Genomic DNA, 57533 nt, shown 5'->3' on the forward strand with positions numbered 1-57533 from the left:
AGAGGCGTTTGACCAATAAATAGGTGAAGAACATGCCCAATACCAGGCCGGTGCGGTGTTGCGCGGCGACAAAGATTTCGCTGCCGATCTTGAACAGAATCCCCGCCAGCAAGGCTGCCGCCAGCGATGCCGGGATCTTCCTCATCAGCCGTTCGAAACTACCGGTCAGCCCGCAGATCGTCACCAGCACCGCGCAAGTGATGTAGGCGCCGATGGCTTCGCCGTAGCTCACGCCGCCAAGACTGGTGATCAACAGCGCCGCGCCGGGTGTCGACCAGGCAATGGTGATGGGCGTGCGATAGCGCAGGGACAGGCCGATCGAGCACACCGCCATGCCAATCGAAATTGCCCAGATCCACGAAGAAATCTGCCCGCTGGTCAGGCCCGCCGCTTGCCCGGCCTGGAACATCAGGACCAGGGAGCTGGTGTAACCGGTCATCATCGCAATAAAACCGGCGACGATGGCCGAAGGCGATGTGTCGGCCAGAGGGCGCAGTTGAGTGTGCGTGGCGTCGTTCATGACAACGGTGTTCCTTATACCAATGAAGATGTCCCCTGTACGCCAAACCCCTGTGGGAGCGAGCCTGCTCGCGAAAGCGGTGTGTCAGTCAACATTCATTTTGAATGTGAAACGGCTTTCGCGAGCAGGCTCGCTCCCACAGGGGATTGTGGTCGACCAGCGGATTCTGCGATCAAGCCTAAACTCAATCGTAACGAACCGTTGCAATACAGCCGTGGTCACAAACAGCCATACAGTCGTGTTGCCACCATCCATTGTGTACAATCGCGCTGTTTTTTACGCGATACTTGCCAGCGACCTACTGTGCCGTATTACAGTCACGGTCTATTCGCCGCAGTTCTCCCGACTCGAGTGCCCATGAACGAACAGTTGCAACCCCTCAAGAAACAACCGCGAGCAGGCAAAGCCGGCCGCAGCGGAACCCAGGACGATATTGTCTATGCGCACATCTTCGAGGCCATCCTCGAACAGCGTCTGGCGCCCGGTACCAAGTTGAGCGAAGAAGCGCTGGGGGAAATCTTTGGGGTCAGTCGCACCATCATTCGCCGCGCGCTGTCGCGTCTGGCCCATGAAGGTGTGGTGCTGTTGCGGCCGAACCGTGGCGCCGTCGTTGCCAGCCCGAGCGTGGAAGAAGCGCGTCAGGTATTCATGGCCCGCCGTCTGGTCGAACGCGCGATCACTGAACTGGCCGTGCTGCACGCCACCGCCGAACAGATCGCCGAATTGCGCCAAATGGTCAACGACGAGCGCGACAGCTTCTCGCGCGGTGATCGCGGCGCCGGTATTCGTCTGTCGGGCGAGTTCCATCTGAAACTGGCGGAAGCGGCGAAAAATGCACCGCTGGTCAGCTTCCAGCGCAGCCTGGTCTCGCAGACCTCGCTGATCATCGCCCAATATGAAAGCGGCAACCGCTCGCACTGTTCCTACGACGAACACACCCAACTGATCGACGCCATTGAAGCGCGTAACGGTGAGTTGGCGGTGGATCTGATGATGCATCACATGGATCACATCGACAGCAAACTCAACCTCGACGAGGAAGGCGCGTCGGATGATCTGCATGCAGTGTTCTCGCATTTGTTGCAGACCAAGAAGCCGGGGCGTCCTGCGGCCAAGCTTTAAGCTGATACCGAGTCGACCCTAATCGCTGGCAAGCCAGCTCCCACAGGATTTTGTGGGGTTAGCAAATCTGCGATTCACCGAGAAACCTGTGGGAGCTGGCTTGCCAGCGATGCAATCTGAAAGACAACAAAAATCCCCCGGGGCTGAACACCACCGGGGGATTTTTTATGCCTTGGGAAAACTCAGCGCTGATGCACCAGCGCACCCGCCGCATACGTCTGCTGCACCGTCCGGTCATCGCCCAGCGTCATCAACACAAACAAGGTCTCGGCAATGTTATTTGCCTGTTTCAAGCGATAGCTCAGCAACGGCGTGGCGTTGTAATCCAGTACCAGGAAGTCAGCGTCGCTGCCTGGTTGCAGGTTGCCGATCTTGTCTTCCAGACGCAGCGCCCGCGCGCCACCCAGGGTCGCCAGATACAACGACTTGAACGGACTCAAACGCGCGCCCTGCAACTGCATCACTTTGTAGGCTTCGTTCAGTGTTTGCAGCAACGAGAAACTGGTGCCGCCACCGACGTCAGTGCCCAGGCCCACGTTCAACTTGTGCTTTTCGGCCATCGGCAGATTGAACAAGCCGCTGCCCAGGAAGAGGTTCGACGTCGGGCAGAACGAAACGGCAGAGCCAGTTTGTGCCAGTCGCGCACATTCGTCGTCGCACAGGTGCACGCCGTGGGCGAATACCGAGCGCTCGCCGAGCAGCTGGTAGTGATCGTAAACGTCCAGGTAGCCTTTGCGCTCCGGGAACAGTTCCTTGACCCACTCGATTTCCTTGAGGTTCTCGCTGATGTGGGTCTGCATGTACAGATCCGGATATTCAGTCAGCAGTTGCCCGGCGAGGGTCAATTGCTCCGGGGTGCTGGTCGGCGCGAAACGCGGGGTGACCGCATAGTGCAGGCGACCCTTGCCGTGCCAGCGCTCGATCAGCGCCTTGCTCTCGACGTAGCTGGATTCGGCGGTGTCGGTGAGGTAGTCCGGCGCGTTGCGGTCCATCATCACTTTACCGGCGATCATCCGCAGATCGAGTTTCTCGGCCGCTTCAAAGAACGAGTTCACCGACTGCGGATGCACGCTGCCGAACACCAGCGCCGTGGTGGTGCCGTTGCGCAGCAGTTCCTTGACGAAAATGTCAGCGACCTCATCGGCGTGCGCCTTGTCGCCGAACTGGCTTTCGCACGGGAAAGTGTAAGTGTTGAGCCAGTCGAGCAGTTGCTCGCCATAGGCGCCGACCATGCCGGTTTGTGGCAGGTGAATGTGGGTGTCGATAAAGCCCGGGGTGATCAAGGCATCCTGATAGTGGTTGATTTCGATGTCTGCCGGCAGCGTCGGCAGCAAGTCGCTGGCGTGGCCGACGGCGCTGATCTTGCCGCCATCGACCACCAGCAGGCCGTCCTCGAAATATTCGTAGGAGGCTTCGATACCGACTTCGGCGGGGTCGGCAATGCTGTGCAGGATGGCGGCGCGGTAGGCTTTGCGAGTCAGAGGCATGAGGGTTCTCTAATCAATTTGAGGCTTTGAGTTTGGCGGCCTGACTGCGGCGTGAAAGCGGCAGCAGTTTGGCAATCGGTTCGGCGCTGGCAGTGTGCTGGCCGAAATTGGCGTTATAGGTGGCGATGATTTCGCCGGCGATGGAGATGGCGATTTCCACAGGCAACTTGCCTTTGACTTCGCCGATACCCATCGGGCAGCGCATGCGTTGCACGACGCTGGCGTCGAAGCCGCGGTCACGCAGACGGTTTTCGAACTTGGCGCGTTTGGTCTTCGAGCCGATCAGGCCGAACCAGGTGAAATCGTTGCGCTTGAGGATCGCGGCGGTGAGTTCCAGATCCAGCTGATGGTTGTGGGTCATGACGATGCAATAGCTCCCGGCGGGCAGGTCATCGATTTCATCCACAGGCTCTTCGGCGACGATTTTACGGACGCCGTGGGGAATCTGTGCGGGGAATTCTTCTTCCCGGGAATCGATCCAGCGCACCCGGCAGGGCAGGCTGGCGAGCAGCGGCACCAGGGCGCGACCGACGTGGCCGGCGCCAAACACGGCGATCTGCGCTTGCACCTGGCCCATCGGTTCGAACAGCAACACCGTGGCGCCGCCGCAGCACTGGCCCAGACTGGCACCGAGGCTGAAGCGCTCCAGATGAGTGTCCTGCTTGCCGCTGGCGAGCATCTCGCGAGCGATCTGCATGGCTTTGTATTCCAGGTGCCCGCCACCGATGGTGTCGAAGATCTGGCGAGCACTGACGACCATTTTCGAGCCGGCATTGCGTGGCGTCGAGCCGAGCTCTTCGATGATCGTCACCAGCACACAGGGCTCGCCCTGGTTCTGCAGGTCGGCGAGGGCGTCGATCCAGTTGTACATATTCACCTCGACATCTTTGTTGTCTGTTCGGGCCTCTTCGCGAGCAGGCTCGCTCCCACATTGGAATTGCACAGTCCAACGGTCAGCACAAAACCCTGTGAGAGCTGGCTTGCCAGCGATGGCCGCGCCCCGGTCTTAAAGCGAAGCCAGCTCGGTTTCAGCTTCGACGGCCTTCACCGCTTTAAGCTGACGCATCTGCTCACAGCCCCACAACACCCGCTCCGGGGTCGCCGGGGCGTCGATCTTCGGCTGATGCTTGTAGTCACCGAGGCTTGCCACGGCGTCCTTGATCGCACACCACGCGGCAATGCCGAGCATGAACGGCGGCTCACCAACGGCCTTGGAGTGGAACACGGTGTCTTCCGGGTTCTTGCGGTTTTCTACCAGTTTCACTCGCAGATCCAGTGGCATGTCCGCCACGGCCGGGATCTTGTAACTGGCCGGGCCGTTGGTCATCAGCTTGCCCTTGTTGTTCCAGACCAGCTCTTCCATGGTCAGCCAGCCCATGCCCTGGACGAAGCCACCTTCAACCTGACCGATGTCGATGGACGGGTTCAGCGAGGCGCCGACGTCGTGGAGAATGTCGGTACGCAGCATCTTGTATTCGCCGGTCAGGGTGTCGACGATGACTTCGCAGCACGCCGCGCCGAAGGCGAAATAATAGAACGGACGGCCACGGGCCTGGCTGCGGTCGTAGTAGATTTTCGGGGTTTTGTAGAACCCGGTGCTCGACAGCGAGACCTGATTGAAATACGCCTGCTGGATCAGCGATTCAAAGGTCAGGATGTGATCACGAACGCGTACATGGCCGTTATGGAATTCGACGTCTTCCTCGCTGACTTTGAAGTGCCGTGCGGCGAACTCAACCAAGCGTTGCTTGATGATCTCGGCGGCATTCTGGGCGGCTTTACCGTTGAGGTCGGCACCGCTGGAAGCAGCGGTTGGCGAGGTGTTTGGCACCTTGTCGGTATTGGTCGCGGTGATCTGCACGCGATCGATTTCGACCTGGAACACTTCGGCCACGACCTGCGCGACTTTGGTGTTCAGGCCCTGGCCCATTTCGGTGCCGCCATGGTTCAGGTGGATGCTGCCGTCGGTGTAGATGTGGATCAAGGCACCTGCCTGGTTCAAGAAACTCGCGGTGAAGGAAATACCGAATTTCACCGGGGTCAGTGCCAGGCCTTTTTTCAGGATCGGGCTGTTGGCGTTGTAGCGACGGATCGCTTCGCGGCGCTCGTAATACTGGCTGCTTTCTTCCAGTTCCGCGGTCATTTCCTCGAGCATGTTGTGCTCGACGGTCTGGTAGTAGTGGGTAACGTTGCGCTCGGTCTTGCCGTAGTAGTTGGCCTTGCGCACCGCGAGTGGGTCGAGGTTGAGGTGACGGGCAATCGCGTCCATCACTTCTTCGATCGCGACCATCCCTTGCGGGCCGCCGAAACCCCGGTAGGCGGTGTTCGAGGCGGTGTTGGTCTTGCAGCGATGACCGTTGATGGTCGCATCGCCCAGGTAATACGAGTTGTCCGAGTGGAACATTGCGCGGTCGACAATCGACGCCGACAAGTCTGGTGAGCAACCGCAGTTGCCGGCCAGGTCCATGTTGATCCCGTGCAGGCGCCCGGTGCTGTCGAAGCCGACGTCGTACTCGACGTAGAACGGGTGACGCTTGCCAGTCATGAGCATGTCTTCGACGCGCGGCAGGCGCATTTTGGTCGGCTGACCGGTGAGATGCGCAACCACTGCGCACAGGCACGCGGGGCTTGCCGCCTGAGTTTCCTTGCCACCGAAACCACCGCCCATGCGGCGCATGTCGACGACGATCTTGTTCATCGACACGTCGAGCACTTCAGCGACCAGTTTCTGCACTTCGGTCGGGTTCTGTGTCGAGCAGTAAACAATCATGCCGCCGTCTTCGGTGGGCATGACCGAGGAGATTTGCGTCTCCAGGTAGAAGTGTTCCTGACCGCCAATGTGCAGCGTGCCTTGAATGCGATGATCGGCGGTCGCCAGTGCGGAGACCGAATCGCCGCGCTGGTGGGTGTGGCTGTCGAGGACGAAGTGGCGCTTGCGCAGCGCTTCGACCACATCCAGCACCGGCTCGAGGTCTTCGTATTCGATGATCGCGGCCATCGCTGCCTTGCGTGCGGTTTCCAGATCCTTCGCCGCCACGGCGAGCACCGGTTGCCCGACAAATTGCACATCATCGATGGCCAGCAACGGGTCGCCCGGCATCAGCGGGCCGATGTCTTTCAGGCCCGGGACGTCTTCGTGGGTGATGGCGATGCGTACGCCTTCGAAGGCATAGCAGGGACTTGTATCAATGCTGATGATCTTCGCGTGGGCGCGGTCCGACAGGCGTGCGTACAGGTGCAGCTGATTCGGAAATTCCAGGCGATCATCGATGTACTGCGCTTCACCGGACACATGTTTGGCGGCGCTGTCGTGCTTGACGCTGCGGCCGACACCTGTGGTCAGGTCCTGGGCGAACAATTCGGCCAGTTCAGCCTGGGTCTTCTCTACGGCGTGATGGTTAGACATAAGCGGTCACCCGAGTCTCGATGTGCGGTGTTTGCAGTTCGATGAAGTATTTGCGCAGCAGGTTCTGCGCGCTGAGCAGGCGATATTCCTTGCTGGCGCGGAAGTCCGAGAGCGGCGTGAAGTCTTCGGCCAGGGCAACGCAGGCGCGTTCGATCACTGCATTGTTGAACGGTTGGCCAATCAGCGCGGCTTCGCAAGCGGCGGCGCGCTTGGGGATCGCGGCCATGCCGCCGAAGGCGACGCGGGCATCGCTGATCACACCGTTTTCGATGCGCAGATTGAACGCGGCGCAGACGGCGGAGATGTCGTCGTCCAGACGCTTCGAGACTTTATAGGCGCGGAACAGCTGCTCGGCGCTGGCACGCGGGACGATAATCTTCTCGATGAATTCGCTTTCCTGGCGGGCAGTGACGCGGTAATCGATGAAGTAGTCTTCCAGGTTCAGGGTGCGCCGGGTTTCGCCTTTGCACAGCACGATCTGCGCGCCGAGTGCGATCAGCAGGGGCGGCGAGTCACCGATCGGCGAGGCGTTGCCAATGTTGCCGCCGAGGGTGCCCTGGTTGCGGATTTGCAGGGAAGCGAAGCGGTGCAGCAACTCGCCGAAATCCGGGTACTCGGCGTTCAACGCTTCGTAGCAGTCGGAGAGGCTGGTGGCGGCGCCGATTTCGATGCGGTCATCGAAACTGTCGATGCGCTTCATTTCGGCGACGTTGCCGACGTAGATCATCACCGGCAGCGTGCGGTGGAACTGAGTGACTTCCAGCGCCAGATCGGTGCCGCCCGCCAGCAGGCGCGCTTGTGGGTAAGCATCGTAGAGATCGGCCAGATCGGCGACGGTCAGCGGCACCAGGCAGCGCTTGTCGCCGCTGTTGAGTTCGCCGATATCGGTGGGGGCAATGGCTTTGAGTCGGGCGATGGTGTCAGCTTCGCGGGCGTCGAACTGATCCGGTTGCTTGGCGCAGCACGACTGTTCGGCAGCGGCCAGAATCGGCCGGTAGCCGGTGCAACGGCAAAGGTTGCCGGCCAGCGCTTCGTGGGCCTTGGCGGTATCCGGCGCATCGCTGTTCTTTTGCAGCGCGAACAGCGACATGACGAAACCTGGGGTGCAGAAACCGCACTGCGAACCGTGGCACTCGACCATGGCTTTCTGCACGCTGTGCAGTTCGCCTTTGTGCTTGAGGTCTTCAACGCTGATCAATTGCTTGCCGTGCAAGGACGAAACGAACGTCAGGCACGAGTTGAGGCTGCGATAGCGAATATGTTCGCGGCCAGCGTCATCCGTCTGCAACTCGCCGACCACTACGGTGCAGGCGCCGCAGTCACCGCTGGCGCAACCTTCTTTGGTGCCGGATTTGCCGACGTGTTCACGCAGGTAATTGAGCACGGTCAGATTCGGGTCCAGGGCGTGCTCGCTACGGAGTTCCTGGTTAAGTAAAAACTGGATCACGGAAGGCCTCGCAGACTCATTATTGTTGTTAAGCGACTTGAGCCGAATTTAGCAGCTCTGACTTTTCGGTCAATGGTTTTCTGACTTAAAGGTCAAGAAAATGCATTTCGTCGATCAACAACCTGTCTATTCAGTATTGACCCTCATCGAGTCCCCTGCCTTTTTGCGGGAATCGTGCCAAAAACCGCTGAGTGGGCACTCCGCCATGACCTTGCATTTGCGCTACACTGCGCCGCTTGTGCAGATCGATAGAATTTGAAGGACACCATGACGTTCAAGGCCCCGGACAGCCTCGCCGAGCAAATCGCTCACCACCTCGCCGAACGCATCATTCGTGGCGAAATGAAGCCGGGAGAGCGCATCCAGGAACAAAAGGTCACGCTGGCGCTCAACGTCAGCCGCGGTTCGGTCCGCGAAGCCTTGCTGATCCTCGAACGTCGCCACCTGATCGCGATCCTGCCACGCCGTGGCGCGCACGTTACCGAACTGACGGCGCACAAGGTGCAGAGCCTGTGCACGCTGATGAGCGAGCTGTACATCCTGCTCGGCAATTCGGTGGCCAATGGCTGGCAGGTCCAGTCGGACATGGCGCCGTTCGTGCAGATCCAGCAGCGCCTGACCGCCAGCTACGAGCGTCAGGACATCCGCACGTTCGTCGATGACAGTTTCAACGTCATGCGCGCCGCCTATCCGTTCGCCAACAACCCGTACCTGCAAGAAACTGTCGAGAACCTGCAGCCGGCCATGAGCCGCGCGTACTTCCTCGCCCTCGAACAGCGCAAGGCCGAAATGAGTGAGTTCCTCGAACTGTTCGAGCGCTTGCTGGCTGCCGTGCTCGCCCGTGACTTGCCGCAGATCCGCATCGTGCTGACGGCTTACGCCCAGCGCAGCTGCGATCTGGTGGTGTCTGCCCTGACGGTTGCCTAAGCGTGCGGCTCAAGTGCATCAAACTGGCGGGATTCAAATCCTTCGTCGACCCGACCACGGTGAACTTCCCCAGTAACATGGCGGCGGTCGTCGGACCGAACGGTTGCGGCAAGTCGAACATCATCGACGCCGTACGCTGGGTGATGGGCGAAAGTTCGGCGAAAAACCTGCGTGGCGAGTCGATGACCGACGTCATCTTCAACGGTTCGACCAGCCGCAAGCCGGTGAGCCAGGCGAGTATCGAACTGGTGTTCGACAACTCCGACGGCACGCTGCTGGGCGAATACGCGGCTTACGCGGAGATTTCCATTCGCCGCAAAGTGACCCGCGACAGCCAGACCACCTATTACCTCAACGGCACCAAATGCCGTCGCCGTGACATCACCGATATCTTTCTCGGCACCGGTCTGGGCCCGCGCAGCTACTCGATCATCGAGCAGGGGATGATCTCCAAGCTGATCGAGTCCAAGCCTGAAGACCTGCGTAACTTCATCGAAGAAGCGGCGGGCATCTCCAAGTACAAGGAGCGCCGGCGCGAGACCGAAAACCGCATCCGCCGCACCCACGAAAACCTCGCCCGTCTGACCGACCTGCGCGATGAGCTCGAACGTCAGCTCGAACGCTTGCACCGCCAGGCCGAGGCCGCCAGGAAGTATCAGGAATTCAAAGCCGAGGAGCGTCAGCTCAAGGCGCAACTGTCGGCCCTGCGCTGGCAGGATCTGAACGATCAGGTGGGCCAGCGCGAGTCGATCATCGGCACTCAGGAAATCAGTTTCGAAGCGCTGGTCGCCGAGCAACGTAACGCCGATGCGGCGATTGAACGCTTGCGCGACGGGCATCACGACCTGTCCGAGCGCTTCAATCTGGTGCAGGGGCGCTTCTATTCGGTCGGCGGTGACATCGCCCGCGTCGAGCAGAGCATCCAGCACGGCCAGCAACGTTTGCGTCAGTTGCAGGACGACTTGAAAGAAGCCGAGCGCGCGCGTCTGGAAACCGAGTCGCATCTGGGCCACGACCGCACGTTGCTGCTGACCCTCGGCGAAGAGCTGGACATGCTCACCCCCGAGCAGGAAATCACCAGCGCTGCCGCCGAAGAAGCCGCCGCTGCACTCGAAGATTCCGAAAGCGTCATGCACGGCTGGCAGGAGCAGTGGGACGCCTTCAACCTCACTGCTGCCGAACCGCGGCGTCAGGCGGAAGTGCAGCAGTCGCGCATTCAGCAGCTCGAAACCAGCATGGAGCGCTTGGCCGATCGGCAAAAGCGCCTCGGCGAAGAGCGTGCGTTGCTCTCGGCGGACCCCGAAGACGCGGCGATCATGGAGCTCAACGAGCAGCTCGCCGAGTCCGAAGCGACCCTTGAAGATTTGCAGACCAGCGAAGAAGCCCAAGTCGAAAAGCTTGAGCAACTGCGTCAGGAACTCCAGCAAGCGCTGACCGCGCAGCAACAGGCGCAGGGCGATTTGCAGCGCCTCAATGGTCGCCTGGCCTCCCTTGAAGCCTTGCAGCAAGCGGCGCTCGATCCGGGCACCGGCACCGCTGAATGGCTGAAGGAACACAACCTCGCCGAGCGCCCGCGTCTGGCTGAAGGCCTGAAGGTCGAGGCCGGTTGGGAACTGGCGGTAGAAACCGTGCTCGGCGCCGATCTGCAAGCGGTGCTGGTCGATGATTTCAGCGGCTTCGATCTGTCCGGTTTTACTCAGGGCGATTTGCGCCTGCTCAGCCCTGGCACCGACGGCGTTCGGGTCGCGGGCAGTCTGCTGGACAAAGTCGAGGCGCAGATCGATCTGTCGCCGTGGCTCGGTCAGGTCAAACCGGTCGACAGTCTGGAGCAGGCATTGGCCCTGCGCGGCCAGTTGGGCGCCGGGCAGAGCGTCATCAGCCGCGACGGCTATTGGGTCGGCCGGCACTTTCTGCGCGTACGACGGGCCAGTGAAGCGGAAAGCGGCATGCTCGCCCGTGGCCAGGAAATCGAAGCGTTGCATCTTGAACGCGAAGAGCGTGAAGCCACGGTCGAAGCCATGGAAAACCGTTTGCAAACCCTGCGCGCGCAGCAGCGTCAGCAGGAAAACGGTCGTGAGCATCTGCGTCGTTTGCTGCAAGACGAAGCGCGTCAGCAAGGTGAGCTGAAAGCGCAATTGTCCGCCGGTAAAGCCAAGGCCGAACAGCTGACATTGCGTCGTACTCGTCTGGATGAAGAGCTGGTCGAACTCGGCGAACAACGTGCGCTGGAGCACGAACATATCGGCGAAGCGCGCATGCACTTGCAGGAAGCCCTCGATGCGATGGCGCTGGACACCGAGCAGCGCGAGTTGCTGCTGGCCCAGCGCGACAGCCTGCGCGAACGCCTCGACCGCGTGCGTCAGGAAGCGCGGCAGCACAAGGATCATGCGCACCAACTGGCCGTGCGTCTCGGCTCGCTGCGCGCGCAGCACGACTCCACGCGCCAGGCGTTGGAACGTCTGGAAATGCAGTCCGAGCGTCTGACCGAAAAGCGTGAACAGTTGAGCCTGAATCTGGAGGAGGGCGAAGCACCGCTGGAAGAACTGCGCCTGAAACTCGAAGAGCTGCTCGACAAGCGCATGACCGTCGATGAGGAACTCAAGACTGCGCAGATCGCGCTCGAAGATGCCGACCGCGAACTGCGCGACGCTGAAAAACGCCGCACGCAGGCCGAGCAGCAATCGCAACTGATCCGTGGCCAGCTCGAACAGCAGCGCATGGAGTGGCAGGCCCTGACCGTGCGCCGCAAGGCCTTGCAGGATCAACTGCTCGAAGACGGCTACGATCTCAACGGCGTGCTCGCCACATTGACTGCGCAAGCCAGTGAACGCGAAGCCGAAGAAGAACTCGAACGGATCAACGCGCGGATTCAGCGTCTGGGCGCGATCAACCTCGCGGCCATCGACGAATACACGCAACAATCCGAGCGTAAACGTTATCTGGATGCGCAGGACGCCGATCTGGTCGAAGCGCTGGAAACTCTGGAAAACGTCATCCGCAAGATCGACAAGGAAACCCGTAACCGTTTCAAAGATACCTTTGATCAGATCAATGGCGGATTACAGGCGCTTTTCCCAAAAGTTTTTGGTGGTGGGCGCGCGTATTTGGAACTGACGGGCGAAGATCTACTCGATACAGGGGTGACGATCATGGCGCAGCCGCCAGGGAAGAAGAACAGCACCATCCATTTGCTCTCCGGCGGGGAAAAAGCCCTGACCGCGCTGGCACTGGTTTTTGCGATCTTCAAGTTGAACCCGGCGCCGTTCTGCATGCTCGATGAGGTTGACGCGCCGCTGGATGACGCTAACGTTGGACGCTATGCACGCTTGGTCAAAGAGATGTCGCAGACCGTGCAGTTCATCTATATCACCCACAACAAGATCGCCATGGAAATGGCCGAACAGTTGATGGGCGTAACGATGCATGAACCGGGTTGTTCGCGACTGGTAGCGGTGGATGTCGAGGAGGCGATGGCGATGGTGGATGCCTGATTCGGCATCTTGTGGGAAAGGTATTAGGGGGGCTGTAGGACTTTATTACCGGACTCGACTTGCTGGCCAATCGACATATTCGCGCAAGCCGATGAGACAGACGGTGTAAAGTTGTCTATGGTCGTGCTAGTTTAATGTCAATTTTTCGTATACGTGGGCAAAACGCCTGTCAGAACATAGAGTTGGCGCCACGTTTTAAAGCGGTTTGCACAGTGTAAACCCCTTATTTTTCAGCATTTTTTATAGAGGCACGGGATTACATGGAAATCGGTCTGCGCGAGTGGCTGATCGTCATCGGCATCATTGTGATAGCCGGTATTCTTTTCGATGGCTGGCGCCGTATGCGCGGCGGCAAGGGAAAACTGAAATTCCGTCTTGATCGAAGTTTGTCCAACCTGCCGGACGAGGACTCCAGCCCTGAGCTGTTGGGCCCGGCCCGCGTATTGGACACACACAAGGAACCGCAACTGGACGAGCACGATCTGCCGTCGGTTAGCATGCCGGCCCGCGAAGCACGCGAGCCTCGCGAATCCGGCGCCAAACGTGGCAAGCGCGGCAGCAACGGTCCGGCCCAGGGCGACCTGAACCTCGATCTGGATCTGGACGGCGGTCCGAGCTTCAGCAGCCGTGACGACTTCTTGGAAGACGCCAAGCCAGCGCCTGCTGCGGTCGAAAAGGATCAACCGCAAGCCGAAGAAGTCCTGGTGATCAGTGTGATCTGCCGTGACGCCGCCGGCTTCAAAGGCCCGGCGCTGTTGCAGAACATTCTGGAAAGCGGGCTGCGTTTTGGCGAGATGGATATTTTCCACCGCCACGAAAGCATGGCCGGCAATGGTGAAGTGCTGTTCTCCATGGCCAACGCGGTCAAGCCGGGCATCTTTGATCTGGACGACATCGACCATTTCAGCACCCCGGCGGTGAGCTTCTTCCTCGGTCTGCCAGGTCCGCGTCATCCGAAGCAAGCCTTCGACGTGATGGTGGCCGCAGCCCGCAAGCTGTCGCAGGAATTGAACGGCGAGCTGAAAGATGACCAGCGTAGCGTTCTGACCGCGCAGACCATCGAGCACTACCGTCAGCGCATCGTCGAATTCGAGCGCCGCGCCCTGACCCACAAGCGTTGATTCCAAAGATTGCCTCGTTATCCGGGGCAATCAGCAATATAGATTGAGCAGCCTCGGCTGCTCTTTTGCTTTATGAGAGAACACCCATGACCGCCGCCAAAAACCGCATTCTAGAGCTGCGCGCTGAACTCGATCAGCACAACTACCGTTATCACGTCCTCGACGAACCGAGCATTCCGGACGCCGAGTACGACCGGTTGTTTCATGAGCTCAAGGCGCTGGAAGCGGCCAACCCCGACCTGATCACCAGCGACTCGCCCACCCAGCGCGTCGGCAGCGTGGCGCTCACCGCGTTCACGCAGGTACGTCACGAAGTGCCGATGCTCAGCCTCGGCAACGCATTTGAAGAAACCGATATGCGCGAGTTCGACCGTCGGGTGACCGAGGGTCTGGACCTGCCTGCCGGTGATCTGTTCGGCGGCAGTTCGGTGGTGGAATACAGCTGCGAGCCGAAGCTCGATGGCCTGGCGGTCAGCCTGCTGTATCAAAATGGCGTGCTGGTGCGCGGCGCCACGCGCGGTGACGGCACCACCGGCGAAGACATCAGCGTCAACGTGCGCACGGTGCGCAATATTCCACTGAAGCTGCACGGCGAAGGCTGGCCGGCGACCCTGGAAGTGCGCGGCGAAGTGTTCATGTCCAAGGCCGGTTTCGAGCGGCTCAACGCTTCGCAACTGGAAGTCGGCGGCAAGACCTTCGCCAATCCGCGTAACGCGGCGGCCGGCAGTCTGCGTCAGCTCGACTCAAAGATCACCGCCAACCGTCCGCTGGAATTCTGCTGCTACGGCATCGGTCAGGTCTCTCACGATATTTCCGACACGCACATCGGCAACCTCAAGCAGTTGCAGAAGTGGGGCATGCCGATCAGTCATGAACTGAAACTGGCCAAGGGCATTGGCGAGTGCCTGGATTACTACCGCGACATCGGCGCACGGCGTAACTCGCTGACCTACGAAATCGACGGTGTGGTGTTCAAGGTCAACAGCATTGCCGATCAGCGTGAGCTGGGCTTCCGCGCTCGCGAACCACGTTGGGCGATCGCGCATAAATTCCCGGCAATGGAAGAGCTCACCGAGTTGCTCGACGTGGAATTCCAGGTTGGCCGCACCGGTGCCGTTACCCCGGTCGCACGTTTGAAACCAGTCAAGGTTGCCGGCGTCACCGTGGCCAATGCCACGCTGCACAACATGGATGAAGTCGCACGACTGGGCCTGATGATCGGCGACACCGTGATCATCCGTCGCGCCGGTGACGTGATTCCGCAAGTGGTGCAAGTGGTCACCGAGCGCCGTCCGGAAAATGCACGGCCGGTAGCGATCCCGGAAAACTGCCCTGTCTGTGGTTCGCACGTCGAGCGCACGCAACTGATCAAGCGCAGCAAAGGCAAGGAAACCGTCAGCGAGGGCGCGGTGTATCGCTGCGTCGGGCGACTGGCCTGTGGCGCGCAACTGAAGCAGGCGATCATCCACTTCGTCTCGCGTCGTGCGATGGACATCGAAGGCCTGGGCGACAAGAGCGTTGAGCAATTGGTCGACGAAGGTCTGGTCAGTTCGCCAGCGGATCTTTACGCACTGAAGTTCGATGACATCGTTGATCTGGAAGGCTTCGCCGAGATCTCCAGCAACAAATTGCTGACAGCCATTGCCGACAGCAAGCAGCCGGGGCTGGCGCGCTTCATCTATGCGCTGGGCATTCCCGATGTCGGCGAAGAGACCGCCAAGGTGCTCGCGCGCTCGCTCGGTTCGCTGGAGCGCGTGCAGCAGGCTTTGCCGCAAGTGTTGACCTACCTGCCGGATGTTGGTCTGGAAGTGGCACACGAGATTCACAGTTTCTTTGAGGACGCGCATAACCAGCAGGTGATCAGCGAATTGCTGGGCCATGGTCTGCAGATTCAGGATCAGGGCGAGCTGGGGGCCGAGTTTGCCGCCAGCACCACGCTCGGTGGCTTTCTCGACAAGCTGCACATCCCCTCGGTCGGCCCGGGCGGGGCGCAAAAACTGGCGGACAAGTTCGGCTCGCTGGAAGCGGTGATGAACGCCGACTGGCTGGACATGCGCCAGGCGTTGCCGGAGAAGCAGGCGAATTCGGTTCGCGAGTTTTTTGCAGTGCCGCAGCATCGTCAGCTTGCCTTGGACGCCGAGAAACAGCTGCGTGATTTCGGCATGCATTGGGAGAGCGAGAAGAAAGTCGTCGAAGGCTTGCCGCTGTCCGGCGAGACCTGGGTGCTGACCGGCAAGGTCGAGTTGATGAGTCGCGATGTGGCTAAAGATCACCTTGAGAGCCTGGGCGCGAAAGTGGCTGGTTCCGTTTCGGCGAAAACCCATTGCGTGGTCGCAGGCCCGGGTGCAGGGTCCAAGCTGACCAAGGCCAATGAGCTGGGCGTGAAAGTGATGGACGAAGAAACCTTTATCGCCTTCCTCAAAACCCACGGAGTCGCCGTTTAAGATCAAAAGATCGCAGCCTGCGGCAGCTCCTACGGGATGAGTGTTGTGCCACGCTGATGTGGATGCGCATTGATCCTCTGTAGGAGCTGCCGCAGGCTGCGATCTTTTGATTTATCCCCAGCAAAGCGCGGGAACGATGTTGTCATGGGAATGATCTAGTCTTGGCAAGCCCCAGGGAGAGATCGCCATGTACCGCTTTTTCGAGCAGCTCAGTTCTCGCATCGTCGCGCCGTTCATGGCCGAGTCTTCACGCAACAGTAAAGTCTGGCCGTGCCGCTGCGGTCAGTCGCTGTTCTTTCGCAACAGCCAGTGTCTGGCCTGCAACGCCTTGCTCGGTTATCAACCCGAAGAAAGTCGCCTGACCTCGCTGCAACCTGGATCGCAGGAGGGCACCTGGACACTCGACGCCGACCCTGATGCCGGCCTGTTCCGCCGCTGCGCCAACCTCGACACCGCCGCAGCCTGCAACTGGCTGCTGCCGTTCAACGGTCGCGACGAACTGTGTATCGCCTGTAGTCTCAATCGCACCATCCCCGACCTGTCCGTTCCGGAAAACCCCGAGCGCTGGCGCAAGGTCGAAATCGCGAAGCGTCGCTTGGTCGCGCAACTGATCACCCTCGGTCTGCAGGTCATCCCGAAAACCGTGGATGAGGACGCCGGGCTGGCCTTCGACTTCATCGGCGTTGACCTAGAAGGCAATGCGCCCATGACCGGCCACGCCAACGGCTTGATAACCCTGGACATCAAAGAAGCCGACGACGCCCACCGCGAGCAGGTGAGGGCGCAGATGCACGAGCCGTATCGCACGCTGCTCGGGCATTTTCGTCATGAGGTCGGGCATTACTACTGGGATCGGCTGATCGCCAACGGCCCGTGGCTCGACTCTTTTCGCAACCTGTTCGGCGACGAGCGCGCCAGCTACGCCGAGGCGCTCGACCGCCACTATCAGCAGGGCGCGCCGCTGGACTGGCCGCAGCACTACGTCAGCGCCTACGCGACCATGCACCCATGGGAAGACTGGGCGGAAACCTGGGCGCATTACCTGCACATGATGGACGCGGTCGACACCGCGCTGGGTTTCGGCATGAGCGCGCGGGAGATGGATTTCGATTACCAGCCTTTTCCGAGCAGTACGTTGTACGACCCGGAACACCCGGGTGGTGAGGCGTTCCTGTCATTCGTCAACGCGTGGATCGAACTGGCAGGCATGCTCAATGAGCTGTCTCGCAGCATGGGGCAGCCGGATTTCTATCCGTTCGTGCTGCCGGCGCCGGCGATTGCCAAGCTGCATTTCATTCATCTGGTCATCCAGCAGGCGGGCGGCAGGGCGGACGACGTTCTTCAGGCGCAATAAAGTCAAAAGAGCGCAGCCTTCGGCAGCTCCTGCAGGGGTATGCGCCTCATGTAGGAGCTGCCGAAGGCTGCGATCTTTATGTCCTTGAACAGGCTCGTATTTTTTTATCCGTCCGAACGGTTGTAACTTCGTCTCAGATAGGTACAATGGCGCGGCTCGCCGATAGGCAAGCGTCGTTATGGTGATCCCATCGGTCCCCCCGCAACGATTACCCGTGAACCTGGTCAGATCCGGAAGGAAGCAGCCACAACGGGAACATTGTGTGCCGGGGTGTGGCTGGTGGGGTCACCACCTTAACGAACAATCGAACGCTCCAACCGAACTGCATGGGTTTCGCCCACTGCGGTTTTTTTGTGCCTGGGATTTAGCAAATCAGCACTAATTTCAATGTTGACGATGACCCTGTGGGAGCTGGCTTGCCAGCGATAGCGGTGGTCCAGATTCATCTATTTGACTGATATTCCGCCATCGCTGGCAAGCCAGCTCCCACAGGTTTAGTGGGTGTTTTCGGGTTTGCCGGTGTAAAGCCGAATAATCTCATCAATCTCCCCCGACATTTTCATCCGCAGCAGCGTGCGCAATATCCTCTGCACTGGCACGTTCGGATCATTCCTCACATAGCAACCGACATGCTGCTCCTGCAACACCGCCACGCCGTGCAGCTGCTGTTCGATGGGCAGACGCTGGTTGAACCAGTCCAGTGTCCATTGGTTGCTCACGGCGTAGCGATAACGCCCGGCCAGCAGTTTTTCCAGCACCTGTTCCTGATTGCGCGCATCTTCGCGTTGCAGTTGATCGGCATCGAACAGCGGTTGCAGGGTAGGGTAGGTGTAACCGAGTACGGTGCCTATCGATTGGCGGGGCAGGTCAGCCGGGTCGAGTGTGTTCGGCAAACCCTGGCGGCTGATCAGCAAATCACGCTGAAACAGCAGCGGGATACTCCAGATGTAATCGCCGGACTGATTCGGCAGCCACGATTGTGCGGCGTAGCAACGCACATCAATTTCGCCTTGTTCCATCGAGCTCTGCACCCGCGTGCGCGGCAGGACGGCAAACTGCGCTGGCACGCCGACCTGGGTGGCCAGGCTGAGCATGATGTCGTAAAGGATGCCCTGAGTCGGGCGGCCGCGTTCCAGTTGCACAATGGGCATCGCCCAGCTGTCGGGCACGACGAAACGCAGCGGTGTTTCCGCTGCGGTGACGCTCAGGCTCACCCCTAGCATTGCCCCCACGGCCCAACGCATAAACGCTCCGGTAATTCCCGATCCCGAGCCGATAAAAGCCTCTGCTCATGCAGCTTAGCCATATTAGAGAAGGACACCGGATGCAATTTTGCCCTTGCTCCGCTAGCATTAGCCGCTTCAGCTTCCTTCGTTGCGACGGTTTTCGATGAGTTATCAGGTTCTTGCACGTAAATGGCGTCCGCGCTCGTTCCGCGAAATGGTCGGCCAGACCCATGTGCTCAAGGCTCTGATCAATGCCTTGGACAGCCAGCGGCTGCACCACGCGTACCTGTTTACCGGTACGCGCGGGGTGGGTAAAACCACGATTGCGCGGATCATTGCCAAATGCCTGAACTGTGAGACAGGTATCACTTCCAGCCCGTGTGGCGAATGTTCGGTGTGCCGCGAAATCGATGAGGGCCGTTTTGTCGACCTGATCGAGATCGACGCCGCCAGCCGCACCAAGGTCGAAGACACCCGCGAGCTGCTCGATAACGTGCAGTACGCGCCGAGCCGTGGGCGCTTCAAGGTCTACCTGATCGACGAAGTGCACATGCTCTCCAGCCATTCCTTCAATGCGCTGCTCAAAACCCTCGAAGAACCGCCGCCGTACGTCAAGTTCATCCTGGCGACAACCGACCCGCAGAAACTTCCGGCAACGATTCTTTCGCGCTGCCTGCAGTTCTCGCTGAAGAACATGACGCCTGAGCGCGTGGTCGAGCATTTGACCCACGTGCTCAGTGCCGAAAACGTGCCGTTCGAAGACGATGCGCTGTGGTTGCTGGGGCGTGCCGCTGACGGCTCGATGCGTGATGCCATGAGCCTGACCGACCAAGCCATTGCGTTCGGCGAAGGCAAGGTTATGGCCGCCGACGTGCGGGCGATGCTCGGCACGCTGGATCACGGCCAGGTCTATGACGTGCTGCACTCGTTGATCGAAGGCGATGCCAAGGCGTTGCTCGAAGCTGTCCGGCACCTGGCCGAGCAGGGCCCGGACTGGAACGGCGTGCTCTCGGAAATTCTCAATGTGCTGCACCGGGTGGCCATCGCTCAGGCGTTGCCGGACGGTGTCGACAACGGTCATGGCGACCGTGATCGGGTGTTGGCATTGGCGCAGGCGTTGCCGGCCGAAGACGTGCAGTTTTATTACCAGATGGGCCTGATCGGGCGCCGCGATTTACCGCTGGCCCCCGACCCGCGTGGCGGCTTCGAAATGGTCTTGCTGCGAATGTTGGCCTTCAGGCCCGCGGACACGGCGGACGCGCCGAGGCAACCGCTAAAGCCAGTGGGGATCAGCCAGGCCACAGTTGATTCCGCAAACTCCGTGGCTGCCGCGCCCAAGCCTGACGTTGCGCCGGTGGTCGCTGCGGCTGTTGCGCCAACGCCAGTGGCTGCACCTGCACCTGCGCCAGTCTCCGCCCCGGCTCCCGAGCCTGTGGTTGCAGCTGAGCCGGAACCCGAGCCCGAGCCAGTCGCTGTCGAAGCCGTCGTCGACCTGCCCTGGAACGATCCGGTAGAACCTGAGCCCGAGTCGGTGCAGCAACCTGCCGTCGAGCCCATGCTGGAAACCGCCGCCGAGCAGCCTGACCTGCCGCCGATGCCGCTACCGACCCCGGACAGCGTCGTTCCGGATGCGCCGGAGTGGGCCGCGGCGCCGATCCCTGAGCCGAGTGTTGCCGAAGTCGATGCCGCCACACCGGGCATGGACGCGGACGATGAGCCGCCGCTTGACGAAGATTACATCGAGCCGGACATCGATTCGGCCTACAGCTACCTTGACGAACTGGCCAGCGAACACACCGCAGAGCCTGCCCCGGAACCCGAACCGGAGCCCGCCGCGATGCCGGCCACAGGTTTGGCGTTGCAGTGGCTCGAGTTGTTCCCTAAATTGCCGATCTCCGGCATGACCGGCAGCATCGCCGCCAACTGCACATTGATCGCGGTCGATGGCGACCACTGGTTGCTGCACCTGGACCCGGCGCACAGCGCCTTGTTCAACGCCACTCAACAGCGTCGTCTCAACGATGCGTTGAACCAGTACCATGGCCGCACGCTGGACCTGACCATCGAACTGATCAAGCCTGAGCAGGAAACCCCGGCACAGGCTGCCTCGCGTCGGCGCGTCAACCGTCAGCGCGAAGCTGAAGAATCGATCCACGGTGATCCGTTCATCCAGCAGATGGTTCAGCAGTTCGGCGCGGTCGTGCGAAGCGATACTATTGAACCTGTCGACGCTCTAGTTACTCAGGGCTAATAACTGAAGGCGTTCGGTGTTAATCGCCGGGCGCTGTTTTTGATCCAAGTACTTTTGAGGTGATTCCCATGATGAAAGGTGGCATGGCCGGCCTGATGAAGCAGGCGCAGCAGATGCAGGAAAAAATGGCCAAGATGCAGGAAGAACTGGCCAACGCCGAAGTCACCGGTAAAGCCGGCGGCGATATGGTCACCGTGGTGATGACCGGTCGTCACGACGTGAAAAGCGTGAGCATCGACCCAAGTCTGGTTGAAGGCCTGAGCGAAGACGACAAGGAAATGCTCGAGGCCGTTGTTGCCGCCGCCGTCAACGACGCCGTGCGCAAGATCGAAGCCAACAGCCAGGAAAAAATGGGCGGCATGACTGCCGGCATGAACCTGCCAGCGGGTATGAAACTGCCATTCTGATTCGCCATCCGGCGGCAGATGAGCTACACAAAATGCCAGGCATTGCGCCTGGCATTTTTGTTTCTGGCTGATTTCAGCGTCTGTCACAAATCTTTGCCAGGCCAGGCTCCTGTAGGAGCTGTCGAGTGAAACGAGGCTGCGATCTTTTGATTCTGACTTTTAAAATCAAAAGATCGCAGCGTGCCGCAGCTCCTGCATGGATAGTGTGCAGCGACGAAACATCGAACCCGTCACGGCCACAATGGTCTGCTCCCTATACCGCCGAATTCATCATTCACAGGAGACGCTGACATGTCCGACCCTCTGACCCTCAACCAGCGCTTTGTGCTGGCCTCGCGCCCGGTTGGCGCGCCGACCCCCGAAAACTTTCGCCTGGAGCGAGAAGCCCTGCCGGATCTCGAAGACGGCCAGGTGCTGCTGAAGACCCTGTACCTGTCGCTCGATCCCTACATGCGCGGGCGCATGAGTGACGCACCGTCCTACGCCGCCCCGGTACAAATCGGCGAGGTGATGACCGGTGGGGCTGTCAGCCGAGTCGAGCGTTCGCGTCATCCGAAATTCCATGAAGGTGATCTGGTCGTCGGTGCCACCGGGTGGCAAAGCCACAGCCTCAGCGACGGGCGCGACATCATGCCGATCCCTTCGGGTCTGCCGAGCCCGTCGATGGCCCTGGGGGTGCTGGGCATGCCCGGTATGACCGCGTACATGGGCCTGATGGATATCGGGCAGCCGAAACAAGGCGAAACCCTGGTGGTGGCTGCCGCATCCGGCGCTGTAGGCTCGGTGGTCGGGCAGGTGGCGAAGATCAAAGGTCTGCGCACGGTCGGCGTGGCGGGTGGCGCCGAGAAGTGCAAATACGTGGTCGAGGAATTGGGCTTCGACGCTTGCATCGATCACAAGGCTGCCGATTTCGCCGAGCAACTGGCCAAGGCCTGTCCCGATGGCATCGACATCTATTACGAAAACGTTGGCGGGCATGTCTTTGACGCCGTCGTCCCGCTGCTCAATCCCAAGGCGCGCATTCCGCTGTGCGGCCTGATTGCCGGTTACAACGCCCACGAAGCACCGCAAGGCCCGGATCGTTTGCCGATGCTGCAACGCACGTTGCTGACCAAGCGTGTGCGGATTCAAGGCTTCATCGTGTTCGATGACTACGGTGATCGTCAGCCGGAGTTCATCAGCCACATGGTGCCGTGGGTGCGCGACGGCAAGGTCAAATTCCGTGAAGACGTGGTGGAAGGCCTGGAGCAGGCGCCCGAGGCATTTATCGGTCTGCTGGAAGGACGCAACTTCGGCAAACTGGTCGTGCGGGTTGCCCAGGACTGAGTATTTGACGCTGGCCAGAGGCGCGGGTATAAACCGCGTCTCGTTGTTTTGTCGGACTTTTTACCCATGAGCTTCAGCCCTTTGATTCGCCAACTGATCGACTCCCTGCGAATTCTGCCGGGTGTGGGTCAGAAAACTGCCCAGCGCATGGCGCTGCAGTTGCTCGAACGTGACCGCAGCGGCGGTGCGCGCCTGGCCCAGGCGCTGAGCCAGGCCATGGAAGGGGTGGGGCATTGCCGCCAGTGCCGCACGTTGACCGAAGACGATCTGTGCCCGCAGTGCGCCGATACCCGCCGCGACGACACGTTGCTGTGCGTGGTGGAAGGACCGATGGATGTTTACGCGGTCGAGCAAACCGGATTCCGTGGGCGTTACTTCGTGCTCAAGGGGCATTTGTCGCCGCTGGACGGCCTCGGGCCTGAGGCCATCGGCATTCCGCAATTGATCGCGCGGATTGAAGAAGCGGGCACGTTTACCGAAGTCATCCTCGCCACAAACCCGACGGTTGAGGGCGAGGCGACGGCGCATTACATCGCTCAGTTGCTTAACAACAAAGGCCTGATCGCTTCGCGGATTGCCCACGGGGTGCCGCTGGGTGGCGAGCTGGAACTGGTGGACGGCGGGACGCTGGCGCATTCGTTTGCCGGGCGTAAACCGATCGCTCTCTGAAAAAAGCAAAAGATCGCAGCCTCCGGCAGCTCCTACAGTTGAAATGGATTCCCCTGTAGGAGCTGCCGGAGGCTGCGATCTTTTGATCTTCTGCATCTTGAAAACCAAGCAAGCGCTCGGTTAACGTCGGCGAACTCTTCGATGGAGCTCGCCCATGCCTGCCTTTCAGGAATACTTCGACCCCAGCCACCAGATGGTCCGCGACAGCGTCAGACGTTTCGTCGAGCGCGAGGTCCTGCCGGATATTGATGCGTGGGAAGAAGCCGAAAGCTTCCCCCGAGAGCTGTACCTGAAAGCGGGGGCCGCCGGCATCCTCGGCATTGGCTACCCCGAAGCACTGGGTGGCAGCCATGAAGGCGATCTGTTCGCCAAGGTTGCCGCCAGTGAAGAGCTGATGCGCTGCGGCTCTGGCGGCCTGGTGGCCGGGCTGGGTTCGCTGGATATCGGCCTGCCGCCCATCGTCAAATGGGCGCGCCCTGAAGTGCGTGATCGCGTTGTGCCGCAAGTGCTCAGCGGCCACAAGATCAGCGCGCTGGCCGTCACCGAGCCCGGCGGCGGCTCCGATGTCGCCAACCTGCAAACCCGCGCCGTGCGCGATGGCGACTTCTACCGCGTCAGCGGCAGCAAGACCTTTATCACCAGCGGCGTACGCGCCGACTTCTACACTGTCGCGGTGCGCACTGGTGCGCCGGGTTTTGGCGGCATCAGCCTGCTGCTGATCGAGAAGGGCACGCCGGGTTTCACCGTTGGCCGACAGTTGAAGAAGATGGGCTGGTGGGCGTCGGACACGGCTGAATTGTTCTTCGACGATTGCCGGGTGCCTGTAGGAAACCTGATCGGCGCTGAGAACATGGGCTTCGCCTGCATCATGGGCAACTTCCAGAGCGAACGGCTGGCGTTGGCACTGATGGCCAACATGACCGCGCAGCTTGCGCTCGAGGAGAGCCTGAAGTGGGCACGCGAGCGTGAAGCGTTTGGCAAGCCGATCGGCAAGTTTCAGGTGATCAAGCATCGCCTCGCCGAAATGGCCACGGCGCTGGAGGTGTCGCGTGAGTTCACTTACCGGCAAGCGGCGAAAATGGCAGCGGGGCAGAGTGTGATCAAGGAGATTTCCATGGCCAAGAACTTTGCTACGGACACCTCGGACCGCATCACCACGGAGGCAGTGCAGATACTCGGCGGGTTGGGTTACATGCGTGAAAGTCTGGTGGAGCGGCTGTATCGGGATAACCGCATCTTGTCGATTGGCGGCGGGACGCGGGAGGTGATGAACGAGATCATCGCCAAGCAAATGGGGCTTTGAATCCTGGGTGAGGCTGCTGGCCTCATCGCTGGCAAGCCAGCTCCCACAGGTTTTTGGGGCATACACAAAATTTGTGAACGACCGAAATCACTGTGGGAGCTGGCTTGCCAGCGATAGCGTCAGTACAGGCGCCCCTTACTTATCGCTCAAGGCAAACTGCGTCAGGCAGAACGTCGGAATCCCCATATCCTGCAGACGCTGCGAACCATTCAGCTCCGGCAAATCAATAATCGCCGCCGCCTCATGTACCCGTGCGCCCATGCGCCGAATCAGGTTGGCTGCCGCAATCAGCGTGCCGCCGGTGGCGATCAAATCATCAAACATCACCACAGAGTCGCCTTCGCACAGGCTGTCGGCGTGCACTTCCAGGAAGGCTTCGCCGTACTCGGTCGCGTAACCTTCGGCCAATACGTCGGCCGGCAGTTTGCCCTGCTTGCGGAACAGCACCAGTGGCTTGTTCAACTGATAGGCCAGTACCGAACCGATCAGAAAACCGCGGGCATCCATCGCGCCGATGTGCGTGAAGTCGGCTTCGACGTAGCGGTGAGCGAAGCTGTCCATCACCAGGCGCAGGGCCGTAGGCGACTGGAACAGCGGGGTGATGTCGCGAAAGATCACGCCCGGTTTCGGGAAGTCGATCACGGGGCGGATCAGGGATTTGATGTCGAAGGAGTCGAAGACCATCGTCGAGGTGTCCTGGCAGGGCTGCAAACGGCGCAGTATACCCGCGGCTGAATCGGTTCGCTCGGCCGCGGGTCGAGATCAGCCTTCCAGAGAACCGCCAGCCAGGGCGCAGAGCTGGATCGGATCGAGAATGTGGATCTCTTTGCCTTCGGCTGCGATCAGCTGGTTTTGCTGGAAGCGGGTGAATACGCGGGACACGGTTTCCACCGCCAGACCCAGGTAGTTGCCGATTTCATTGCGCGACATGCTCAGGCGGAACTGATTGGCCGAGAAACCGCGAGCGCGGAAGCGTGCCGACAGGTTGACCAGGAAGGTCGCGATGCGCTCGTCGGCGGTTTTCTTCGACAGCAGCAGCATCATTTGCTGGTCGTCGCGAATCTCGCGGCTCATCACGCGCATCAACTGCCGGCGCAGCTGCGGCAGTTGCAGGGCCAGTTCGTCGAGGCGTTCGAAAGGGATTTCGCAAACCGAAGTGGTTTCCAGTGCCTGGGCCGAGACCGGATGTTTCTCGGTGTCCATGCCGGACAGGCCGACCAGTTCGCTCGGCAGGTGGAAGCCGGTGAGTTGTTCTTCGCCGGAATCGCTCAGGCTGAAGGTTTTCAGGGCGCCGGAGCGTACTGCATAAACGGAATCAAACGTGTCGCCCTGGCGGAACAGGAACTCACCCTTTTTCAACGGGCGGCCGCGTTTCACGATTTCGTCCAGCGCATCCATGTCTTCCAGATTCAGAGAAAGTGGCAGGCAGAGAGGTGCCAGGCTGCAATCCTTGCAATGGGCCTGGTTGTGAGCGCGCAGTTTGACTGGCTCGGACATTTCTTCAATCCTTGTGGGAAAACACACATAAGCCGTAAGGGTAACTCACGGGAGGACATTCAGGCCAGTCAATGGCGAGTTTGTCCCGCGGGTGTAAAGCCGCAGGGCCACTGGCCGATAAACTGTTATCAGATCTTTGGAAGGAACCGATTCAATGGCTGCCATTGGTACGCTAGGCCACGCTAGCAGCGGTGTTGAGGCGCTGTCGGACACGTTTAAAAATGCCGACGACAAAGACCACGACGCCGAATCGACTACACAGGCAACCCCGACCTTGGTCGAAGGCGTCAAAGTGTCGCTGTCCGGTGCTTCAATCGAAAGATCGGCAGGTTCCGGTGGCGATAATCGCGACATCGAAGAGAGCGGCTTGCCCGAGAACATCCAGCAACTGCTGAAGATGATCCGTAAATTGCAAAAAGAGATCGCCGAGAAAAAGGCGCTCATCGAAAAGATCATGGCCGACAAGCGCCTTTCCAACGAAGAAAAGATCATCAAGGTTGCCGCCCTGCGCGGCGCCATTGCCGCGTTGAACACTGGTCTCATTACCGCCAATCTGGCTTTGTCCAAAGTGGTGGGGCAGTCAGGTCTGACCTCTGATCAGAACATGAAAGTGGGTTCGCTGTTGATGAAAAACTAGATTACCCGCGAGAAGCGCTGGCGATTCTGCTGTTCAAGGTAAGCGTCGAACACCATGCACACCGAGCGCACCAGCAGTCGTCCGGCCGGCAATACTTCAATTCGCTCGCGATCAAGGGTAATCAAGCCATCCTTGGCCATCTCTTGCAGTTGAGGCCACAGAGCGCCGAAGTAACCTTGAAAATCGATGTTGAACTGTTGCTCGATCTCGGCGAAATCCAGGCTGAAATTGCAGATCAATTGTTGAATCACTTCCCGCCGCAGTCGGTCGTCGGCGTTACACACCAAGCCGCGGCTGGTCGCCAGTTGCGCTGAGGCTAGGGTGTTCTGGTATTCGTTGAGGTCGCTGCTGTTCTGGCAGTAGAGGTCGCCAATCTGGCTGATCGCCGACACGCCCAGCCCCACCAGATCACAATGACCGTGGGTGGTGTAGCCCTGGAAGTTGCGCTGCAAGGTTTGTTCTTCCTGGGCGATCGCCAGTTCGTCGTCGGGCAGGGCGAAGTGGTCCATGCCGATGTAACGGTAACCGGCGGCGGTCAGTTGTTCGATGGTGCGCTGGAGCATTTCCAGTTTTTGCGCGGGGCTCGGCAGTTCATGACTGTTGATCCGCCGCTGTGGCATGAAGCGTTCCGGCAAGTGCGCGTAGTTAAACACCGAGAGCCGATCCGGTTGCAGGCTGATGACTTCTTCCACCGTGCGGGCGAAGTTCTCCGGGGTCTGTTTGGGCAGGCCGTAAATCAGATCGATGTTGATCGAGCGAAATTGCAGCGTGCGTGCGGCGTCGATCACTGCGCGGGTTTCTTCCAGGCTTTGCAGGCGATTGACCGCGCGTTGCACCGCCGGGTCAAGGTCTTGCAGACCAATGCTGACGCGGTTGAAGCCCAGTTCACGGAGCAGGCCCATGGTCGACCAGTCGGCTTCTCGCGGGTCGATTTCGATGCCGTAATCGCCGGAGTCATCGTCCAGAAGATTGAAGTGCTTGCGCAGATGCGCCATCAATTGGCGCAGTTCGTCGTGGCTGAGAAAGGTCGGCGTACCGCCGCCAAAGTGCAGTTGCTCGACCTTTTGCGCCGGGTCCAGGTGGCAGGCGATCAGCTGGATTTCCTGCTCGAGCCGTTGCAGATACGGCAGGGCGCGGCCGCGATCCTTGGTAATGACCTTGTTGCAGGCGCAGTAGTAACAAATGTTCGCGCAGAACGGCACATGAACGTACAACGATAGCGGGCGCTGGGCTTTACGGCTGTCGCGCAGGGCATGGAACAGATCGAACGTGCCGACCTGACTGTTGAATTGCACGGCCGTCGGATAGGAGGTGTAACGCGGCCCCGCCAGATCGTAGCGGCGGATCAAATCGGTGTCCCAACGAATGGCGTCGAGCATGCGGGCATTCCCCGGATAGGCTGGCAGTGTGGCGAGTCTATGGGCGGGCGCGGAGGGGCGTCTTGATTTGCGTCAACGGGGTGCATTCGTATGAGCATTGAGGGATTCTTCGCGAGCAGGCTCGCTCCCACAGGGGATTTGAGGTGTACACAGACCTGTGGGAGCGAGCCTGCTCGCGATGGCCGCGCCGCCGATCTAATGCCCCATCAACCAATGCTGATGCGGACCGGGCAATGTCCAGATCCCGAACAGAATCACCAGCAAACCGCCGGCCATTCGCACGCTGCGCTTGCGCAACAGCGCCGTCACCCGTTCGGCGGCGAGGCCGGTGGCCAGCAACACTGGCCACGTGCCGAGCCCGAAGGCGAGCATCAGCAACGCACTGTCCAGCGCATTGCCCTGGCTCGCTGACCACAGCAACGTGCTGTAAACCAGTCCGCACGGCAACCAGCCCCAGAGTGCGCCAAGCAGCAAAGCACGGGGCAAGCTCGACACGGGCAGTAAACGATTGGCCACGGGCTGAATGTAGCGCCACAAACCGCGACCGAGGCTTTCGATACGGGTCAGACCGCTCCACCAGCCTGCCAGGTACAGGCCCATGGCAATCAGCAGCAACCCGGCCAGTACGCGCATGAACAACGCGGCCGGGCTGTTGGCCACTGCCCACCCGGCGAGGCCGATCAGCAATCCGGCCGTGGCATAGCTGAGGATACGCCCCAGGTTATACGCCAGCAGCAAGCGAAAGCGTCGACTGCGTTGTTCCTTGGGGATCGCCAGGGTCAGCGCGCCCATCAAGCCCCCGCACATCCCCAGGCAATGGCCGCCACCGAGCAATCCGAGGATCAGCGCCGACACCAGCAGTGGTGCCAGTTCAAGCATGAGGAGGGGCCTTGTCGTCCGGTTTCTGCGCGCGGGCTTCGTCCACCGCTGCGGTGTGGTTCGGATCCTGATCATCGAACAGGATACTGTGGGCCGGACCGTCGAGGTCGTCGTACTGGCCGCTGTCCACCGCCCAGAAGAAGATGTACACGGCGATGGCCACGATCAGCAGGGCGGCCGGGATCATCACGTAGAGAGCTGGCATCTGTACTCCATGCCCGCGCGGCTCAGGCCGGCAGCGGACGGGTTTCTGATCGGGCGCAGGCTTGCGGCGAACTCGGCAGGCGAGTCAGGCGCAGGGCGTTGAGCACCACGGTCAACGAACTGATCGACATGCCGACCGCGGCCCACACCGGGGTGATCCAGCCGAGGGCGGCGAACGGCAGCATGAGGCCATTGTACAGCGCGGCCCACAGCAGGTTCTCGATGATTACCCGACGGGTGCGCCGCGCCAGCGTGAACGCTTGTACCAACGCATCGAGGCGATTGGACAGCAGCACCGCATCGGCGCTGGTCTTGGCCAGATCGGTGGCCGATCCCATGGCCACGCTGATGTCGGCGGCAGCCAGCACCGGCACATCGTTGACGCCGTCGCCGAGCATCAGCACTTTGCGACCTTCCTTGTGCAGTTGTTGCAACACTTGCAGCTTGTCATCCGGACGCAAGCCACCACGGGCCTCATCAATGCCCAATTCGGCGGCGACACTGGCGACCATCGGCGAACTGTCGCCGGACAGCAGTAATGTGCGCCAGCCACGCGCCTTGCACGCGGCGAGCAGGGCGGGCGCATCGTCGCGCAGGCGATCGTCGAGTACGAACCACGCCAGCGGCCCCGAACCATCACCGAGCAGCAGCCATTGGCCTGGATCATCCGGCATCGCCGGGGCTGCGGCGGCACTGAGGGCGCAGACAAACTCAGCCTGACCGATGCGCAAACGTTGCTCGCCGACAATGCCTTCGAGGCCAAGCCCCGGCGTGCTGTGGACGTCTTCAGCGGCCAGCGGTGCCCGGCCAAACGCGCGAGCAATCGGGTGTTCCGAACGGTTTTCCAGCGCGGCGGCGAGGCTCAGGCATTGGTCACTGTCCAGTGCGCCCAGAGGACGAATCGAGCGCAGCACCAGGCGACCTTCGGTGAGCGTGCCAGTCTTGTCGAAAATCACCGTGTCGATCTGATTCAAACCTTCCAGCACATGGCCGCGCGTCAGCAGCAGACCGAGTTTGTGCAGGGTGCCGGTGGCAGCGGTGAGCGCCGTGGGTGTCGCCAATGACAGCGCGCAGGGGCAGGTCGCGACCAGCATGGCGAGGACGATCCAGAACGCCCGCGACGAATCCAGCTCCCACCACAACAGGCCGATGGCGGCCGCAGCGATCAGTGACAACAGCAAAAACCATTGCGCGGCGCGGTCGGCGATTTCCGCCAGTCGCGGTTTTTCGGCCTGAGCGCGATCCAGCAAACGAACGATGGCTGACAGCCGGGTGTCTTGCCCCAGGGCCAGCACCTGCACGGTCAGCGCGCCTTCGACATTCAGCGTTCCGGCAGTGACCGCGTCACCCGGTGCACGCGGTTGCGGCAGGTACTCGCCCGTCAACAGTGATTCGTCGATGCTCGACTGGCCGTCGAGAATCTTGCCGTCCGCCGGCAGGATCGACCCGGGTTGCACCAGAATTCGCTCGCCCAGCCGCAACTCGCTGAGGAGGATGCGCTCGCTCTGGCCGGTCTCATCGAGACGCAGGCACGAGGCAGGCAACAGATTGACAAGCTGTGCGGTGGCGGCCGCAGTGCGTTCCCGGGCGCGACGTTCCAGATAACGTCCAGCGAGCAGGAACAGCGCAAACATGCCGACCGCATCGAAATACAACTCGCCGACGCCGGTGATCGAAGTCCAGATTCCGGCGATATAGGCGCTACCGATCGCCAGTGAAACCGAGACATCCATGGTCAGATGCCGCGTGCGCAAATCGCGCATGGCGCCCTTGAAAAACGGTGCGCAACTGTAGAACACGATCGGCGTGGTCAGGAACAACGCGACCCAGCGCAGGATGGTGTGCAGTTCGGGGCTGAGGTCGATGTTGAATTCCGGCCAGGTGGCCATGGTCGCCATCATTGCCTGAAACCACAGCAGTCCAGCGACGCCGAGTTGGCGCAGGGCCAGACGGTTTTCGCTGGCCAGTTGCTCGCTGGCGCGGTCAGCCTGATACGGGTGCGCGACGTAACCGATGTGGCGCAGTTCGGCGAGGATCTGGCTGAGCGGCAATTGCCCATCGGCCCAGCTCACGTGCAGGCGATGGTTGGACAGGTTCAAGCGCGCCTCGGCCACGGCGGGTAGCGTGCGCAGGTGTTTCTCGATCAGCCAGCCACAGGCGGCGCAACTGATGCCTTCCATCAACAGAGTGGTTTCGGCCAGATCGCCTTCGTGGCGGACGAAAGGTTTTTGCACGTCGGCACGGTCGTACAACGCCAGCTCATCGACGAGTTGCACCGGCAGCGCCTCGGGGTTGGCCGAGGCTTCGCTGCGATGCTGATAGTAGCTTTCGAGCCCGCCGGCCACGATGGCTTCAGCCACAGCCTGACAGCCTGGGCAGCAGAATTCGCGCGGCTCCCCGAGTACGACGGCGGTAAAGCGGCTGCCGGACGGGACGGGCAGGGCGCAGTGGTAGCAGGGGAGTGGGGAGGTCATGGCATCGTTGAAGGGGTAAGCCCTTGTATTTTAGTGGTCCGCTTGCCCTCACCCTGGCCCTCTCCCTCCGGGAGAGGGCCAGGGTGAGGGGCTTTTGATCTACTTCTTCAGATCTTCCGCGCCTTGCAGCGGTTCATCACCCAGCAGCAGATCCTTGTCATGGCTGACCAGTTCTTCTTCGAACATCCGCCAGATGTGCTCGTCCTGCGTGCCCAGCAACTCCACAAAGCGGCGACCTTCGACTTTATCGTTCAACTGGCCGATGTAGCGCCCCGATTCAGTTTCGCTGCGGGTCAGGACGATCTTGCGATCCTTCTCCGGCTGAGTCGGCGAGATCAGATTCAGCTCGAGGGTTTTCGGTTGGCTGTCGCCGCTCAAACGCAGGTCGACTTCGCCGGTCACGTCATCCAGAAACACCGCCGCGCGCATCTTCAGGGTTTGCGCCAGCAACTCGCGGTCCAGCGAACGGTTGATGCCTTTGCCAGCCTCGTAATAGTTGTCGTTGACCAGATTGTCCGGGTTGTTCACCGCGATGGTCACCATGGACAGGGTCAGCGTCACCGAACAGGCCAGAATCGCGATGATGATCCATGGCCAGAGGTGCTTGTACCAAGGGCTTGCGGCGTTTGCTGCGGGCATGTTCAGTTCTCTCAACGAATTTGTGGGCCGATGAATCGGCTCTTGGCTTCAATGTGGACGCTCTCGTCATCGGCATCCTTGAGGATGAATTTCACCTCGTTGGTGCTCGACGGCAGTTGTTCCGGCGCGCTCGACAGTTCGACCGGCATGGTAAAGATATCCCCGGCGGCGACCTTGATCTCGCGCTTGCCTTGCAGGCGCAGGTCCGGCAGACCACTGGCTTGCAGCAGATAGGTGTGGTCGCGCTGATCCTTGTTCATGATCTTCAGGCTGTAGACGTTTTCGATCCGGCCTTCGGCGTTTTCGCGGTACAGCACGCGGTCCTTGCTGACGTCGAAACCCACCAGCGAGCGCATGAAAAACGCGGCAGCCAACAGGCTGATCATCGCCAGCAACACCACGGCATAGCCGATCAGGCGTGGTCGCAGTTTATGGGTTTTCTGGCCGGACAGGTTGTGTTCGGTTGTATAGCTGATCAGGCCGCGCGGGTAATCCATCTTGTCCATGATGCTGTCACAGGCGTCGATGCATGCGGCGCAGCCGATGCACTCGATCTGCAGGCCGTCACGGATGTCGATGCCGGTCGGGCAGACCTGGACGCACATAGTGCAATCGATGCAATCGCCCAGGCCCATGGCCTTGTAATCGACGCCTTTCTTGCGCGGGCCACGGCTTTCACCACGGCGCGGGTCGTAGGAAACGATCAGCGTGTCTTTGTCGAACATCACGCTCTGGAAGCGTGCGTACGGGCACATGTAAATGCACACCTGCTCGCGCAGCCAACCGGCGTTGCCATAGGTGGCGAGGGTGAAGAAACCGACCCAGAAATACGACCAGCCATCGGCTTGCCCTGTGAAGAACTCAAACACCAGTTCGCGGATCGGCGAGAAGTAGCCGACAAAGGTCATACCGGTGACAAAGCCGATCAGCAACCACAGCGTGTGTTTGGCGAACTTGCGCAGGAACTTGTTGCCGCTCATCGGCGCTTTGTCGAGCTTGATGCGTTGGTTGCGGTCGCCTTCGGTGACTTTTTCGCACCACATGAAAATCCACGTCCACACACTTTGCGGACAGGTGTAGCCACACCAGATGCGCCCGGCATAAACGGTGATGAAAAACAGCCCGAACGCGGCGACGATCAGGATCCCCGACAGCAGGATGAAATCCTGCGGCCAGAAGGTTGCGCCGAAAATGAAGAACTTGCGTTCCGGCAGGTTCCACCACACGGCCTGATGGCCGCCCCAGTTCAGCCACACCGTCCCGAAATACAGCAGGAACAGGCCGGCGCCGCCCATCATCCGCAGATTGCGGAACAGGCCGGTGAAAGCACGGGTGTAGATTTTTTCTCGAGAGGCGTAAAGGTCGACGCTGTTGTTCGCGTTTTTACTCGGTGGCGTGACGTCGTGTACCGGAATCTGGTTACTCATCATTGCATCCCACGGCAGTGGAAAAATGCCTCGGTCGATACGTGCCAACCGGGGTCAGAAAGGGCGTTGCAGTGGCGCAATGATACGCCTGTAACGCTGATGACCGGGTGCGACCTTTGGTCGCGTTGGGGAAAACTCCTGAATGGTGTAGCGAATGTAACAAAGCATGATGCAGGTCAATTGACTATAGACGAATCCTTCGTGCCGCCTACCGTCTCAACCGAAGCGCAGCGAGAGATGCTGCGCTCCGGTTGCGGTAAATGGCTCAGTCAGGCTTTAAAGCACTCGTCCGCCACCGAGGCTATCAATCCCGCCATGATTGCGGCCTTTGTTATCGACTGCTTCCACATGGTCGATGGACCGTTTCTGCCGTCGCGGGGCATCGTTATTTCCATCTTTACCCTCCGCCGGGACTGCTTCGTTATCGGCAGTAAGGGTCGGGTCCAAAGCGTCGTTTTGCTCGTTCATGTTGTACATCCTTGTTTTAAATGAATTGAATGTTGCTGGTGTCGCTGCTGAATACTATCGGCTTGTAGAGTATTGGCCTAATGTGATGCTGTTGCGGGGTGTTAAGAAGGCATGTTTGCTGTCGACAGCATAAAAGGTTTTTTGAAGTTGTATGTCTGAGGTGTGGGGGCAGTCGTTAAAGTAAGCGAGAAACATAATTATTTAATTGATCTGTTGCTGAGGGTTTGATTTGCTTTTCCGTCTGGAATAGTTTGCGCTGGCAGCACGACAGTGTTGCGCAACTTAACTTTTATGATGGAAACGGAATTCTATGTTTTTTATAAAAAGCACCGGGCTGCTTTGTAGCCTGCTATTGAGTATTGTTGCATCAGTGGTGAATGCGGCAGAAACCCCTGACTTGCCTCGACACGTTATCTTCACGTCAGATCCACAATTCCCCTGGACCGATAACTCGGATTCCGGCGTCGGTGAGTCGGCTTCAGAGCGTGACGAGCGCTCGCGCTGGCTGATTGAAACGCAATACTCGGATGTCGCCAGTTTCAGGAAGAACTTTAGTCGTGATTCGAACCCTGTCCCGGTCATGATCAATGGTGATATGACCGCGTTCGGTCATCGCGGTGAGCGCGCCACCACACGGTCGATTCTGGATGCGCAGTTGGGCGGTATATATGACTATGGTTTAGGGAATCACGATTACCAGAACAACATCAATGATTGCAGCTTTCCAGAGAATAACTGTGCGGCAGGTAGTATCAATGATATGAAAGAGCGCTATTGGGGTAGCGTGAATATGGATCTGGCGGCGCGCAGTGAGGGCGGCGCTAAAGTGTTATACGGAAGTCTTGCCTATTCGAAAACATTTGGTGACGTGCATCTGGTCCAGTTGAATGATGAACCCACGTACTCGGTGAAGTTTGCTTCGGGGTTTCCTCTGTTTCGCGTTAATTTTGAAATAACTGATGCCCTCGACTGGCTGGAGCGAGACCTGCAAAAGGCGCGGAGTCAGGGCAAGATCATTTTGCTCAATATGCACAAACCGGATCGCTGGCAGGGCAACTCGAAACAAATTGCCCGATTCAGGGCAATGGTCGAACGCTATCAGGTGACTGCTGTATTTGCCGGTCACTACCATAACGATCCGGGAGGTTATACGAGTTGGGGAACCCGCGAATATTTTGGCGATGTGCCCGTTTTCCTGAGCGGAGGGGCGTCCAATCAGACTTACTTGATAGCAAGCTTCGCTGCTGATCGAAAGTCGTTCAATGTGCATCAGGTGTCTAACAATAACTGGCCATCACGCAAGGTGATCGCCACTGTTGCGGTGCGCTGACAGTCACCGGACTGAAACGAAAACGGCCCCGTCAAATGACGGGGCCGTTTTTTTGCTTCAAGCGTTGGCCTTACTCAGCGTTCGCTTCCGGTGCTTTTTCACCGTGGGACAGGCTGTAAACATAAGCCGCCAGCAGGTGAACCTTGTCGTTGCCTTGCAGCTGTTCTTGTGCAGGCATCTGGCCTTGGCGGCCGTAACGAATGGTCTGCTGCAGTTGCGCAAAGCTCGAACCGTAGATGAATGCGCCCGGGTGGGTCAGGTCAGGCGCGCCCATCGCTGGCGTGCCTTTGCCCGCCGGGCCGTGGCAGGCCACGCAGTTGGCGGCGAACAGTTTCTGGCCATTGGCGACGTCTGCCTTGGCGCCTTCCGGCAGCTTGCGACCATCGAGGTTGGTGACCACGAACGCAGCGACATCGGCCACGCCTTGCTCGCCAATCACTTCAGCCCACGCCGGCATGACCGCGTGACGGCCGCCCATGATGGTGGTCTTGATGGTTTCCGCTTCACCGCCCCAGCGCCAGTCGGCGTCGGTCAGGTTAGGGAAGCCATAGGCACCCTTGGCGTCGGAACCGTGGCAGACCGAGCAGTTGGAAGCGAACAGGCGACCACCCATCTTCAGCGCTTGCGGGTCCTTGGCCACTTCTTCGATTGGCATGGCAGCGAACTTGGCGAAGATCGGACCGAACTTGGCGTCCGAGCGAGCCATTTCCTTTTCCCACTCGTGCACGCCAGTCCAGCCGGTCTGGCCGTTGGCGAACGCAGTCTGCTTCTCGGTATCGAGGTAGTTGTAGCCTGGCAGCAGGCCTTTCCAGTTACCCAGGCCCGGGTACAGCACCAGATAACCCAGTGCAAAGATGATGGTGCCCACGAACAGCATGAACCACCATTTCGGCAGCGGGTTGTCGTACTCCTCGATCCCGTCGAACGAGTGGCCGACCGTCTCGTCCGTCTGCTCGGAGCGCTGGCCCTTGCGGGTCGACAGCAACAGCCAGGTCAGGGCGAAGATGGTGCCAAGACTGAGGACTGTGACGTACAGACTCCAGAATGTAGTCATTCTTTGTTACTCCTAGAAGCTTGCTCGACGTGCTTGATGGCTTCGGGATCATCCGCAAAAGGCAGCAAGGTCGCGTCTTCAAACTCCGACTTGCGCTTGGGGCTGAACACCCACAACGCCAGACCGATAAAGGCCACCATCACAACAACGGTGCCCAGGCCACGAATCATCCCGATATCCATCTAAATCACCGTTTGCTTTTGATGATGGTGCCCAGGCCTTGCAGATAGGCCACCAGCGCGTCCATTTCGGTTTTGCCCTTCACGGCATCCTGAGCACCGGCGATGTCTTCATCGGTGTACGGAACGCCGAGCGTACGCAGGACCTCCATTTTCTTGGCAGTTTCCTTGCCGTCGAGCTTGTTTTCCACGAGGAACGGGTAGGCCGGCATCTTCGACTCAGGCACCACGTTGCGCGGGTTGTACAAGTGCGCACGTTGCCAGTCATCGGAGTAACGACCGCCGACACGGGCCAGGTCCGGACCGGTACGCTTGGAACCCCACAGGAACGGGTGGTCCCAGACGCTTTCACCGGCGACCGAGTAGTGGCCGTAGCGTTCGGTTTCGGCACGGAACGGACGGATCATCTGCGAGTGGCAGCCGACACAGCCGTTGGCGATGTAAACGTCGCGGCCTTCCAGTTCAAGGGCGGTACGCGGCTTCATGCCTTCGACCGGCTTGTTGGTAACGTCCTGGAAAAACAGCGGTACGATCTGGGTCAGGCCACCGACGCTGACGGCGATGACCATGAAGAAGGCCAGCAGGCCAATATTCTTCTCGACAGCTTCATGCTTCATCAGTGAGCTCCAACGACAGCGATCTGGGCAGCGGCTTCGGCTTCAGCCGGGTTCGAGGCGCGCACGGTGCGCCAGACGTTGTAAGCCATCAGCAGCATGCCGCTGGCGAAGAACGCACCGCCCAGGGCACGGACGATAAAGCCCGGGTGACTGGCTTGCAGCGCTTCGACGAACGAGTAGGTGAGGGTGCCGTCATCGTTGATTGCACGCCACATCAGACCCTGTGTGATGCCGTTGACCCACATCGACGCGATGTAGAGCACGGTACCGATGGTCGCGAGCCAGAAGTGCGCGTTGATCAGGCCGACACTGTGCATCTGCGCACGACCGAACAGTTTCGGGATCATGTGGTAGATCGCGCCGATCGAGATCATTGCCACCCAGCCCAGAGCGCCGGCGTGTACGTGGCCGATGGTCCAGTCGGTGTAGTGCGAGAGCGAGTTGACGGTCTTGATCGCCATCATCGGCCCTTCAAAGGTCGACATGCCGTAGAACGCCAGCGATACCACGAGGAAGCGCAGGATCGGGTCGGTGCGCAGCTTATGCCAGGCGCCCGAGAGGGTCATCATGCCGTTGATCATGCCGCCCCAGCTTGGCGCCAGCAGGATGATCGACATCGCCATGCCCAGCGATTGTGCCCAATCCGGCAGCGCGGTGTAGTGCAAGTGGTGCGGGCCGGCCCAGATGTACAGGGTGATCAGTGCCCAGAAGTGCACAATCGACAGGCGATAGGAGTAGATCGGACGTTCGGCCTGTTTCGGCACGAAGTAATACATCATCCCCAGGAAGCCGGTGGTCAGGAAGAAACCCACGGCATTGTGGCCGTACCACCACTGGATCATCGCGTCGGTCGCGCCCGAGTAGGCGGAGTAGGACTTGAACAGACTCACCGGCAGGGAGGCGTGGTTGACGATGTGCAGCATTGCGGTCACGACGATGAACGCACCGTAGAACCAGTTACCGACATAAATGTGTTTGGTTTTGCGCTTGGTGATGGTGCCGAAGAACACCAGCCCGTAGGTCACCCAGACAATGGCCAGCAAAATGGCGATCGGCCATTCCAGTTCCGCGTATTCCTTGGTGGTGGTGTAACCCAGCGGCAAGGTAATGATCGCGCCGACGATCACCGCTTGCCATCCCCAGAAGGTGAAGGCGGCGAGGCTGTCGGAAATCAGTCGCGTCTGGCAGGTTCGCTGCACGACATAGTAGGAAGTGGCAAACAGTGCACAACCACCGAAAGCGAAAATCACCAGGTTTGTGTGCAACGGGCGCAGGCGTCCAAAGCTCGTCCACGGCAGACCGAAGTTCAATTCCGGCCAGACCAGTTGCGAGGCGATGAAAACGCCGAGCCCCATGCCAAGGATCCCCCAGACCACCGTCATGATGGCGAACTGGCGGACTACCTTATAGTTATAAGCAGTCGGACTGATTGCTGTGCTCATTCTAAGGTTCCACGGTTTGGGTATTTTATTAGGATTAATTCGGCCGCAAGTATGGGGAAAGCAGGGGGTCATTGCAACGCGCCATGACCTGGGTCAATGCTTTCCAACGCTGGTTCTGCGGCCTTTCCATGCGCCGCGTAAGGACAAAATCGGCCTCGGACAAAATGTCGCACTGGATGAAAAAAGCGAGGGGTTCAGGTCGCTTGTAACGAGGTGTGTTCAAACGGTCCGTTCGGCTGACGGACGGCAACTGGCTCGACAGCCGGTATCTACCGGCGTTTGCGGCCACATCAGTCAGCCATTTCGCAGAACACAGCGGTTAGCGTCGACCTGGAACCGGTGCGAGCCAGTCCTCATCGAGCAAGCGTAGACCTGAATCAGGGGAACCGAAAGGCGAGGGTGTGAAGGGTGCGACAATGCGTCGCAAAGGGGCAGGAAACTGCCGCACCTTAATCGGTGCGGCAGAGGTGTAGGCAATACGGTCTATTTATTGTCTTCAGTTATAAGTTTTTCTGTGCTCAATCCATGGCTCAAGCTGTACACATAGGCGGCGAGCAATTGCACCTTGTCGTTACCCAGCAGTTCGTTTTGCGCCGGCATATGGCCCTGACGACCGTGGCGAATGGTTTGTTCAAGCTGAGTAAGGCTGGTGCCATAGATAAACCCGGCCGGGTGCGTCAGATTCGGCGCGCCCATGGCTTCAGTGCCTTTGCCGGTTGCCCCGTGGCACGCCACGCAAGTGGTGCTGAAGGCTTGTTGTCCGGCTTGCAGATCAGCCTTGCTGTCGGCAGGCAGCGGCAGGCCGGCCAGTTCGTGACGCACGTACGCCGCGACGTTCTTCACGCCCGCTTCGCCCAGCACTTCGCCCCAGGCCGGCATTGCTGCTACCCGGCCACCCATGATGGTGGTCTTGATGGTGTCGGCATTGCCGCCCCAGCGCCAGTCGCTGTCGGCGAGATTAGGGAAGCCGAACGCGCCTTTGGCGTCGGAGCCGTGGCACACCGAGCAGTTGGAAGCGAACAGACGGCCACCCATTTTCAGCGCCTGCGGATCCTTTGCCACTTCCTCCACCGGCATGGCGGCGAACCTGGCGAAGATCGGCCCGAACTTGGCGTCAGCCTTGTTCATTTCCTTTTCCCACTCGTGCACGCCGGTCCAGCCGTCCTCGTAACCCGGCAGGACGCCTTTCCAGTTGCCCAGGCCCGGATAAAGGATCAGGTAGCCCACAGAAAACACCAAGGTGCCGGCGAACAGCATGAACCACCACTGTGGCAGCGGGTTGTCGTACTCCTCGATGCCGTCAAAGCTGTGGCCCATGGTCTGGTCGACGCTGCCCTTGGTTTCGCCCCGGCGGGTGCCGATCAGCAGCCACGTCAGGCCGATCAGGCTGCCGATGGTCAGTACGCAGATCCACGTACTCCAGAAGGTGGTCATGGCCGGGTACTCCTTGTTTCAGATGCTGGGGTAGTGTCGGGTTGCGGTTCGTCGGCGAACGGCAGCAAACGCGCTTCGGCGAATTCCGGATTGCGCTTGCGGTTGAACACCCACAGGGTCAAGCCAACGAAGGCGACGAACACCACAACGGTGCCTAAGCCACGAATCAGTCCTGCACTCATTTCAAAGACCATGGCTCACCTCTTGCTCTTGATTGCAGTGCCGAGCACTTGCAGATAGGAGATGAGTGCGTCCATTTCGGTCTTGTCCTTGAGGCTGGCCACCGCGCCGCTGATGTCGTCGTCGGTGTACGGCACGCCGAGGGTGCGCATGGTCTTGAGCTTGGTTTCGGTGTGGCTGCTGTCGACCGCTTGCGTGACCAGCCATGGGTAGGCCGGCATTTTCGATTCCGGTACGACGTTGCGCGGGTTGTACAAATGCGCGCGGTGCCAGTCATCCGAGTATCGCGCGCCGACCCGTGCCAGATCCGGCCCGGTGCGTTTCGAGCCCCACAGGAACGGGTGATCCCAAACGCTTTCCCCGGCCACCGAGTAGTGCCCGTAGCGCTCGGTTTCAGCGCGGAACGGCCGGATCATCTGTGAATGGCACTGGACGCAGCCTTCACGGATGTAAATGTCGCGACCTTCCAGTTGCAGCGCGGTGTAGGGCTTCATGCCTTCCACCGGTTTGTTGGTGACGTCCTGGAAGAACAGCGGGACGATCTGGGTCAGGCCGCCGATGCTCACGGCGAACACCATCAACAGCATCAGCAGGCCGACGTTCTTTTCAATCGTTTCGTGTTTCATGGCGGACTCCTCAGGCCATCTGCGCGGCGGCAACGACGTCAGCAGGCTGCGAGGCCCGCACCGTGCGCCAGGTGTTGTAAGCCATCAGGAACATGCCGCTGAGGAAGATCGCCCCGCCAACCAGCCGCACGACAAAGCCTGGGTGGCTGGCCACCAGGGTTTCGACGAAGGAGTAGGTCAGCGTGCCGTCCTCGTTGACCGCGCGCCACATCAGGCCCTGGGCGATGCCGTTGACCCACATCGAGGCGATGTAAAGCACGGTGCCGATGGTCGCGAGCCAGAAGTGCGCGTTGATCAGGCCGACGCTGTGCATTTGCGCCTTGCCGAAGATTTTCGGGATCATGTGATACAGCGCGCCGATGGAAATCATCGCTACCCAGCCCAGAGCGCCGGCGTGAACGTGGCCGATGGTCCAGTCGGTGTAGTGGGAGAGGGCGTTGACGGTCTTGATCGCCATCATCGGACCTTCGAAGGTCGACATGCCGTAGAACGCCAGCGAGACCACAAGGAAGCGCAGGATCGGGTCACTGCGCAACTTATGCCACGCGCCCGAGAGGGTCATCATGCCGTTGATCATGCCGCCCCAGCTCGGCGCCAGCAGAATCAGTGACATCACCATGCCCAGCGACTGCGCCCAGTCTGGCAGTGCGGTGTAGTGCAAGTGGTGTGGGCCGGCCCAGATGTACAGGGTGATCAGTGCCCAGAAGTGCACGATCGACAGGCGATACGAATACACCGGACGCTCGGCCTGTTTCGGCACGAAGTAGTACATCATCCCGAGGAAACCGGCGGTGAGGAAAAAGCCTACGGCGTTGTGGCCGTACCACCATTGCACCATCGCGTCGGTGGCGCCGGAGTACAGCGAGTAGGACTTGGTAAAACTGACCGGAACTTCCAGGTTGTTGACGATGTGCAAAATCGCCACAGTGATGATGAACGCGCCGAAGAACCAGTTGCCCACATAAATGTGTTTGGTCTTGCGCTGCATGATCGTGCCGAAGAACACGACCGCGTAGGCGACCCAGACAATGGTGATCAGGATGTCGATCGGCCACTCCAGCTCGGCGTATTCCTTGGAGCTGGTGTAACCCAATGGCAGGCTGATCGCCGCCAAAAGGATCACCAGTTGCCAGCCCCAGAAGCAGAATGCGGCAATCTTTGGCGCAAACAATTGGGTTTGGCAGGTGCGTTGTACCGAGTAGAACGAACTGGCGAACAGCGCGCAGCCACCGAACGCGAAGATCACCGCGTTGGTGTGCAGAGGGCGTAGACGGCCGAAACTGGTCCAGGGTAAATCGAAGTTGAGCTCGGGCCAGACCAATTGGGCCGCGAGAAAAACCCCGAGCCCCATGCCGACGATGCCCCACACCACCGTCATAATGGCGAATTGGCGGACCACCTTGTAGTTGTAGGCGGTACTGATAGAAGTGTTCATGGTTCCCCATCCACGGTTCAGCCGAAGTGACCGCGCGCAAAAGAGCCGCAAATCCTTCGCCTGGAGTTATAGGCAGACTAAAAGCGAGGCAAGCATGAACAAACAGCACAAGGCCAGTATTGACGGGGATCAATGGGCGCAGTGCGTACTTGATCATGGGTGGCTTTGGAACGCCGCCAGTGGCGAGGCTTCGGCGACGTTGATCCTGGCGCATGGGGCGGGGGCGCCGATGGACAGTGAGTGGATGAACGACATGGCTGGGCGCCTTGCTGCACTTGGGGTGAACGTGTTGCGGTTTGAGTTTCCGTATATGGCGCAGCGGCGGGTTGATGGGGTGAAGCGGCCGCCGAATCCTGCGGGGAAATTGCAGGAGTGTTGGTGTGAGGTGTATGGCTTGGTGCGACGTCATGTCACTGGGGTTCTGGCGATTGGTGGGAAGTCGATGGGCGGGCGGATGGCGAGTCTGGTGGCGGATGAGTTGGGGGCTGATGCGCTTGTGTGCCTGGGCTATCCGTTTTATGCGGTGGGGAAACCGGAGAAGCCGCGGGTTGAGCATTTGGCTGGGTTGAAGACGCGGACGTTGATTGTGCAGGGGGAGCGGGATGCGCTTGGGAATCTTGCGGCGGTTGAGGGGTATTCGTTAGCGCCGAGTATTGAGGTGTTTTGGCTGGTGGCCGGGGATCATGATTTGAAGCCTTTGAAAGTTTCGGGGTTTACCCATGAGCAGCATTTGGCCAGCGCCGCGCAAAAGGTATCCGAATTTCTCAGCGACTGACCGAGCTGGGCTGAGATTTTGAACTGCATGAAGATCTGCTCCCTTCCCCCTCGCCCCCATGGGGGAGAGGGCTGGGGTGAGGGGGATGGATTTCAGCTACGACATATTTTTTGGGTACATATCCATTGCTGCGGTAACGGCCGCTTAGGGTTTCGCCCTGACGGCGACTCACTTTTTTTACAAACGCCTAAAAAAAGTAAGCAAAAAAACGCTTGCTCCTACGTGCGGCCCGCTCGCTGGGGCTCGGGGTTCCTTCGCTCCGGAATCGATCCGGGCGCAGCGTCTCCGGTTTGCTGCGCTGCACCTCCTCTCGCTGTGTTTGGCTTCGCCAAACGGTCGCTGCGCTCCCACCCCCGGATCAATCCCTCCACTCAGCCTTCCGACGTCGCCCGAGGATCAAGATCAAGAGCGGCAGCCGAGCTAACGCTCATCCTGTTGAGTGGTGAAGAGCAGAAGCGGTGCCGGCTTTGGCGGCCTGATAGCCGACCAATCTCTGATTGACGCACCCGGTCCAACTGTGGGAGCGAGCCTGCTCGCGAAAGCGGTCTGACATCCAACCAATCTCTAATTGAACACACTCAATCCATTGTGGGAGCTGGCTTGCCAGCGATGGCGGCCTGAGCCGACCAATCTCTAAGTGAAGCACCCGGTCCAACTGTGGGAGCGAGCCTGCTCGCGATGGCGGCCTGACATCCAACCAATCTCTAACTGAACACACTCAATCCCTTGTGGGAGCTGGCTTGCCAGCGATGGCGGCCTGATAACCGACCCATCTCTAAGTGAAGCACCCGGTCCAACTGTGGGAGCGAGCCTGCTCGCGAAGACGGCCTGACATCCAACCAATCTCTAACTGAACACACTCAATCCATTGTGGGAGCTGGCTTGCCAGCGATGGCGGCCTGACAGCCGATCAATCCCTTACTGACGCATCCGGTCCAACTGTGGGAGCGAGCCTGCTCGCGAAGACGGCCCGACATCCAACCAATCTTTAACTGAACACACTCAATCCACTGTGGGAGCTGGCTTGCCAGCGATGGCGGCCTGACAGCCGATCAATCCCTTACTGACGCACCCAATCCAACTGTAAGAGCGAGCCTGCTCGCGAAAACGGTCTGACAGCCGAGCATTCTCTAACTGGACACACTCGATCCCTTGTGGGAGCAGGCTTGCCAGCGATGGCCGCCTGAGCCGACCAATCTCTAAGTGAAGCACCCGGTCCAACTGTGGGAGCGAGCCTGCTCGCGAAGACGGCCTGACATCCAACCAATCTCTAACTGAACACACTCAATCCACTGTGGGAGCTGGCTTGCCAGCGATGGCGGCCTGACAGCCGATCAATCCCTTACTGACGCACCCAATCCAACTGTAAGAGCGAACCTGCTCGCGAAAGCGGCCTCAAAAACAACATCGATACAACAGGGGAATTTCCAGTTTTCTCTGTCAGTAAACGCAATCCTGCAAGCACGTTTAAATCACACAACCCGTTACGCCATCGGGCCTACAACACCTTGCGCCGTTACCTACGCGTACGCCAGAATCCGCCGGCTTACGCGGCTATGAGGTGGGTTGTATCGTTTCCCCGTCACTGGAAAACAGTGATCGGGTTTGGTAGCCCGCTTCGAAACCGTATGGTGTCACCGTATGCAGTCCCTTTTCGGGGGCTCAGATTTTATGGTGGACATGCGTGGGGCTCATCCGTGAGCGCCGGGTTTCCCGTTTCGACCGGTCTACCAACCCACGTATGGCCACCACCCACTCGTTTGGTAGCGAGGGTGATGGCTCCGAATATTCGAAACTGGAGTTACACCTATGTTCAAAATCACGCCAAACCCACCAGCCACAGATCCAATCCCCCACGACCCAGCGCTCAGCCCGCAAAAGGTCAAAGAAGCAACCGATCGCGCCCTCGACTACTACCTCAAACCCGAAGACCTGGCGGCCCCGCCAAACTCACCCAAGTTTCGCCCCGTCTTTCTCGTCGACCCCACACTGGATGACGAAACCCTGCTCGTCGAAGCCTGCGAGTCGCTGTCTTACGCCCACGCCATGGCCGGTAACATCGCCCACTCAATCGGCGGCCCGGAGCGCAAACCGCTGCTGGCGCTGCAACAGGTGATCATGCTCAACGAACTGTTGGTCAATCGACTGCTGGATAAACTGAAGTTGCCTCAGTAATTTCGCTGGCTGTTATGGCCTCATCGCGAGCAGGCTCACTCCCACGGGGATTGTCGTCGGACAAAAATCTGTGATCCCACTACGTTCTAAAATAGGAGCGAGCCCTGCTCGCGAAGGTGGTCTGCCAAGCACTATGAATTTCAGACACGCAATAAAAAAACCGGAAGCTTTCGCTACCCGGTTTTGCAGGATCAAATGATCGCAGCCTGCCACAGCCCTTACAGATCATCGGCGTGGACGGTGCGCAGGTAGCGATCTTTCGCTTGTTGCCGGTCTCGATTAGCGCTTTGATTCACAAATCATCCAGATCGGGAAAGATAATCCTGCCTAATGCCCAGGGTTCAACGATTTCACAATGCACGGTGCGCAAAAATGACCCCCACTCGCTCCGGTTATGGGCATCCGGACCGGTGATTGTCAGTAGCAAGTACTCATCCCGAAAAGCGTCATAGGCATAAATCAGCCAAAAGTCATTGTCAGCATCATTAACCAATGCTGTCCGGTAATACTGGCGATTGATTTTTGCCCATCGAGCCTGCAGTGCCTGTGTACTGGCAAGGTGGATGTGGTGCATGTCGCTCAGATCGAGTCGTTCATCCCGCCCGAAAATGGCAGGTAATTCATCGCAAATTTTGTAGTTGTAGAAGTGTGCAGCAAAGTTTTGCCAGTTCTTGATTCGTTCAAAAAGCGCAGAAATTTTGATGGCTGGCATCCAGGCCTACTTTGTAATAGGTAGCCTGCCAGTGATCACAAATTTATCGAACACTTTCTGCCCATCACGCGCGGCTTGCCGAACATCAAGGAATGTCAGTTCTTCACGAACTTCCTTTTTGATGGGTTTGTCGGTTTTTCGGGTGGTGGCCATCGGAGCCTCCGAAGGATGTGTATTCATGCTGACCAGCTTATGTGAATAAGTTTTGACCGGCAAACAATAGAACCTGGCCTCAACGAGCACCAGTCGGCTCATTCTGGGCGAGTTGTAGGCAGTGTCTGCATTGCTTGAGTGAGATCGTCGTTGGCAGAGAAGGCCTCTTCGCGAGCAGGCTCGCTCCCACAGGGAATTGTTGTCGGACACAACACTGTGGTCCCGAGCAGTTCCAATGTGGGAGCGAGCCTGCTCGCGAAAGCGGTCTGCCCAACAACGTCCATTTCATACAGGCAACAAAAAACCCGGAAGCTCTCGCTATCCGGGTTTTTGTTATCGCCAGTTCAATCAGCGGTTAAACCGCTCCACCAACGAGTACTGCGTATTGGCAGTCTTGGTCAGCTCTTCACTCAGCAACGCCGAGTTATGCGCCTGTTCCGAGGTCTGATCCGCCAACTCCGAAATATTGCTGATGTTGCGGCTGATCTCTTCAGCCACCGCACTTTGCTCTTCCGTCGCCGCAGCAATCTGCGTGGTCATGTCGGTGATATTAGCCACCGCTTCGCTGATCCCGACCAATGCCTGATCCGCTTCCAGTACCCGCGCGACACCTTCTTCGGCCTGGCGATGCCCGGCTTCCATGGTTTGCACAGCGCTCGAAGCAGTCTGCTGCAGCTTGGCGATCAGGGCGTGAATCTGCCCGGTCGATTCGCTGGTGCGTTGCGCCAGTTGACGGACTTCATCAGCCACCACGGCAAAACCGCGACCCATCTCGCCGGCACGGGCCGCTTCGATGGCGGCGTTGAGCGCGAGCAGGTTGGTCTGGTCGGCGATGCCTTTGATCACATCGACCACGCCACCGATTTCGTCGCTGTCTTTCGCCAGTTGGGTGACGGTCAGGCCGGTTTCACCCACAACAACCGACAAACGCTGAATGGCTTCGCGGGTTTCGCCGGCGATGTCGCGGCCGCGACCTGTCAGGCGATTGGCTTCCTGCGTGGCGTCGGCGGTGCGCTGTACGTGGCTGGCCACTTCTTGCGTGGTCGCGGCCATCTGGTTGACGGCGGTGGCGACCTGTTCGGTTTCCACGCGCTGACGTTCCAGGCCGGTCGAGCTGCTGTGTGCCAGAGCATCGGATTGCTTAGCCTGATCGGTCAGGTGTTCGGCAGTGTCCTGCAGACGGGTCAGGCAGGTTTTCAGACGGGCTTCCTGACTGAGGATCGACATTTCCAGGCGTGCCTGCGCGCCACGGCTGTCGGTGTACATCTGCGCGATCAACGGGTCGGAGGTGGTCTGCTCGGCCAGACGCAACAGGCGTTTGAGCCCGCGTTGCTGCCATTGCAGGCCCATCAGGCCCAGTGGCACCGACAGACCCGCCGCCAATGCAAAGCCCCACTGTGAAGTCAGCGTGGCACCGATCATGAAGCTCAGTTGGCTGACCAGAATGAACGGCAGCCAATCCTGCAGGATCGGTAGCCATTTATCGCTGGAAGGAATCGCCGACTTGCCCTGATTGATACGTTGGTAAAGCGCTTCGGCACGGCGGATCTGTTCGGCGGTGGGTTTGATCCGCACCGACTCGTAACCGACCACCTGATTGCCGTCGAACACCGGTGTTACATAGGCGTTAACCCAGTAATGGTCACCGGTCTTGCAGCGATTCTTGACAATGCCCATCCATGGCAAGCCTTGTTTCAGTGTGCCCCACATGTGCGAAAACACCGCAGCCGGGACGTCGGGGTGACGAACCAGGTTGTGCGGCGCACGGATCAGTTCCTCACGCGAAAACCCGCTGATCTCGACGAAAGCGTCGTTGCAGTAGGTGATCATGCCCTTGGCGTCGGTTGTGGAAATCAACCGTTGCTGAGCCGGGAAGGTCCGTTCGCGTTGTGTAATGGGCTGGTTGTTACGCATGTTTTTCAATCCGCAAGGCTTTGAAAGGTTGTCGGCGCTGGCAGGAAATTATTGAATTTTTCTTTCAGTAATCAGCACGGCGTCGCAAAAAGCGGCTTGCATCAACCGGCAAGCATCGGATAGGTGAACAAGCCAAAATGCAGCACATTCAGCCCGAAGTGTGTGGCGATCGCCGCCCCAAGTCCGCCGAAACGGTAGGCCAGACCATAGCCGACACCCGCCAGTCCCGCCAGTAACACCCAAGTCCAGCCAGCGCCGACATGCGCCAATGCGAACAGTGAGGACGCCAGCAGCAGGGCAAGGTTTTCTCCATACGGCAGATGCTTGAAGCGCCGGCTCAAGCCACCTTGTATATAGCCGCGGAACAACGCTTCCTCGACCAGTGTCACCAGCAGCAAGTTGTTCAGCACCCACAGCCACGCCTGATCCGGCCATTTCGGCGCCCAGGCGATAACGCCAAGCAGCACCGCACCACCGAGTGCGAGGACCGCGCTTAACGTTAGGCCCAGGGCGGTGGCATACACCGTCAGGCGCAACGAGCGCCGCGCGACAATCCACGGGCATACCAGCAACAGCCAGAAGCCGACCAGTGGTTTGTCCTGATTCAGGTACATCGAAAAGCGCGCAGCGTTATCAGTGAAACGCTGCGGATCAATAGCGCGACCGTTGTAAAAGCCCGGCAACCAATGCATCGCCAACGCCAAAGTCATCACAATGAACAGGCCGTGGCCGAGATAGCGTGCGAACGGCACTTCTTGCTGGCGTACCGCGTACCCGGCAAACAGCAGCAGGCCAACGGAAATCAGTGCCAGCCAGCCGAGTTGGCCGTAGCTGAGCGCCATTGCGTAGCCAAGGCTGAGCAGCGCCAGATAAAGCCAAGGCAAAGCCTTCATCGAAAGTCCCTGTAAAAATGGGTGGAAGGGCTTTCTACACGGGTGGGCGGCGGGGGACAAGTAAAGGTGAGGCGGGAAATCGGTACAACACCAATATCGGTGGCCAAACACAAATCCCAATGTGGGAGCGAGCCTGCTCGCGAATGCGGTGTGACAGGCAATAAATGTATCGACTGATACACCGCATTCGCGAGCAGGCTCGCTCCCACAGGGGATTTTTATTCCATCAGGATTTGGCTGAAGGTTCAGCGCAGGTTGAGTTTCGCCGCAGCACGCTCGGTGATTTCCGTGCGCAGTTTCAACGATGGCGCCGCCCGCAACCGGGCCTCGTCGACGATTACACTCGGCGCTGAATCCGGCGACCCCGAGTTAAATGGCGGCGCCGGAGCATACTCCAGCTGCAGTTGCACCAACTGCGCCGTGTCGGCATCAACCAGTTCAGCCGCCAGCACCAAGGCAAAATCAATCCCGGCCGTAATCCCGCCGCCAGTAAACAGATTGCCGTCACGCACCACTCGATCCTTCACGGCAATCGCCCCCAGCGTCGGCAGCAAATCGTGATAGGCCCAGTGTGTCGTCGCGCGTTTGCCTTGCAGCAGACCCGCCGCGCCGAGCACCAGCGAACCGGTGCACACCGAGGTCACGTAACGCGCTTTCGCGGCCTGGCGTTTGATGAAGGACAGCGTCTGCTCATCCTCCATCAACGGCCCGACGCCAGCGCCACCGGGCACACAGATCACATCCAGATCCGGACAGTCCTCGAATGTGGTGGTTGGTTTCAGCAGCAGACCGGTGCTGGCGGTGATCGGCATCAGGTCTTTCCAGATCAGGTGCACCTTCACGTCAGGCAACGAGGCGAGCACGTCATATGGGCCGGTCAGGTCGAGTTGCTGTACCTGCGGAAACAACAGAAAGCCGATCTGCAACGTCATGGTGTTTTTCTCCATTAGGGGGGTGGACGACTTCACTGTAGGCGCGTAGGTTATGGCGCATACGCCAATCACCCCACGAATTACGCCAAATGCCTAAAGCCATTCACGTACTCGCGTTTGCCAACATGCAGATCCTCGACGTCACCGGCCCGTTGCAGGTGTTTGCTTCGGCCAATGACCTCTGTCGTCAACGCGGCTTGCCTACGCCCTATGCGCCAAGTGTGATCGCCAGCGAAGGCGGAGCGGTGATGTCGTCCGCGGGGCTGGCGGTGCTCGCCGAACCGCTACCGCAAGAGGCCAGCGACACGCTGATCATCGCCGGTGGCTGGGGCATTTATCCGGCGGCGGAGGATGGGCCGCTGGTGGATTGGGTGCGCGAACATGCAGCGAAATGCCGGCGCGTGGCTTCGGTGTGTACCGGCGCGTTTCTGTTGGCGGCCAGCGGCTGGCTCGATGGTCGGCGCGTCGTCACTCACTGGACGCGATGCGAGCAACTGGCCCAGCAGCATCCGAAGTTGCAGGTCGAGGCCAATCCGATCTTCATCAACGACGGCCCGGTCTGGACCTCGGCGGGTGTTACCGCCGGCATCGATCTGGCACTGGCGATGGTCGAGGAAGACCTTGGCAGCGACATCGCGTTGGACGTCGCCCGCCATCTGGTGGTGTTCCTCAAGCGCCCGGGCGGGCAGTCACAGTTCAGCGTGACCTTGTCGCTGCAAAATCAGGGCAATCGTTTTGATGACCTGCACGCATGGATTGCCGAAAACCTGACCTGCGACCTCGGTGTGCCGACCCTGGCCGAACAGGCCGGCATGAGCGAACGCAGCTTCGTCCGCCACTACCGCGCCGACACCGGCCAGACACCAGCGCGGGCCATCGAATTGATCCGCGTCGAAACTGCTCGGCGTTTGCTCAGTGATACCGGTCTGCCAGTCAAGCGGATTGCGGCCAATTGCGGGTTCGGCAGTGAAGAGACGCTGCGGCGCAGTTTCCTGCGGGCGATTGGGGTGACGCCGCAGGCCTATCGGGAGCGTTTTTCGGTGAGTGCTGCAACGGATTCCGTTTAGGCTTCGGCTTCCGCCACCTGATTGAAATACTTGGTCCGATCCGGGGTAAACGTCACGACCATCTTCGTCCGCGAACAGGTCAGGGAACGCTCCTGGCTCAAATCAATATCCAGATCCTCGCCACGCAAGCCTTGCCACTGCGCGAGGTATTTCAGTGAGCCGTATTTTTCGTTCTTCTTCAGGCTGCGGCTCACCCCGCCTTTCCAGCCGAGGACGGGCAGTTCATTGGCGATGCAGCGTTGGGCGAGGTCGGGGAAACGGGCGGCGCGCTGGCGGCCGATTTCCCAGCATTTGATCAGGCCTTTGTCGGCGGCTTCCCAGAGCTGGGTGCGGCTCAGGCCGGTGCGCAGGGCGCTGTCGATGTTGCGCTGGATATGCTGGGACATTCTGCTTCCTTGAATTCGGGTTTTGTTGGACAGCTCCGCTGTGCCCGTTGCAGTGGATGGTAGGGGCGGATGTAACAGCTGGCAACAAGGTATTTCGGGGTGTAAGTGCAAGTGGCGGGGGAGGGAGGGGTCAACAATTGTTACGAGTTTGTAGTCCCTCGCTGGAGGGACTGGGGTTTGCTGCTTCAGGCGCAGGCTTGCGTCCTACAGGGAAGGTTTTTTCAGGGAAGTTTCCGACAGCCTCCGGCGACTTTTACGGTTGCCATTCACTCTTTTCCCCACTCAAACGTCGATCGAGAAAACTCGCCGCACTGATCAATGCCAGATGTGTCAGCGCTTGCGGTGTATTGCCCAGATGTCGTCCATGGCTGTCGAACTCCTCGGCGTACAGCCCCAGTGGGTTGGCGTATCGCAGCAGTTGTTCGAATTCCAGATGGGCCTTTTCCACTTGGCCGGCGCGGGCCAGGCATTCGACGTACCAGAACGAACACGCGGCGAATGCGCCTTCGGTGCCGGCCAGGCCATCAATGCCCGCCTCTTCGTTGCGATAGCGATAAACCATGCCGTCGCGCACCAAACTCTTTTCGATGGCTTCAAGGGTCGATAACCAGCGTGGGTCCTTGGCGCTGACGAAGCGCACCAGCGGCATCAACAGCATTGAGCCATCGAGTGCGGTGCCGCCCTTGTACTGGACGAAATGCCCGCGTTCTTCATCCCAGAAGTTGTCCCAGATGTCGGCGTAGATCGCCTGACGGGTTTCGTCCCATTGGACGAACGGTGCTGGCAATGAACGTTTCGAGGCGAGACGAATCGCTCGGTCCAGCGCCACCCAGCACATCAGCCGTGAGTGCAAAAAGTGATGCTGCTCACCGCGCATTTCCCAAATGCCTACGTCCTTGGTGTGCCATGTCTCACACACCTGATCGACAACTTCGCGCACATGTTTCCAGCCTTCGTGGGAAATGGCGTCGCCGTACTTATTGACCAGATACACCGCGTCCATCAATTCGCCGAAGATATCCAGCTGAATCTGGTCATACGCGCCGTTGCCGATGCGCACCGGCTTCGCGCCGCCATGCCCCGACAGATGCGCAAGCTCGGTTTCCGGCAGTTCCTGGCGGCCGTCGATGGCATACAGAATGTTCAGTTTCATCGGCTGGCAGTTGCAATCGCTGACCCGTCCGCGCAGCCAGCCCATGTAGGCGTTGGCTTCGCTGACGAACCCCAGGCGCATGAATGCGTAAACGGTAAACGAGGCGTCGCGGATCCAGGTGTAGCGGTAGTCCCAGTTGCGTTCACCGCCCGGGGTTTCCGGCAGACCGAAAGTGGCGGCCGCGAGGATCGCGCCGTGTTTGCGTGAGGTCAGCAGCTTGAGCGCGAGCGCCGAGCGGTTGACCATTTCGCGCCAGCGTCCGCGGTAAGTCGACTGGCCGATCCAGTCACGCCAGAACTTCAGCGTGCGCTCCATGCAGAAATCGCCGGCGCCCTCGGCGAAACGCGGGTCGTCGGTCGCGCCGAGCATGAAAGCGGCCGTCTGGTTCTGTGTCAGCGTGAAGTGGGCGACGGCTGCATTTGCGTCAACCTGCATCGGCTGATCCGACGCCAGACGCAGTGTCGGTTGGCCGGTTGCGCTGAACAGCACGTCCTTCTGATCGGCCTGCCCGCGCGTGTCGGCGCGGGCGTAGTCGTGGCGCACGGCGCAGCGCATATGGAACGTCGCTTCGCCGCTGACCACGCGCACGCGGCGCATCAGCAGCGGCAGGTCATCTTCGCTGTCGCCCACTGGCAGCATGTCGGTAATTTCCACCACGGCAAATTCGCTGAGCCAGCGGGTTTGCAGAACATTGGTGTCGGGCAGGTAAATCTGCTCACGTCGCGCATCGGGCAAGTCCGGTGCGAGTTGGAAAATCCCCGCGTCGGGTGTGTCCAGCAACGAGCAAAAGATCGACGGACTGTCGAACTCCGGCCAGCAGAAAAAATCCACGCTGCCCTTGTCGTTGACCAGCGCTGCACTGCGCATGTCGCCGATGATGCCGTGGGCGTCGATCGGGCTTTGTCGTTCTTGATGATGCTCAGCCATTACCGCGAAACTCCGGATAGAGACTCATGCCGCCGTCGATGAACAGGGTGGTGCCGACGATGTAATCGGCGGCGTCGGAGGCGAGGAAAACCACGGCGTTGGCGATGTCATCTACGTCGCCGATACGCCCATAGGGAATTAGCTCAAGCAGCTTTTCACTCGCTGCACCTTCGGTGGCTTCTTCATTAATGGCCGTACGAATCGCCCCCGGCGCAATGCCATTGATGCGGATGCGCTGATGGCTGACTTCCTGTGCCAGGGTCTGCATCAACTGATCGACGCCGCCCTTGGACGCGGCGTAATTGACGTGCCCGGCCCAGGGAATGCGTTGATGCACCGAACTCATGTGAATGATCTTGCCGGCAGCCCGTGATACGCCTTCGCGAATGCCCTGACGATTGAAAATCCGCAGTGCAGCACGGGCGCAGAGGAACTGGCCGGTGAGGTTGACGCCGATCACTGTGTTCCAGTCATCCAGCGTCATGTCCACCGCTGCTGCGTCTTTTTGCAGTCCGGAGTTGGCCACCAGGATGTCCAGTGAGCCAAAGGTTTCGAGGGTTTCGGCGAACAGCCGCTCGACCTCGTCTTCCTTCGACACGTCCGCGCCAATCGCGATGGCCTGGCCACCGTCGGCGATGATTTGCCGGGCGAGGGCTTCGGCGGGTTCGGCCTGACGGTTGTAGTTGATGACCACTGCAGCGCCAGCGGCGGCCAGGGCTTTGGCGGCAGCGTGGCCAATGCCGGAGCTGGCGCCGGTGATGAGTGCGACTTGTCTGGCTAGGGAGATCTGCATGCAAAGGCGCGCCATGTGTGAGGACCTATTTAGCTGACCGACGGCCAGCCTTGAGAGTTCAGCCAGAAGATCAAAAGATCGCAGCGTGCCGCAGCTCCTACAGGAGATCACATTCACCTGTAGGAGCTGCGGCACGCTGCGATCTTTTGATCTTTAGACCCTTCACATTCCACCAACAATTCCCCGCTTCCACACCCCTCATCCATATGGCAACTTGGCGGCCCCTGACGAGGCTGTGACCGATGGCAAATCCCTACCGCGAATTGTTCAATGCCCCCGGCGCCCGCAATTTTGTGCTGGCCGGGATGATCGCGCGCATGCCGATTTCCATGACCGGCATCGGCGTGATCACCATGCTTTCGCAGTTGTACGGCGGGTACGCGTTGGCCGGTGCGGTGGCGGCAACGTTTGCCCTGGCCACGGCGTTTTGCGCGCCTCAGGTGTCACGGCTGGTCGATCGGTTTGGCCAGGGCAAAGTCCTGCCGATTTCGGCATTGATCGGCGGCGGGGCGCTGCTGATGTTGCTGCTGTGCACGCGTCTACAGGCGCCGACCTGGACGCTGTTTATCTTCGCCGCGCTGGCCGGGTGCATGCCGAGCATGTCGGCAATGGTTCGGGCGCGCTGGACCGAAATCTATCGCGGCCAGCCGCAATTGCAGACCGCTTATGCCCTCGAATCGGTACTCGACGAAGTCTGTTTCATCGTCGGCCCACCGTTGTCGGTCGGCCTCTGCGTGGCGGTGTTTCCCGAGGCTGGACCGTTGGCGGCACTGTTGGCGCTGGCGATTGGTGTCACGGCATTCGTCGCTCAGCGCAGCACCGAGCCACCGGTGCATCCGCACGCGTCCGACCATCAAGCTTCGATCATTGGTTCAACGGACATTCAACTGCTGCTGGCGCTGATGATTGCCATGGGCATCATCGTCGGAGTGATTGATGTGGTCAGCGTCGCGTTTGCTCAGCAACAAGGGCAACCGGCGGCGGCGAGTATTGTGCTGTCGGTGTATGCCATCGGCTCGTGCCTGGCCGGTATCGCCTTTGGCGCCATGCGCTCGAAACTGCCATTGCCTCGGTTGTTTTTATACGGCGGCGTGGCGACGGCGGTGACGACCTTGCCGCTGTTGTTGGCGAGCAATATTTTTGGCTTGTCGGTCGCTGTGTTTATCGCCGGGCTGTTCTTTGCGCCGACGCTGATTGTGGCGATGGCGCTGGTCGAGCGTATCGTGCCGCCGGCCAAACTCACTGAAGGGCTGACCTGGCTGGTGACCGGTTTGAGTATTGGCGTGGCGGTGGGCGCCGCCGGGTCGGGTTGGCTAGTGGATGCCTACGGCGCTCGCAGTGGGTTCTGGCTGGCGATTGCGGCGGGGGCAGTGGTGTTGGTGTCTGCGGTGCAGAGTTTCCGGCATTTGAAGTGATCGATCCGCGGACTAATTCCGGTCAGGCCTCATACGTTCTCTTTTACAGATAACCCATTGAGGTAAACGCGGTGACAAAGCTGACACTGCTGTGCCTGCCCTATTCGGGCGCCAGCGCTATGGTTTACAGCCGCTGGCGGCGCCAATTGCCGTCGTGGATGCAACTGCAGCCGGTGGAATTGCCCGGGCGCGGCGCCCGTTACGACGAACCCCTGCAAATCGATATGCGTGAGCTTGCCCGGCAACTGGCCCGTGAGCACAAACCCGGTTTGCAGGCCCCCTATGCGCTGTTCGGGCATAGCCTCGGCGCACTGCTGGCTTGTGAAATGGCTCACGCCTTTCGCGAGCTTGGCGTTGCTGAGCCGCTGGCGCTGTTTGCTTCCGGAACCGCGGCGCCAAGCATGCGCAGCGATTACGACCGAGGTTTCGCCGAGCCGCGCAGTGACGAAGAACTGATCGAGCAGTTGCGCGCCTTTCAAGGCACCAGCGAAGAAGTGCTCGCCAATCAGGAACTCATGAGCCTCACGCTGCCGGTACTGCGCGCCGACTTCATGATGTGCGGGCGTTTCACTCCGATCGACCGACCGCTGCTCAATTGCCCCGTGCACGTATTGGGTGGCAAGGAAGACCGGGCGACCACCGAACAATTGATCGGCTGGAGCAAAGAGACCCAGGGCAGTTTCTCGGTGGACATGATGACCGGAGGGCACTTCTTTATTCATGAACACGAGGCCCGTGTCATCCGCACGATCAAGACCCATCTGGAAGTCCATCACCGGCGCCATGCGCAATCGGTGGCGCCCGCGTATTAACGCGCGGCTCTCCTATCAAATGATTACTGGAGGCCAGTCATGGCTGTTGCTGTGGGATTTTCCGTTCGGCCGCTGTTGCCGCATCGGGGGCGCTTGCCGCTATTGGTGGAAGCGACCGATCCGGACACCGACCTGTTGGCGGTGTTCGACGAATTAAAAGTGTTGGTCGACGAACATTTGTTGCGCGACGGTGGGTTGCTGTTCCGCGGATTTCGCCTGGACGGGGCCGAGCCGTTTCGTCAGTTCGCGGCCAGCTTCGGTCATCCGCTGTTGAATTACGAGTTCGGTTCCACGCCGCGCACCAACGTGACGCAAGGGGTTTACACCTCCACCGAATACCCGGCGCACCAGAGTATTCCGCTGCACAACGAGCAGGCCTACTCCCGCGACTGGCCGATGAAGATCTGGTTCTACAGCATGATCGCGGCGAAGTCCGGTGGCGAAACACCGATTGCCGACAGTCGCGAAGTCTATCGGCGTATTCCGCTGGCCATTCGTGAACGATTCGTCAGCAAAGGCCTGATGTATGTGCGCAACTTCGGTAACGGGCTGGATGTGGCCTGGGAAGATGTGTTCAACACCGACGACCGCGATATCGTCGAAGCTTACTGCAAAGCTCATGGCATCCTCTGCGAGTGGAAAGACGACGGTGAGTTGCGCACCCGGCAAACCTGCCAGGCAGTGGCCAGCCACCCGGTGACGGGGGACATGGTCTGGTTCAATCAGGCGCATCTGTTCCACATTTCCAACCTGCAAGCGGAAGTGCGTGAAAGCCTGTTGGACATCGTCGACGAAGAAGACTTGCCGCGTAACGTTTATTACGGCGATGGCTCTCCTATCGAAGATGAAGTCCTGGCTCAGATTCGCGCGGTACTCGACGAGTGCGCGATCAGCTTTGCCTGGCAGGAAGGCGATGTGCTGATGCTCGATAACATGTTGTCGGCTCACGCCCGTTCCCCGTTCGAAGGCCCGCGCAAAGTTATTGTCGCCATGGCCGAGGGGCATACGGTGGACGTGCGCTGAA

At 59.7% G+C, this 57533-nt stretch carries 50 protein-coding genes and 1 other RNA gene (1 of these 51 only partly in view); 20 read left to right on the forward strand and 31 right to left on the reverse strand.

The window, feature by feature from the left end; genetic code table 11:
* On the reverse strand, window positions 1-520 hold the start of the coding sequence (locus IEQ42_RS13600) for a benzoate/H(+) symporter BenE family transporter (protein ID WP_210703853.1). The gene continues 671 nt to the left of window position 1, outside the view; only the first 520 of its 1191 coding nucleotides appear in the window; its start codon is at window positions 518-520; its stop codon lies beyond the left edge, outside the window.
* 357 nt (window positions 521-877) lie between these two features.
* Here IEQ42_RS13600 and IEQ42_RS13605 point away from each other — a divergent pair, with 357 nt between their 5' ends.
* The gene (locus IEQ42_RS13605; RefSeq protein WP_042558515.1) at window positions 878-1642 is read left to right on the forward strand and encodes a GntR family transcriptional regulator; all 765 of its coding nucleotides are present in this window, start codon (window positions 878-880) and stop codon (window positions 1640-1642) included.
* A 182-nt stretch (window positions 1643-1824) separates the two neighbouring features.
* On the opposite strand, the gene guaD is transcribed toward IEQ42_RS13605, so the two are convergent.
* The 4 genes from guaD to xdhA all read right to left on the reverse strand — a co-directional run bounded on the left by guaD (window position 1825) and on the right by xdhA (window position 7982).
* Window positions 1825-3129, reverse strand: a complete 1305-nt coding sequence (gene guaD / locus IEQ42_RS13610; RefSeq protein ID WP_042558516.1) for a guanine deaminase — start codon at window positions 3127-3129, stop codon at window positions 1825-1827.
* A 13-nt stretch (window positions 3130-3142) separates the two neighbouring features.
* Window positions 3143-4000 (reverse strand): xanthine dehydrogenase accessory protein XdhC, encoded by an 858-nt coding sequence (gene xdhC, locus IEQ42_RS13615; protein WP_210703854.1) that lies wholly within the window; start codon window positions 3998-4000, stop codon window positions 3143-3145.
* Between the two features lie 135 nt (window positions 4001-4135).
* Entirely contained in the window at window positions 4136-6535 is a 2400-nt protein-coding gene (xdhB, locus tag IEQ42_RS13620; RefSeq protein ID WP_115147622.1) for a xanthine dehydrogenase molybdopterin binding subunit, read from the reverse strand.
* Complete coding sequence (xdhA, locus tag IEQ42_RS13625) at window positions 6528-7982, reverse strand: xanthine dehydrogenase small subunit (RefSeq protein WP_210703855.1); 1455 nt, start codon at window positions 7980-7982, stop codon at window positions 6528-6530. The genes xdhB and xdhA overlap by 8 nt, the downstream gene beginning before the upstream one ends.
* 267 nt (window positions 7983-8249) lie before the next feature.
* Here xdhA and IEQ42_RS13630 point away from each other — a divergent pair, with 267 nt between their 5' ends.
* From IEQ42_RS13630 to ffs, 6 genes are all read left to right on the forward strand, one after another.
* Complete coding sequence (locus tag IEQ42_RS13630) at window positions 8250-8909, forward strand: GntR family transcriptional regulator (protein WP_042558520.1); 660 nt, start codon at window positions 8250-8252, stop codon at window positions 8907-8909.
* Window positions 8910-8911: 2 nt separating this feature from the next.
* Window positions 8912-12400 (forward strand): chromosome segregation protein SMC, encoded by a 3489-nt coding sequence (smc, locus tag IEQ42_RS13635; RefSeq protein WP_210703856.1) that lies wholly within the window; start codon window positions 8912-8914, stop codon window positions 12398-12400.
* A 260-nt stretch (window positions 12401-12660) separates the two neighbouring features.
* Window positions 12661-13521, forward strand: a complete 861-nt coding sequence (gene zipA / locus IEQ42_RS13640; RefSeq protein WP_210703857.1) for a cell division protein ZipA — start codon at window positions 12661-12663, stop codon at window positions 13519-13521.
* Between the two features lie 86 nt (window positions 13522-13607).
* On the forward strand, window positions 13608-15965 hold the full coding sequence (ligA, locus tag IEQ42_RS13645) for an NAD-dependent DNA ligase LigA (protein ID WP_210703858.1): 2358 nt from the start codon (window positions 13608-13610) through the stop codon (window positions 15963-15965).
* Window positions 15966-16152: 187 nt separating this feature from the next.
* On the forward strand, window positions 16153-17319 hold the full coding sequence (locus IEQ42_RS13650) for a zinc-binding metallopeptidase family protein (protein ID WP_210703859.1): 1167 nt from the start codon (window positions 16153-16155) through the stop codon (window positions 17317-17319).
* A 188-nt stretch (window positions 17320-17507) separates the two neighbouring features.
* Window positions 17508-17604: signal recognition particle sRNA small type (gene ffs / locus IEQ42_RS13655), an RNA gene on the forward strand.
* A gap of 209 nt (window positions 17605-17813) precedes the next feature.
* Here the strand turns inward: ffs and IEQ42_RS13660 are convergent.
* A complete protein-coding gene (locus IEQ42_RS13660; RefSeq protein ID WP_210703860.1) occupies window positions 17814-18563 on the reverse strand; it encodes a substrate-binding periplasmic protein in 750 nt (249 codons plus the stop codon).
* Between the two features lie 145 nt (window positions 18564-18708).
* Between IEQ42_RS13660 and dnaX the strand changes: the two genes are divergently transcribed.
* The 5 genes from dnaX (at window position 18709) to IEQ42_RS13685 (ending at window position 24501) form a co-directional block, all read left to right on the forward strand.
* Window positions 18709-20796: a DNA polymerase III subunit gamma/tau gene (dnaX, locus tag IEQ42_RS13665; protein WP_210703861.1), complete on the forward strand. Its 2088-nt coding sequence runs from the start codon at window positions 18709-18711 to the stop codon at window positions 20794-20796.
* Window positions 20797-20864: 68 nt separating this feature from the next.
* On the forward strand, window positions 20865-21203 hold the full coding sequence (locus IEQ42_RS13670; protein ID WP_042558527.1) for a YbaB/EbfC family nucleoid-associated protein: 339 nt from the start codon (window positions 20865-20867) through the stop codon (window positions 21201-21203).
* A 291-nt stretch (window positions 21204-21494) separates the two neighbouring features.
* On the forward strand, window positions 21495-22529 hold the full coding sequence (locus IEQ42_RS13675) for an NADP-dependent oxidoreductase (protein ID WP_210703862.1): 1035 nt from the start codon (window positions 21495-21497) through the stop codon (window positions 22527-22529).
* Between the two features lie 66 nt (window positions 22530-22595).
* Entirely contained in the window at window positions 22596-23198 is a 603-nt protein-coding gene (recR, locus tag IEQ42_RS13680; RefSeq protein ID WP_042558529.1) for a recombination mediator RecR, read from the forward strand.
* Between the two features lie 154 nt (window positions 23199-23352).
* Window positions 23353-24501 carry an acyl-CoA dehydrogenase family protein gene (locus IEQ42_RS13685; protein ID WP_042558530.1) on the forward strand — a complete coding sequence of 383 codons (1149 nt, stop codon included), beginning with the start codon at window positions 23353-23355 and terminating at the stop codon, window positions 24499-24501.
* A gap of 135 nt (window positions 24502-24636) precedes the next feature.
* On the opposite strand, the gene IEQ42_RS13690 is transcribed toward IEQ42_RS13685, so the two are convergent.
* On the reverse strand, window positions 24637-25185 hold the full coding sequence (locus IEQ42_RS13690) for an adenine phosphoribosyltransferase (RefSeq protein ID WP_210703863.1): 549 nt from the start codon (window positions 25183-25185) through the stop codon (window positions 24637-24639).
* Window positions 25186-25263: 78 nt separating this feature from the next.
* Window positions 25264-25998: a fumarate/nitrate reduction transcriptional regulator Fnr gene (fnr, locus tag IEQ42_RS13695; RefSeq protein WP_042558531.1), complete on the reverse strand. Its 735-nt coding sequence runs from the start codon at window positions 25996-25998 to the stop codon at window positions 25264-25266.
* Between the two features lie 154 nt (window positions 25999-26152).
* On the opposite strand from fnr, the gene IEQ42_RS13700 reads away from it, so the two are divergent.
* On the forward strand, window positions 26153-26635 hold the full coding sequence (locus IEQ42_RS13700; protein WP_210703864.1) for a hypothetical protein: 483 nt from the start codon (window positions 26153-26155) through the stop codon (window positions 26633-26635).
* On the opposite strand, the gene hemN is transcribed toward IEQ42_RS13700, so the two are convergent.
* The 7 genes from hemN to IEQ42_RS13735 all read right to left on the reverse strand — a co-directional run bounded on the left by hemN (window position 26632) and on the right by IEQ42_RS13735 (window position 34105).
* Complete coding sequence (hemN, locus tag IEQ42_RS13705; RefSeq protein WP_210703865.1) at window positions 26632-28014, reverse strand: oxygen-independent coproporphyrinogen III oxidase; 1383 nt, start codon at window positions 28012-28014, stop codon at window positions 26632-26634. The genes IEQ42_RS13700 and hemN overlap by 4 nt on opposite strands.
* 195 nt (window positions 28015-28209) lie before the next feature.
* Window positions 28210-28893, reverse strand: coding sequence for a sulfite exporter TauE/SafE family protein (locus tag IEQ42_RS13710; protein ID WP_039770036.1), 684 nt, complete (start codon window positions 28891-28893; stop codon window positions 28210-28212).
* Complete coding sequence (gene ccoS, locus IEQ42_RS13715; RefSeq protein WP_042558535.1) at window positions 28886-29098, reverse strand: cbb3-type cytochrome oxidase assembly protein CcoS; 213 nt, start codon at window positions 29096-29098, stop codon at window positions 28886-28888. The genes IEQ42_RS13710 and ccoS overlap by 8 nt, the downstream gene beginning before the upstream one ends.
* A gap of 22 nt (window positions 29099-29120) precedes the next feature.
* Window positions 29121-31571, reverse strand: a complete 2451-nt coding sequence (locus IEQ42_RS13720) for a heavy metal translocating P-type ATPase (RefSeq protein ID WP_210703866.1) — start codon at window positions 31569-31571, stop codon at window positions 29121-29123.
* A 99-nt stretch (window positions 31572-31670) separates the two neighbouring features.
* Complete coding sequence (locus tag IEQ42_RS13725; RefSeq protein WP_150596845.1) at window positions 31671-32210, reverse strand: FixH family protein; 540 nt, start codon at window positions 32208-32210, stop codon at window positions 31671-31673.
* An 11-nt stretch (window positions 32211-32221) separates the two neighbouring features.
* Complete coding sequence (ccoG, locus tag IEQ42_RS13730; RefSeq protein WP_210703867.1) at window positions 32222-33637, reverse strand: cytochrome c oxidase accessory protein CcoG; 1416 nt, start codon at window positions 33635-33637, stop codon at window positions 32222-32224.
* Window positions 33638-33913: 276 nt separating this feature from the next.
* On the reverse strand, window positions 33914-34105 hold the full coding sequence (locus tag IEQ42_RS13735) for a hypothetical protein (protein WP_210703868.1): 192 nt from the start codon (window positions 34103-34105) through the stop codon (window positions 33914-33916).
* Between the two features lie 310 nt (window positions 34106-34415).
* Here IEQ42_RS13735 and IEQ42_RS13740 point away from each other — a divergent pair, with 310 nt between their 5' ends.
* Window positions 34416-35435: a metallophosphoesterase family protein gene (locus tag IEQ42_RS13740; RefSeq protein ID WP_210703869.1), complete on the forward strand. Its 1020-nt coding sequence runs from the start codon at window positions 34416-34418 to the stop codon at window positions 35433-35435.
* 70 nt (window positions 35436-35505) lie between these two features.
* On the opposite strand, the gene ccoP (IEQ42_RS13745) is transcribed toward IEQ42_RS13740, so the two are convergent.
* The 8 genes from ccoP (IEQ42_RS13745) to ccoN (IEQ42_RS13780) all read right to left on the reverse strand — a co-directional run bounded on the left by ccoP (IEQ42_RS13745) (window position 35506) and on the right by ccoN (IEQ42_RS13780) (window position 42402).
* On the reverse strand, window positions 35506-36489 hold the full coding sequence (gene ccoP / locus IEQ42_RS13745; protein ID WP_042558540.1) for a cytochrome-c oxidase, cbb3-type subunit III: 984 nt from the start codon (window positions 36487-36489) through the stop codon (window positions 35506-35508).
* Window positions 36486-36671 carry a CcoQ/FixQ family Cbb3-type cytochrome c oxidase assembly chaperone gene (locus IEQ42_RS13750; RefSeq protein ID WP_003175465.1) on the reverse strand — a complete coding sequence of 62 codons (186 nt, stop codon included), beginning with the start codon at window positions 36669-36671 and terminating at the stop codon, window positions 36486-36488. The genes ccoP (IEQ42_RS13745) and IEQ42_RS13750 overlap by 4 nt, the downstream gene beginning before the upstream one ends.
* Window positions 36672-36676: 5 nt before the next feature.
* Window positions 36677-37285 (reverse strand): cytochrome-c oxidase, cbb3-type subunit II, encoded by a 609-nt coding sequence (ccoO, locus tag IEQ42_RS13755; RefSeq protein WP_042558541.1) that lies wholly within the window; start codon window positions 37283-37285, stop codon window positions 36677-36679.
* Complete coding sequence (gene ccoN / locus IEQ42_RS13760) at window positions 37285-38727, reverse strand: cytochrome-c oxidase, cbb3-type subunit I (RefSeq protein ID WP_210703870.1); 1443 nt, start codon at window positions 38725-38727, stop codon at window positions 37285-37287. Before ccoN (IEQ42_RS13760) ends, ccoO (IEQ42_RS13755) begins: the two co-directional genes overlap by 1 nt.
* Before the next feature lie 483 nt (window positions 38728-39210).
* Entirely contained in the window at window positions 39211-40161 is a 951-nt protein-coding gene (gene ccoP / locus IEQ42_RS13765; protein ID WP_210703871.1) for a cytochrome-c oxidase, cbb3-type subunit III, read from the reverse strand.
* Window positions 40158-40355 (reverse strand): cbb3-type cytochrome oxidase subunit 3, encoded by a 198-nt coding sequence (locus IEQ42_RS13770; protein ID WP_042558544.1) that lies wholly within the window; start codon window positions 40353-40355, stop codon window positions 40158-40160. The genes ccoP (IEQ42_RS13765) and IEQ42_RS13770 overlap by 4 nt, the downstream gene beginning before the upstream one ends.
* Before the next feature lie 3 nt (window positions 40356-40358).
* Window positions 40359-40967 (reverse strand): cytochrome-c oxidase, cbb3-type subunit II, encoded by a 609-nt coding sequence (gene ccoO / locus IEQ42_RS13775; protein ID WP_042558545.1) that lies wholly within the window; start codon window positions 40965-40967, stop codon window positions 40359-40361.
* Between the two features lie 10 nt (window positions 40968-40977).
* Entirely contained in the window at window positions 40978-42402 is a 1425-nt protein-coding gene (ccoN, locus tag IEQ42_RS13780; RefSeq protein WP_042558546.1) for a cytochrome-c oxidase, cbb3-type subunit I, read from the reverse strand.
* 94 nt (window positions 42403-42496) lie between these two features.
* On the opposite strand from ccoN (IEQ42_RS13780), the gene IEQ42_RS13785 reads away from it, so the two are divergent.
* Together IEQ42_RS13785 and IEQ42_RS13790 are read left to right on the forward strand one after the other, a co-directional pair.
* Window positions 42497-43177 carry an alpha/beta family hydrolase gene (locus IEQ42_RS13785; RefSeq protein WP_210703872.1) on the forward strand — a complete coding sequence of 227 codons (681 nt, stop codon included), beginning with the start codon at window positions 42497-42499 and terminating at the stop codon, window positions 43175-43177.
* A 1809-nt stretch (window positions 43178-44986) separates the two neighbouring features.
* The gene (locus tag IEQ42_RS13790) at window positions 44987-45352 is read left to right on the forward strand and encodes a DUF6124 family protein (RefSeq protein ID WP_210703873.1); all 366 of its coding nucleotides are present in this window, start codon (window positions 44987-44989) and stop codon (window positions 45350-45352) included.
* A gap of 292 nt (window positions 45353-45644) precedes the next feature.
* Here the strand turns inward: IEQ42_RS13790 and IEQ42_RS13795 are convergent, their stop codons facing one another.
* The 5 genes from IEQ42_RS13795 to inhA form a co-directional block, all read right to left on the reverse strand.
* On the reverse strand, window positions 45645-46064 hold the full coding sequence (locus tag IEQ42_RS13795) for a type II toxin-antitoxin system YafO family toxin (RefSeq protein ID WP_210703874.1): 420 nt from the start codon (window positions 46062-46064) through the stop codon (window positions 45645-45647).
* Window positions 46065-46070: 6 nt separating this feature from the next.
* Entirely contained in the window at window positions 46071-46217 is a 147-nt protein-coding gene (locus IEQ42_RS13800) for a hypothetical protein (protein WP_210703875.1), read from the reverse strand.
* A 348-nt stretch (window positions 46218-46565) separates the two neighbouring features.
* Window positions 46566-48131, reverse strand: a complete 1566-nt coding sequence (locus IEQ42_RS13805; protein ID WP_150594636.1) for a methyl-accepting chemotaxis protein — start codon at window positions 48129-48131, stop codon at window positions 46566-46568.
* Between the two features lie 101 nt (window positions 48132-48232).
* A complete protein-coding gene (locus tag IEQ42_RS13810; RefSeq protein ID WP_210703876.1) occupies window positions 48233-49024 on the reverse strand; it encodes a CPBP family intramembrane glutamic endopeptidase in 792 nt (263 codons plus the stop codon).
* A gap of 245 nt (window positions 49025-49269) precedes the next feature.
* A complete protein-coding gene (gene inhA / locus IEQ42_RS13815; protein ID WP_210703877.1) occupies window positions 49270-49956 on the reverse strand; it encodes an isonitrile hydratase in 687 nt (228 codons plus the stop codon).
* 89 nt (window positions 49957-50045) lie between these two features.
* Between inhA and IEQ42_RS13820 the strand changes: the two genes are divergently transcribed.
* Window positions 50046-51023 carry a GlxA family transcriptional regulator gene (locus IEQ42_RS13820; RefSeq protein ID WP_210703878.1) on the forward strand — a complete coding sequence of 326 codons (978 nt, stop codon included), beginning with the start codon at window positions 50046-50048 and terminating at the stop codon, window positions 51021-51023.
* Here the strand turns inward: IEQ42_RS13820 and IEQ42_RS13825 are convergent.
* The 3 genes from IEQ42_RS13825 to IEQ42_RS13835 form a co-directional block, all read right to left on the reverse strand.
* Window positions 51020-51409 carry a hypothetical protein gene (locus IEQ42_RS13825; RefSeq protein ID WP_210703879.1) on the reverse strand — a complete coding sequence of 130 codons (390 nt, stop codon included), beginning with the start codon at window positions 51407-51409 and terminating at the stop codon, window positions 51020-51022. The two genes, IEQ42_RS13820 and IEQ42_RS13825, sit on opposite strands and share 4 nt — an antisense overlap.
* 253 nt (window positions 51410-51662) lie before the next feature.
* Entirely contained in the window at window positions 51663-53489 is a 1827-nt protein-coding gene (locus IEQ42_RS13830) for a glycoside hydrolase family 15 protein (protein ID WP_210703880.1), read from the reverse strand.
* On the reverse strand, window positions 53482-54282 hold the full coding sequence (locus IEQ42_RS13835; protein ID WP_210703881.1) for a glucose 1-dehydrogenase: 801 nt from the start codon (window positions 54280-54282) through the stop codon (window positions 53482-53484). The genes IEQ42_RS13830 and IEQ42_RS13835 overlap by 8 nt, the downstream gene beginning before the upstream one ends.
* Window positions 54283-54524: 242 nt before the next feature.
* Between IEQ42_RS13835 and IEQ42_RS13840 the strand changes: the two genes are divergently transcribed.
* The 3 genes from IEQ42_RS13840 (at window position 54525) to IEQ42_RS13850 (ending at window position 57532) form a co-directional block, all read left to right on the forward strand.
* Window positions 54525-55697 (forward strand): MFS transporter, encoded by a 1173-nt coding sequence (locus IEQ42_RS13840; protein ID WP_210703882.1) that lies wholly within the window; start codon window positions 54525-54527, stop codon window positions 55695-55697.
* A gap of 71 nt (window positions 55698-55768) precedes the next feature.
* Complete coding sequence (locus IEQ42_RS13845; protein ID WP_210703883.1) at window positions 55769-56509, forward strand: thioesterase II family protein; 741 nt, start codon at window positions 55769-55771, stop codon at window positions 56507-56509.
* Between the two features lie 39 nt (window positions 56510-56548).
* Window positions 56549-57532: a TauD/TfdA family dioxygenase gene (locus IEQ42_RS13850; RefSeq protein ID WP_210703884.1), complete on the forward strand. Its 984-nt coding sequence runs from the start codon at window positions 56549-56551 to the stop codon at window positions 57530-57532.
* The last annotated feature ends 1 nt before the right edge of the window (window position 57533 follow it).

Source organism: Pseudomonas iridis (genome assembly GCF_017980685.1).
Classification (GTDB): domain Bacteria; phylum Pseudomonadota; class Gammaproteobacteria; order Pseudomonadales; family Pseudomonadaceae; genus Aquipseudomonas; species Aquipseudomonas iridis.

Coding starts and splice junctions, on each gene's coding strand:
- IEQ42_RS13725 (WP_150596845.1), bottom strand. CDS start 32,210: ATGCCCGCAGCAAACGCCGCAAGCCCTTGGTACAAGCACCTCTGGCCA.
- IEQ42_RS13735 (WP_210703868.1), bottom strand. CDS start 34,105: ATGAACGAGCAAAACGACGCTTTGGACCCGACCCTTACTGCCGATAAC.
- IEQ42_RS13820 (WP_210703878.1), top strand. CDS start 50,046: ATGCCTAAAGCCATTCACGTACTCGCGTTTGCCAACATGCAGATCCTC.
- guaD (WP_042558516.1), bottom strand. CDS start 3,129: ATGCCTCTGACTCGCAAAGCCTACCGCGCCGCCATCCTGCACAGCATT.
- ccoN (WP_210703870.1), bottom strand. CDS start 38,727: ATGAGCACAGCAATCAGTCCGACTGCTTATAACTATAAGGTAGTCCGC.
- dnaX (WP_210703861.1), top strand. CDS start 18,709: ATGAGTTATCAGGTTCTTGCACGTAAATGGCGTCCGCGCTCGTTCCGC.
- IEQ42_RS13675 (WP_210703862.1), top strand. CDS start 21,495: ATGTCCGACCCTCTGACCCTCAACCAGCGCTTTGTGCTGGCCTCGCGC.
- IEQ42_RS13670 (WP_042558527.1), top strand. CDS start 20,865: ATGATGAAAGGTGGCATGGCCGGCCTGATGAAGCAGGCGCAGCAGATG.
- ccoN (WP_042558546.1), bottom strand. CDS start 42,402: ATGAACACTTCTATCAGTACCGCCTACAACTACAAGGTGGTCCGCCAA.
- ligA (WP_210703858.1), top strand. CDS start 13,608: ATGACCGCCGCCAAAAACCGCATTCTAGAGCTGCGCGCTGAACTCGAT.
- IEQ42_RS13720 (WP_210703866.1), bottom strand. CDS start 31,571: ATGACCTCCCCACTCCCCTGCTACCACTGCGCCCTGCCCGTCCCGTCC.
- IEQ42_RS13835 (WP_210703881.1), bottom strand. CDS start 54,282: ATGCAGATCTCCCTAGCCAGACAAGTCGCACTCATCACCGGCGCCAGC.
- IEQ42_RS13850 (WP_210703884.1), top strand. CDS start 56,549: ATGGCTGTTGCTGTGGGATTTTCCGTTCGGCCGCTGTTGCCGCATCGG.
- IEQ42_RS13800 (WP_210703875.1), bottom strand. CDS start 46,217: ATGGCCACCACCCGAAAAACCGACAAACCCATCAAAAAGGAAGTTCGT.
- ccoP (WP_210703871.1), bottom strand. CDS start 40,161: ATGACCACCTTCTGGAGTACGTGGATCTGCGTACTGACCATCGGCAGC.
- IEQ42_RS13605 (WP_042558515.1), top strand. CDS start 878: ATGAACGAACAGTTGCAACCCCTCAAGAAACAACCGCGAGCAGGCAAA.
- IEQ42_RS13650 (WP_210703859.1), top strand. CDS start 16,153: ATGTACCGCTTTTTCGAGCAGCTCAGTTCTCGCATCGTCGCGCCGTTC.
- IEQ42_RS13785 (WP_210703872.1), top strand. CDS start 42,497: ATGAACAAACAGCACAAGGCCAGTATTGACGGGGATCAATGGGCGCAG.
- IEQ42_RS13660 (WP_210703860.1), bottom strand. CDS start 18,563: ATGCGTTGGGCCGTGGGGGCAATGCTAGGGGTGAGCCTGAGCGTCACC.
- IEQ42_RS13840 (WP_210703882.1), top strand. CDS start 54,525: ATGGCAAATCCCTACCGCGAATTGTTCAATGCCCCCGGCGCCCGCAAT.
- ccoG (WP_210703867.1), bottom strand. CDS start 33,637: ATGAGTAACCAGATTCCGGTACACGACGTCACGCCACCGAGTAAAAAC.
- IEQ42_RS13740 (WP_210703869.1), top strand. CDS start 34,416: ATGTTTTTTATAAAAAGCACCGGGCTGCTTTGTAGCCTGCTATTGAGT.
- ccoO (WP_042558541.1), bottom strand. CDS start 37,285: ATGAAGCATGAAGCTGTCGAGAAGAATATTGGCCTGCTGGCCTTCTTC.
- fnr (WP_042558531.1), bottom strand. CDS start 25,998: ATGTCCGAGCCAGTCAAACTGCGCGCTCACAACCAGGCCCATTGCAAG.
- IEQ42_RS13830 (WP_210703880.1), bottom strand. CDS start 53,489: ATGGCTGAGCATCATCAAGAACGACAAAGCCCGATCGACGCCCACGGC.
- IEQ42_RS13750 (WP_003175465.1), bottom strand. CDS start 36,671: ATGGATATCGGGATGATTCGTGGCCTGGGCACCGTTGTTGTGATGGTG.
- IEQ42_RS13690 (WP_210703863.1), bottom strand. CDS start 25,185: ATGGTCTTCGACTCCTTCGACATCAAATCCCTGATCCGCCCCGTGATC.
- IEQ42_RS13795 (WP_210703874.1), bottom strand. CDS start 46,064: ATGCCAGCCATCAAAATTTCTGCGCTTTTTGAACGAATCAAGAACTGG.
- IEQ42_RS13710 (WP_039770036.1), bottom strand. CDS start 28,893: ATGCTTGAACTGGCACCACTGCTGGTGTCGGCGCTGATCCTCGGATTG.
- ccoP (WP_042558540.1), bottom strand. CDS start 36,489: ATGACTACATTCTGGAGTCTGTACGTCACAGTCCTCAGTCTTGGCACC.
- IEQ42_RS13825 (WP_210703879.1), bottom strand. CDS start 51,409: ATGTCCCAGCATATCCAGCGCAACATCGACAGCGCCCTGCGCACCGGC.
- IEQ42_RS13790 (WP_210703873.1), top strand. CDS start 44,987: ATGTTCAAAATCACGCCAAACCCACCAGCCACAGATCCAATCCCCCAC.
- recR (WP_042558529.1), top strand. CDS start 22,596: ATGAGCTTCAGCCCTTTGATTCGCCAACTGATCGACTCCCTGCGAATT.
- ccoS (WP_042558535.1), bottom strand. CDS start 29,098: ATGCCAGCTCTCTACGTGATGATCCCGGCCGCCCTGCTGATCGTGGCC.
- inhA (WP_210703877.1), bottom strand. CDS start 49,956: ATGACGTTGCAGATCGGCTTTCTGTTGTTTCCGCAGGTACAGCAACTC.
- xdhC (WP_210703854.1), bottom strand. CDS start 4,000: ATGTACAACTGGATCGACGCCCTCGCCGACCTGCAGAACCAGGGCGAG.
- xdhB (WP_115147622.1), bottom strand. CDS start 6,535: ATGTCTAACCATCACGCCGTAGAGAAGACCCAGGCTGAACTGGCCGAA.
- IEQ42_RS13700 (WP_210703864.1), top strand. CDS start 26,153: ATGGCTGCCATTGGTACGCTAGGCCACGCTAGCAGCGGTGTTGAGGCG.
- hemN (WP_210703865.1), bottom strand. CDS start 28,014: ATGCTCGACGCCATTCGTTGGGACACCGATTTGATCCGCCGCTACGAT.
- IEQ42_RS13805 (WP_150594636.1), bottom strand. CDS start 48,131: ATGCGTAACAACCAGCCCATTACACAACGCGAACGGACCTTCCCGGCT.
- ccoO (WP_042558545.1), bottom strand. CDS start 40,967: ATGAAACACGAAACGATTGAAAAGAACGTCGGCCTGCTGATGCTGTTG.
- IEQ42_RS13685 (WP_042558530.1), top strand. CDS start 23,353: ATGCCTGCCTTTCAGGAATACTTCGACCCCAGCCACCAGATGGTCCGC.
- IEQ42_RS13810 (WP_210703876.1), bottom strand. CDS start 49,024: ATGAAGGCTTTGCCTTGGCTTTATCTGGCGCTGCTCAGCCTTGGCTAC.
- IEQ42_RS13770 (WP_042558544.1), bottom strand. CDS start 40,355: ATGGTCTTTGAAATGAGTGCAGGACTGATTCGTGGCTTAGGCACCGTT.
- zipA (WP_210703857.1), top strand. CDS start 12,661: ATGGAAATCGGTCTGCGCGAGTGGCTGATCGTCATCGGCATCATTGTG.
- IEQ42_RS13630 (WP_042558520.1), top strand. CDS start 8,250: ATGACGTTCAAGGCCCCGGACAGCCTCGCCGAGCAAATCGCTCACCAC.